The following is a 55689-nucleotide window of genomic DNA, read 5'->3' on the forward strand; positions in this document are numbered from 1 at the left end:
CGGTCGGTTCATCCGCCAGCAGCAGGGCCGGGCGATGGACGATGGCGCGGGCGATGCCGACACGCTGTTGCTGACCGGTAGACAGGTCACCCGGGTACAGGTCGGTCTTGTCCGACAACGCCACACGCTCCAGGGCCGAGTCCACGCGCTTGGCGATCTCCGCCTTGGACAAGCCCAGGATCTGCAACGGCAAGGCGACGTTGTTGAACACCGTGCGGTCGAACAGCAACTGGTGGTTCTGGAACACCACGCCGATCTGCCGACGCAGGAACGGGATTTGCGCGTTGCTGATGGTCGACAGGTCCTGCCCGGCCAGCAGCAGCTTGCCTGAGGTTGGGCGCTCCATGGCGAGCAACAGTCGCAACAGGGTACTTTTACCGGCCCCGGAGTGACCGGTTACAAACAAAAACTCGCCACGACGGACTCGAAAGCTCAGCTCATGCAAGCCGACGTGACCGTTCGGGTAGCGCTTACCGACCTGTTCGAAACGAATCATTAACGCTCCCGCTCGGCAAACAGTGCCTGGACAAAGGGTTCTGCTTCAAAGGTACGCAAATCGTCGATGCCTTCACCGACACCAATGTAGCGAATCGGCAGGCCAAACTGCTTGGCCAGGGCGAAAATCACCCCACCCTTGGCCGTGCCATCGAGCTTGGTCAGGGCCAGGCCTGTCAGCTCGACCGTCTGGTTGAATTGCTTAGCCTGGTTGATGGCGTTCTGGCCGGTACCGGCGTCGAGCACCAGCAACACCTCGTGCGGTGCGTCGGCGTCGAGCTTGCCGATCACCCGGCGAACCTTCTTCAGCTCTTCCATCAGGTTGTCTTTGGTGTGCAGGCGACCGGCGGTGTCGGCGATCAAGACATCAATGTTGCGCGCCTTGGCGGCCTGCACGGCATCGAAGATCACCGAAGCCGAGTCGGCGCCTGTGTGCTGGGCGATCACCGGGATCTTGTTGCGCTCGCCCCAGACCTGCAACTGCTCGACTGCCGCGGCACGGAAGGTGTCGCCCGCCGCGAGCATGACTTTCTTGCCTTCGAGTTGCAGCTTCTTCGCCAGTTTGCCGATGGTGGTGGTCTTGCCGGCGCCATTGACGCCAACCACCAGAATCACGAACGGCTTGTTCTGCGCCACGATCTTCAGCGGCTGCTCGACCGGCTTGAGCATCTCAGCCAGCTCGGCCTGGAGGGATTTGTACAGAGCGTCGGCATCGGCCAGCTCCTTGCGCGCAACCTTCTGGGTCAGCCGCTGGATGATCACCGAGGTCGCCTCGACCCCCACGTCAGCGGTCAGCAAGCGGGTCTCGATGTCTTCGAGCAGCTCGTCATCGATGATCTTTTTGCCCAGGAACAGGCTGGCCATGCCCTCGCCGATGCTGGCGCTGGTTTTTGACAAACCTTGCTTGAGGCGGGCAAAAAAGCCGGCCTTGGCCTCTTCAGTGCGCGCAGGTTGAGGCGCTTCCTGTTCCGCGGCGACCGCTGCAACCGGCATTGGTGCAGGCTCGGCGGCGATCGGGGCCGGCGAGGTCACTGGGGCCGGAGTTGGCACGACAGTGATCGGGGTTGGGGTTACAACCGGGATTGGAGCTGGAGCCGGGGTTGGCACAGGCTCTGGCGCCACAAACGCGGCGATGATCGGCTGTGGCAGGTCAGGCTCTTCAACTTCCAGCGGCTCGAGCGTCGGTTCGACCAGCGACTTCGGCTCGCCCACCAACAGTTCTACGGCTTGCTGGACCACGGTCGGCGCGGGAATCGGTGGCGTGACATGGGGCGCTTGCTCGTCTTCGACCAACGCAACCGGCTCTTCCGGTACGGGCAGGGTCAACCATGGCTTATGCGCGACTTCGGCGACAGGCGGCAGTTTGATCACCACCTCAGGTTGCGGTTCGACGACCGGCTGCAGTACCGGCTCGACCGGCGGTACCACCACGGGAGCCGGTGCTTCGGCAACCGGCGCGGCGTTGACAACCGGCTCGGGCGCAACCTCGGGAAGCGCCTGTGGCTGTTCGACGACGGGTTCCTGCGGCTTTTTGCGCAGCCATCCGAACAGGCTTTTCTTCTCGCCAGCCGCAGCTGGGTTCTTCTTGTCGTCGTTGGAACCAAACATGGAGGACGGCTATCTCACGGTAGCGACGCGCCAATGTGGCGCCTCGGCAATTGAATATTCGATGCAGAACAGACTGCGTTTGACCCAGCTTGTTCACGCGCAACATTTTGTCGAAGTGCCCAACGGCACCTCAAAGGTCGACTAACACGAAGGACTGCAGCGGCATCGTCGGCGAAAACGCAGAGTTTAGCTGATAAACCCAAAGCTTCTTCCATAAACCCATACAACCTACCGACCGATCAAAGGCCTGATAGGCGTGGCCGCCGTTAAATCGGATCAGTATCCTAGCACCCTCTAGCCCGCCGACGCTAAGACCAAGCGGGCAGCCCAACAGGTTTAAAAACGAATGAATGCTCTAGCCCGCCGCGCCGCAGGCCTGCTGCTCAGCACAGTTTGTCTGCCCCTTTCGGCTTTGGCTGCCGACCCTCAACCGACCCACGAATTCACCCTCGACAACGGCCTCAAGGTCGTCGTGCGCGAAGACCACCGGGCCCCGGTGGTGGTTTCCCAGGTCTGGTACAAGGTCGGCTCCAGCTACGAAACCCCCGGCCAGACCGGCTTGTCCCACGCACTGGAACACATGATGTTCAAGGGCAGCGAGAAAGTCGGCCCCGGCGAAGCATCGTTGATCCTGCGCGACCTGGGCGCCGAAGAAAACGCCTTCACCAGCGATGACTACACCGCGTACTACCAGGTGCTGGCCCGTGATCGCCTGGGCGTGGCGTTTGAACTGGAGGCCGACCGCATGGCCACCCTGCGCCTGCCGGCCGACGAGTTCAGCCGCGAGATCGAAGTGATCAAGGAAGAACGTCGCCTGCGCACCGACGACAAGCCGATGTCCAAGGCCTTCGAGCGCTTCAAGGCCATGGCCTTCCCGGCCAGCGGCTACCACACGCCGACCATCGGCTGGATGGCCGACCTGGACCGCATGAAGGTTGAAGAGCTGCGCCACTGGTATGAATCCTGGTACGCACCGAACAACGCCACACTGGTGGTGGTCGGCGACGTGACCCCGGACGAAGTCAAAGCCTTGGCACAGCGCTACTTCGGGCCGATCGCCAAGCGCGACGTGCCACCGGCCAAGATTCCGCGAGAGCTGGCCGAGCCCGGCGAGCGTTTGATTACCCTGAAAGTGCAGACCCAACTGCCGGCCCTGATGCTGGGCTTCAACGTGCCAAGCATCGCCACCACCGAAGACAAACGCTCGGTGAACGCCCTGCGACTGATCGCGGCCCTGCTGGATGGCGGCTACAGTGGGCGCATCCCGACCCAACTGGAACGCGGCGAAGAACTGGTGTCGGGTGGCTCGTCGAGCTATGACGCCTATACCCGCGGCGACAGCCTCTTCACCCTTTCGGCGACCCCCAACACCCAGAAACACAAAACCATGGCCCAGGCTGAAGCCGGCCTGTGGAAACTGCTGGAGCAGCTCAAGACCACGGAGCCGTCCGCTGAAGAGCTGGAGCGCGTGCGGGCCCAAGTGATTGCCGGCCTGGTCTACGAGCGAGACTCGATTACCAGCCAGGCCACCGCCATCGGCCAACTGGAGACCGTCGGCCTGTCCTGGAAACTGATGGACAGCGAACTCGCCGAACTGGAAAGCGTGACCCCGCAAGACATCCAGAAAGCTGCCCGACTCTATTTCACCCGCGAACGTCTCAGCGTCGCCCATGTTCTGCCACAGGAGACGACTCATGAGTGAGCGTAAACCAACGCGCCGGGCGCTGATCGGCCTGATCGCCGTCGCCCTGATCGGCTCTGCCGCCTTCTATTTCTCCAGGACCGATGAGTCCTTGGCCAGCGAAGCCTTCGACAAGGCCAAGTCCAGCCAGAAGCTGCAATCGCTGGCGGAACTCAACGGCAAGGCGCCGAGCCATCGCACGCTGGACGTTCAGACCTGGACCACCGCCGAGGGTGCAAAAGTACTGTTCGTGGCCGCCCCCGAACTGCCAATGTTCGACATGCGCCTGATTTTCGCCGCCGGCAGCAGCCAGGACGGCGACAAGCCAGGGCTGGCGATGCTGACCAACGCCATGCTCAACGAAGGCGTTGCCGGCAAGGATGTCAGCCAGATCGCCGAGGGTTTCGAAGGCCTGGGTGCCGACTTTGGCAATGGTGCCTACAAGGACATGGCGGTTGCCTCGCTGCGCAGCCTGAGCGCGGTAGACAAACGCGAACCCGCCCTCAAGCTGTTCGCTGAAGTGGTGGGCAAACCGACGCTCCCGGCCGACTCGCTGGCACGGATCAAGAACCAGATGCTCGCGGGCTTCGAATACCAGAAGCAGAACTCGGCAAAAGTGGCGAGCCTGGAACTGATGCGTCGTCTGTACGGCCAGCATCCGTATGCCCACTCCAGCGACGGCAATGCGCTGAGCATTCCTCAAATTACCCTGGCACAACTCAAAGCCTTCCACGCCAAAGCCTATGCAGCGGGCAACGTGGTGATCGCGCTGGTCGGCGACCTGTCGCGCAGCGAGGCGCAAGCGATTGCCGCCCAGGTCTCCGCCGCCCTGCCCAAAGGCCCGGCGCTGGCCAAGATCGAGCAACCAGTGGAGCCCAAGCCCGGCACCAGCCGCGTCGAGTTTCCGTCCAAGCAGACCAACCTGATGCTCGCCCAATTGGGCATCGACCGTGACGATCCGGACTACGCGGCCGTCTCCATGGGCAACCAGATTCTGGGTGGCGGTGGTTTTGGCACCCGGCTGATGAGCGAAGTCCGTGAAAAACGCGGCCTGACCTATGGCGTCTACTCGGGCTTCTCGCCGATGCAGGCCCGCGGTCCGTTCATGATCAACCTGCAAACCCGCGCCGAAATGAGCGAAGGCACGCTCAAGCTGGTACAGGACGTCATGACCGACTACCTTAAAACGGGTCCGACCCCGAAAGAGCTCGACGATGCCAAGCGTGAACTGGCCGGTAGCTTCCCGCTGTCCACTGCCAGCAACGCCGATATTGTCGGCCAACTGGGTGCCATGGGCTTCTACGACTTGCCGCTGACCTACCTTGAGGATTTCATGCGGCAGTCGCAGAACCTGACCGTCGAACAGGTCACCGCCGCCATGAATAAACACCTGAGCATGGATAAAATGGTCATCGTCACCGTTGGCCCTACCGTGCCGCAAAAGCCGTTACCGGCCCCTACTGACAAACCTTCCGAGCAGCCGCTCGGGGTTCCGGAGCATTAATGGCCAGTCCATCGCGTCCCAAGAAACCCGCTCACAACGTCCACAACGGCGTGAACCAATTGCGCATCATCGGCGGCGAGTGGCGCAGCCGTCGCCTGAGCTTCCCGGACGCCCCGGGCTTGCGCCCGACGCCAGACCGCGTGCGCGAAACCCTGTTCAACTGGCTCGCGCCCTACGTGGCCGGGGCCAAGGTGCTTGACCCGTTCGCCGGCAGCGGCGCGCTGTTTCTCGAAGCCCTGTCCCGTGGCGCAGCCATGGGCCAGGCACTGGATGCCAGCAGCCTGGCGGTTTCCAGCCTGAAAGAGCATTTGGGCACCCTGCGCTGCACCGTCGGCCAGGTGCAAACCGCCGACGCCCTGCGCTACCTGGAAACCCAACCGGCCAGTGCCTACGACCTGGTGTTCCTGGACCCGCCGTTCAACCAGAACCTGCTACCCGCCGTGTGTACCCTGCTGGAAGAGCGGCAATGGCTGGCCGACAATGCGTGGATCTACACGGAAAGCGAAAACGCGCCTTCGACGCTCGGCCTGCCGGGAGCCTGGCGCCTGCACCGCGAGCAAAAATCCGGGCGGGTCTACTACGCGTTGTGGCATCGTCTGGCAGAGATCGCCGGTTAACCGACCGGCTTGAAACCGGTGCGCACAGGTTGCGCACCGCTGCATCGAGTACAACCGTGCCTACACCGCCAAACCGCTTCACCCCCGCCTTCGGCCTCGGCAACCCGCACCTGCAAACCTTGTGGGGGCCGCTGTGGCGTAAAACCACGCACCTGGACCGACAACGCGAACGCCTGTGGCTGGATGACGGCGATTTCCTGGATCTCGACTGGCACGGACCGCACAGCGCTGAAACGCCCTTGGTGCTGGTGCTGCATGGGCTGACCGGGTCGTCGAACTCACCCTACGTCGCCGGCCTGCAAAAAGCCTTGTCCGCCCGGGGCTGGGCCAGCGTCGCGCTGAACTGGCGTGGCTGTTCGGGCGAACCGAACCGGTTGCCACGCAGCTATCACTCCGGTGTCAGCGAAGACCTCGCGGCGGCGATCAATCACCTGCGCGCGACACGCCCGTTAGCGCCGCTGTACGCGGTCGGCTACTCACTGGGGGGCAACGTGCTGCTCAAGCATCTGGGCGAAACCGGCAGTGACAGCCAGTTACAGGGCGCCGTGGCAGTCTCGGTGCCGTTTCGCCTGGACCAGTGCGCAGACCGTATCGGCCAGGGCTTTTCCAAGGTCTACCAAGCGCACTTCATGCGCGAGATGCTGGCCTACATCAAGATCAAAGAGCGACAGTTCCTCCTCGACGGCCGTCACGAGGGCCTGGCGACACTGGCCCAACTGGGCTCGCTGGACAACATGCGCACCTTCTGGGATTTCGATGGCCGAGTGACCGCGCCGCTGCATGGCTTCGAAGACGCGCACGACTACTACCGCCGTGCCTCCAGCCGCTATTTCCTCGGTGAAATCCGCACGCCGACGCTGATCATCCAGGCGGCTGACGATCCGTTTGTCTTTCCCTACAGCTTGCCGGTGTCCAGCGAACTGTCGGCCTGCACGCAATTTGAACTGCAGACCAAGGGTGGGCATGTCGGCTTTGTCGATGGCACGCTGCGCACGCCCGGTTACTACCTGGAGCGACGCATTCCCGATTGGCTGGTTCAATCGGCTCGCGGACAAGGTTAATCCGGGCGAGCCGATCCATTTCTGGCTACCGGCCCCTGGCCGAAACTGAATCGACCTCGGACAGTGGCCGGTCTGACGTCTCAGTCGCCGGTGGCAATCGCGCGCGCGGGGTCCGTGATCCACTCGCTCCACGAACCAGCATACAGTGCCCCCAGCGGGTAGCCGGCCAGGCACAAGGCGAACAGGTTGTGGCAGGCCGTCACCCCGGAACCGCAGTACGCCACCAATTCGGTGGGCGAGCGGTCACCCAGCTTTTCGGCAAAGCGCTGCTTGAGTTGGTCGGCAGGCAGGAAGCGCCCATCCGCGCCCAGGTTGTCGGTGAACGCCGCACATTGAGCCCCCGGAATATGCCCGGCAACCGGGTCGATGGGCTCGACCTCGCCACGAAAACGCGGCAGCCCACGGGCGTCGAGCAACGTCAGGGCAGGTTGCCCGAGGCGCTGTTGCAGTTTCTCGGCACTGAGCAGCAAGGTCGTGTCCGGCACGCCTTGGAAAGTGCCACGGATCCTGGTCGGCGCATCCAGGCTCAGCGGCAGGCCCGCGATGTGCCAGGCCTTGAGGCCGCCATCCAGGATGAACACGCCGTCGCGCTTGCCCAGCCACGCCAGCAACCACCAGGCCCGCGCGGCAAAGGCGCCGGGGCCGTCGTCATACAGCACCACTTCACTGTCATTGCTGATGCCCCAGGCTTGCAGGCGCTCGATCAGCGACTGCGCCGCAGGCAACGGGTGGCGGCCGGTCACGCCCTTGATCACCGGGCCACTGAGGTCGCGCTCCAGATCGGCGAACACGGCACCGGCGATATGCCCTTCGGCATAGCTGCGCTGGCCGTAATCCGGGTCTTCGAGGGCAAAACGACAATCCAGTATCACCAGCCCGGCCTGGTCTTTTTTCTGTTCCAGGGCAGTAGGGCTGATCAGTTGCGCGATGGACATGGCGAGCTCCTGTGAGTAAGTCTGAGTTCGATGCTACTGCACTTCTTCGAGGGCCTGGGCCAATGGCACGTAAAACTCCTCGAATAAAGCACTGACCTCTTCGCGGGCCTGCTCGGTGACAAACCCGGCTTCCAGCACCAGGACCTGATAAACGCCACGCTTGATGGCTTGCTCGCTCAGGTGGCTGGAATTTTCCCGGGTCGTGCACAAAAAGCGCACCCAGGAGGTCAGGATGATCCAGGCATTGAGCGTCAGGGATTCGATCTGCACCTTGTCCATGCGCAGGATCCCGGCTTCGACAAAGCCTGCGTAGATCGCCGTGCCCTGGATCAGGCAGCGCTGGGAGAAGCGCCGGTAGCGGGCTGCCAGCTCGGCATCGTTGTCGAGCAGGTGTTCCAGGTCACGGTGCAGGAACCGGTACCGCCACATGGCCGCCAGCAACGCCTGCAAATAGAAGCGCTTGTCCGCAACCGTGGCCGCACGGCCCTGGGGCGGGCGCAGGAAGCTTTCGACCAGCGCCTCGTACTCACTGAATAACACGGCGATGATCGCCTGCTTGTTGGGGAAGTGGTAGTACAGGTTGCCCGGAGAAATCTCCATGTGCGCGGCAATATGGTTGGTGCTGACGCTGCGTTCGCCCTGCTGATTGAACAGCTCAAGGCTGTTCTGCACGATGCGCTCGCTGGTTTTTATCCGTGGGGCCATGGCTTGGGCTTTAATTCAAAGTGCGTTGATGGGCATCTTACGACCTATCCGTCGACGGATAAATCATCGCTTCCCGAGGTAGTCATTTGACATTTTAGAGCATAGACTCTAAAAACTTCTCCAGTCTAACAATAATCGGAGCCACCATGACCGCCGACATTGCCTACCTGCAAAACGCCCAGCAGGCCTTGAGCGAGCTTAACGACCTGTTTACCGCCCAGCGTCAGGCATACGCGGCCAACCCGATGCCGCCAGCGGCTCAGCGCCAGCAGTGGCTCAAAGCCCTGCGCGACCTGTTGAGTGACGAACGCCAGGCCCTGATCGAGGCGATCAGCCAGGATTTCAGCAACCGCAGCGCGGATGAAACCCTGCTCGCCGAACTGATGCCGAGCCTGCACTGCATCCACTACGCCAGCAAACACCTCAAAGGCTGGATGAAAGCCTCCCCGCGCAAGGTCGGTGCCGCGTTTCAGCCGGCCAAGGCCAAGGTGGTCTATCAGCCACTGGGGGTGATCGGGATCATCGTACCGTGGAACTATCCGCTGTACCTGGCCATCGGGCCGCTGGTCGGCGCCCTGTCGGCCGGCAACCGGGTGATGCTCAAGCTCAGCGAGTCCACGCCCGCCACAGGCGCCCTGCTCAAGACCTTGCTGGCCAAAGTGTTCCCCGAAGACCTGGTGTGCGTGGTCCTGGGTGAAGCGGACATGGGCATCGCCTTCTCCCGCCTGCCGTTCGACCATCTGTTGTTTACCGGGGCCACCAGCATCGGCAAACACGTGATGCGGGCCGCGGCCGAACACCTGACACCCGTCACCCTGGAACTGGGCGGCAAATCCCCGGCCATCGTGTCCCACGACGTACCGCTCAAGGACGCCGCCGAGCGTATTGCGTTCGGCAAGACCCTCAACGCCGGACAAACCTGCGTTGCGCCCGACTATGTGCTGGTGCCTGAAGAACGGGTCGGCTCCTTTGTCGAAGCCTATCGCCAGGCGGTTCGCGGGTTTTACCCGACCCTCGCGGACAACCCCGACTACACCGCCATCATCAATGACCGCCAACTGGCGCGGCTGCACGGCTACCTCAGCGACGCCACCAGCAAAGGCGCGTTGCTGGTCCCGATGTTCGAGCAGGACCAGGGGCGGCGCATGGGCCACAGCCTGCTGCTTAATGTCAGCGACGACATGACCGTGATGCAGGACGAGATCTTTGGCCCGGTGCTGCCGATCGTGCCCTACAAAACGCTGGATGACGCCTTCGCCTACATCAACCAACGGCCGCGTCCGCTGGCGCTCTACTATTTCGGCTACGACAAGGCCGCACAGAACCGCGTCCTCCAGCACACCCATTCCGGCGGTGTGTGCCTGAACGACACCCTGCTGCATGTGGCCCAGGACGACATGCCGTTTGGCGGTATCGGCGCGTCAGGCATGGGCCACTACCATGGTCATGAAGGCTTCCTGACCTTCAGCAAGGCCAAGGGTGTCTTGATCAAGCAGCGCTTCAACGCGGCGAAACTGATTTACCCGCCTTACGGCAAATCCATCCAGAAGCTGATTCAGAAGCTGTTCATCCGCTGACATTTCATTGCCGGGTAATAACAATAATGAACCCCAGTCTGTCCGATTCCCCCGCGCTGTCACGGCGCGGCCTGCTCAAATTCAGCCTTGGCGCTACCGCCTTCCTCGCCACTGCGGGCCTGGGCGCCAGCCTCAGCGGTTGCTCGGCCAGCACCCCGGCCAGCGGCTTTGCGGTACTGCGCAGCAGCGACCTGCCGTTTCTGCGGGCCCTGCTCCCGGTGATGCTCGACGGTGCCATCGCGCCCGAGAAAATGCCTGCGGCCCTCGAAGGCACCCTGAAATCGCTGGATGACAGCCTCAACCATTTGTCACCAGAAATGCTCAAGCTGACCCAGCAGTTGTTCGACGTGCTCGCCATGCCCGTCACCCGCGGGCCCTTGACCGGAATCTGGGGCGCCTGGGAGAACGCCAGCGGCGATGACATCCGCCGCTTCCTGCAACGCTGGGAAAACAGCTCATTGAGCCTGTTGCGCATGGGTCACAGCTCGATCCTGCAACTGGTGATGATGGCCTGGTACAGCCGCGCCGAATCATGGGCTCATTGCGGCTATCCCGGCCCGCCCACCGTTTAAGACCGTGGTTCGCCTGTGATGAGGCTGCCTGCCTCACTACACTACTTAAAATAAAAAGAGAGTCCCAGATGCCCGTACCCGACCCGTTCCGCGAAGGCATGGCCCGCGGCTGGAAAACCTACAATGGCTCGCAACTGGCCAATGACCTGACGCTGGAAGCCGACATTGCCATCATCGGCAGCGGTGCGGGCGGCGGCACCACCGCCGAAATCCTCAGCGCCGCCGGTTACAAGGTGCTGCTGATTGAAGAAGGCCCGCTCAAGACCAGCAGTGACTTCAAGATGCTGGAAGACCAGGCCTACACCAACCTCTACCAGGAAGGCATCGGCCGCATGAGCAAGGACGGCGCGATCACCATCCTTCAGGGGCGCGCGGTGGGCGGCACGACACTGATCAACTGGACCTCGAGTTTTCGCACCCCCGAGCCGACCCTGGAACACTGGGCCAAAGAGCATGACGTCAAAGGCCACAGCCCGGCCGAGATGGCACCCTGGTTCGAGAAAATGGAGCAGCGCCTCGGCGTCGCCCCGTGGCTGGTGCCACCCAACGCCAACAACGATGTGATCAAGAAAGGCTGTGAACAACTGGGCTACAGCTGGCACGTGATCCCGCGCAACGTGCGTGGCTGCTGGAACCTGGGCTATTGCGGCCTGGGCTGCCCGACCAATGCCAAGCAATCGATGATCGTCACCACCATCCCCGCCACGCTGGAAAAAGGCGGCGAACTGCTTTACCTGGCTCGCGCCGAGCAACTGTTGATCAAGGACGACAAGGTCACCAGCCTGCAGTGCGTAGCAATGGACGAACGTTGCGTGGCCCCGACCGGACGCACCATCACCGTCAAGGCGCGCCACTACGTGCTGGCCGGCGGCGGCATCAACAGCCCGGCGTTGCTCCTGCGTTCCAGGGCGCCAGACCCACATGAATGCCTGGGAAAACGCACCTTCCTGCACCCGGTGAACATGTCCGCCGGGCTGTTCGATAACGTGATCAACCCGTTCTACGGCGCGCCGCAGTCGATTTACTCCGACCATTTCCAGTGGCAGGACGGCACCACCGGCAAGATGTCCTACAAGCTGGAAGTACCACCGTTGCACCCCGCATTGGCGGCGACCCTGCTCGGTGGCTTTGGTACCGAAAGCGCCGAACACATGCACCAGTTGCCGCACACTCACGCGATGCTGGCGCTGATGCGCGACGGTTTTCACCCCGACAGCACTGGCGGCAGCGTCGAATTGCGTGGCGATAACACACCCGTGCTCGACTACCAGGTGTCGGACTATGCCTGGGACGGCCTGCGCCGGGCGTTTCACAGCATGGCCGAGATCCAGTTCGCTGGGGGCGCAAAGGCCGTCATGCCCATGCACGCCGACGCGCGCTACGTGAAAACCCTGGCCGAAGCCCGCACCATGATCGACGGCCTGAGCCTTGAGCTGTACCGCACCCGCCTGGGCAGCGCCCATGTGATGGGCGGCTGCGCCATGGGTGAAAACCCGAAAAACGCCGTCACCGACAGCCTTGGCCGTCACCATCAACTGAGCAACCTGTCGATTCACGACGGCTCGCTGTTCCCCACCAGCATTGGTGCCAACCCACAATTGTCGGTCTATGGGCTGACCGCACAATTGGCCAGCGCACTGGCGGAGCGTTTGAAAAGCGCATGAAAAAATCGATTATTCGCAGCGTCTATAGTGCTTTCTTACCGCAAAGGTGGCTTGGCCGACCGGGAATGCTGCGATACCATCCGACTCCCCAACGGATTCCCGCCAGGACGACGCGATGAACCGAGTGTTGTACCCAGGTACCTTCGACCCTATTACCAAGGGCCATGGCGATCTGGTCGAACGCGCCTCGCGCCTGTTCGACCACGTGATCATCGCCGTCGCCGCCAGCCCGAAGAAAAACCCGCTGTTCCCCCTGGAACAGCGCGTGGAACTGGCTCGCGAGGTCACCAAGCATCTGCCGAACGTCGAAGTCGTCGGCTTTTCGACGCTGTTGGCGCACTTCGCCAAAGAGCAGAATGCCAACGTGTTCCTGCGTGGTTTGCGCGCCGTGTCGGACTTCGAATACGAGTTCCAGCTGGCCAACATGAACCGCCAGTTGGCCCCGGATGTCGAAAGCCTGTTCCTCACGCCCTCCGAGCGTTATTCGTTTATTTCTTCGACGCTGGTCCGTGAAATTGCAGCCCTGGGCGGCGATATCACCAAGTTCGTCCACCCTATCGTGGCCGACGCCCTGACCCAGCGTTTCAAGAAATAACGACCGAAAAACGTCCGCGCCCGACCCGGACGTTTTTTGCCCTCCATCGCCCCCGCGTGCACTGCGCTCGTCAATGCGGCACAATTGTGTGCATTAGTTTTCAGATGCCTGGGCCGACAGCCCCCGGCAGGAGCCCCCAATGTCCCTGATCATCACCGACGATTGCATCAACTGCGACGTCTGCGAACCCGAGTGCCCGAACGCCGCCATCTCCCAGGGCGAAGAGATCTACGTGATCGACCCAAACCTGTGCACCCAGTGCGTCGGCCACTATGACGAACCACAATGCCAGCAGGTTTGCCCGGTAGACTGCATTCCGCTGGACGAAGCCCATCCGGAAACTGAAGAGCAGTTGATGGAGAAATACCGAAAAATTACCGGTAAGGCTTGAGCCATATCGCGCCCGAAAGGGCGCACTTGCGGGTTATCACGCCCTGCTGTCAGCGCTGGCACCGTGGGCAAAACACACTCGCGCGCTGCCCCAGCTTCACTTCTCGAAGCTCTGTCCCGCACACCTTGCAGCCTTCGCCGCCCCGACCGTAGACGAACAGTTCCTGCTGGAAGTAGCCCGGCTGGCCGTCACCGCCAACGAAGTCACGCAAGGTGGTGCCACCACGCTCGATGGCCGCGGCCAGAATGCGTTTGATCTCAATCGCCAGCTTCAGATAGCGCGCCCGGGAAATCCCCTTGGCCTCGCGGCGCGGATCGATCCCGGCGGCAAACAGCGCTTCGGTCGCATAAATATTGCCAACCCCCACCACCACGGCGTTGTCCATGATGAAGGGCTTGACCGCCATGGAGCGTGCGCGCGACAGCTGAAACAACCGCTCACCGTCGAACAGGTCGGTCAAAGGCTCGGGCCCGAGGCGAATCAGCAATTCATGATGCAGCGGGTCGAGACTCCAGAGCATCGCGCCAAAGCGTCGCGGGTCGGTGTAGCGCAGGGCCAGGCCAGACTCCAGCTCTATGTCCACATGCTCATGCTTGGCCGCTGGCAGCCCGATCTCCACCAGGCGCAGATTACCCGACATGCCCAAGTGACTGATCAAGGTGCCGACTTCGGCATTGATCAGCAAATACTTGGCACGGCGGTCCACCCCCACGATGCGCTGCCCGGAAAGGCGTACATCGAGGTCCTCCGGGATCGGCCAGCGCAGGCGCCGCTCGCGCACAATCACGCGGCTGACACGCTGGCCTTCAAGGTAGGGCGCAATACCGCGGCGGGTGGTTTCGACTTCTGGCAATTCGGGCATGGCGTACTCGGCTCAGGAAAGGTCCGACACTCAGTGGTGAGCGCCGAGTTCGCGAATCGTCTGCTTGAGGTTTTCGAAGTCGTAGTCCGAGAGGCCGACATAGTCGAGCACCAGATGCCCGATGCTGTCCCACTCATGATCTTCGACCTGGCTGCCCAGTACCCGGTACGACGCGCAAATGTGTTCAGCCATTTTCAGGATTGCCAGCAGGTTCTTCAACTGGCTGTTGCGCGACGTCTCATCGCTGAAGATCGCCAGCGCATTGTGGTGATTGGCGATGGCGTGGGTCACGTGCTCCGGCAAGCGCCAGGACTTCGCGGTGTAGTAGCCGACCACGGCGTGGTTGGTGTTGAACGCACGGTTTTCCGTGTCCACCACTCGGCACTCGGCGCTCGCGCTGGCATAGGCCTCTTCCAGCACCGACATGTAGTTGGGGAAGCGCTTGAGCATCAGCGGCACGCCGCAATCGTGGAACAGCCCCAGGGCGTAGGCTTCGTCCACCGCCTGCGAGCCAATGCGCTTGGCCAGGCTCAAGCTGGTCATCGCCACATCCTGGGCGGTGTCCCAGAACCGGTTGAGGGTGACGATGGTGTCGTCATTCATCTCGCCCTTGATCGACTGCGCGTTGATCATGTTGATCACCGAACGGCTGCCCAGCAGGTTTACCGCACGCTGGATCGACGCGATCTTGTTGCTCAAGCCGAAGTACGGCGAGTTGACGATTTTCAGCAAGGCGCCAGAGAGGCCGGGGTCCTGGGAGATCAGCTTCGCGATCACTTCCAGGTCCGGGTCGGGCATGTACTGCTCCATCTGCAAATCCACCATGATTTGCGGTTGAGGCGGTACGCTGATGCCTTGCAGGGCCTGCTGGATCTGTTCGGAAGATAGCTCTTGGGACATAAGTACTCACTCTGGGCAAGTGATCGATTCTAGCGGAAAAAAACCGCCACATGGGCGATCTGTCCGACGCAACGCCTATAAACAACCGCGCTGCAAGCCCCCATCTAGCGCTATAATCCCGCTCTTTTTTTCACCTGGAGCGACGTCATGTCCCTGCCAAGCTTGCGCCTCAAAGCCAACGCCGACCGTCGCCTGCGCGCCGGTCACCTGTGGGTCTACAGTAACGAAATCGACGTAGCCGCCACCCCACTGCACGGCTTCAAGGCGGGCGATCAAGCGATACTGGAAGCTGCCGGTGGCAAGCCCCTGGGCATCGTCGCCATGAGCCCGAACAACCTGATCTGTGCGCGCCTGCTGTCGCGCGACATCAAGCTGCCGCTCGACAAGTCGCTGCTGGTACACCGCATCAACGTGGCCCTGTCGCTGCGTGACCGCCTGTTCGACAAGCCGTTCTACCGCCTGGTCTACGGCGATTCCGACCTGTTGCCGGGCCTGGTAGTCGATCGTTTCGGCGACATCCTGGTGGTACAGATCGCTTCGGCGACCATGGAAGCCCATAAAGAAGACGTGATCGCCGCGCTGACCCAAGTGCTCAAGCCGAGCGGCATCCTGTTCAAGAATGACTCCGCGGCACGCGACGCCGAAGGCCTCGAGCGCTACGTCGACACCGTGTTCGGCCTGGTGCCGGAGTGGGTAGCCCTGGAAGAGAACGGCGTGAAGTTCGAAGCGCCGGTCATCCAGGGACAGAAAACCGGCTGGTTCTACGACCACCGCATGAACCGCGCGCGCCTGGCACCGTATGCCAAAGGCAAACGCGTACTGGACCTGTACAGCTACATCGGCGGCTGGGGCGTGCAAGCTGCCGCATTCGGCGCCAGTGAAGTGTTCTGCGTCGACGCATCGGCCTTCGCCCTCGACGGCGTCGAGCGCAACGCCGCGCTGAACGGCTTTGCCGACAAGATGACCTGCATCGAAGGCGACGTGTTCGAAGCCCTCAAGGAATTGAAAGCCAGCGAAGAGCGTTTCGACGTGATCGTGGCCGACCCGCCGGCGTTCATCAAACGCAAGAAAGACATGAAGAACGGTGAAGGCGCCTACCGCCGCCTGAACGAGCAAGCCATGCGCCTGCTCACCAAGGACGGCATCCTGGTCAGCGCTTCGTGCTCGATGCACCTGCCCGAAGACGACCTGCAGAACATCCTGCTGACCAGCGCCCGCCATCTGGACCGCAACATCCAGCTGCTTGAGCGTGGCAGCCAGGGCCCGGACCACCCGGTACACCCGGCCATCGCCGAAACCCGCTATATCAAGAGCATTACCTGCCGGTTGTTGCCTAACAGCTGACGGCTAGATTCACTGTAGGAGCGAGCCGGGCGGCGCTCCGTTTGCTCGCGAAAAGCGCATCGGCGACGCGGGCTTCCAGAAGCGCTGCATTATCGTTGACGTTCTTCGCGAGCGAGCTCGCTCCTACAGCGAGCCGTATTTGCCTGGGAATGTTTCAGAGCCAGATGGCATCCCACAGCGGATAGTCGCCGAGACTTGTAACCAGTCCTGCTCGCAATGGATTGGCAATGATGTAGCGGGCCATCACCTTGAGGTCATCCTCGCGACGCAGGGCCCGATCGAAGTATCCCTTTTGCCATACAGGTGCATAACAGCCTCGTTGTTGATTGATGAGCCGTGCACAGCGAGATTTCGTCACTTGCATTAATTTCGGCAAATCACCGTTGCGTAACTCAACCAGCCAGTGAAGGTGATCTGGCATGACTACCCAGGCCAATGAGTCGGCAGCGCCGGTTTCTTGAGCTTTTCGGAGTTGACTCACCACCAGGCGACCCATTCGCCAATCATTGAAGATCGGTTGTCGTTGATGGGAGACGGCCGTGAGCAAGTAGATGCGGCCGGATTCTGAATAACGGCCGGCACGTAAGTGATGGGCATGTGGTGTATCGGACATTCCATTGTCCTCCTCGGTGACGGAAGAGAAACGGTAAGCTGGAAGAAGAGGGTTGTCGTTGTGGCAATGGGTCCGGATGTGTCGGTTCCCCCTGTAGGAGCGAGCGTGCTCGCGAAAAAACATCTGGCACCGTGATCTATCAGTCACAACGCGTCATCGTTGGCGTTTTTCGCGAGCGCGCTCGCTCCTACAATGGTATATGCCGCCCGCTCGTGCTCGCCGGCATTCCCTCCAGCCTCCAGCGGTGTAGAATCGAACGATTCATCGCCAGTCATCCCCCGGCGGGTTTATGAGCTCAGGCTGAGGCGCGCGGCGATCCCGCACAGTCATCGGCAGCTTTCGGACACACGGCCATTTCCGGGTGTTCCCGAGGTCAATAGAAGCTCACTCCCCATTTGATACCTGATTTGCCGCCCGGAGTGCTCCATGCCTGATTACCGCTCGAAAACATCCACCCACGGTCGCAACATGGCCGGTGCTCGCGCCCTGTGGCGCGCCACGGGGATGAAAGATGACGACTTCAAAAAGCCGATCATCGCCATTGCCAACTCGTTCACCCAATTCGTACCGGGCCACGTCCACCTCAAGGACCTGGGCCAGCTGGTTGCCCGCGAGATCGAGCGTGCTGGCGGCGTAGCCAAGGAATTCAACACCATCGCGGTCGATGACGGCATCGCCATGGGCCATGACGGCATGCTCTATTCGCTGCCGAGCCGCGAGATCATCGCCGACTCTGTCGAGTACATGGTCAACGCCCACTGCGCCGACGCCATTGTCTGCATCTCCAACTGCGACAAGATCACCCCCGGCATGCTGATGGCGGCCCTGCGCCTGAACATCCCGGTGATCTTCGTCTCCGGTGGCCCGATGGAAGCCGGTAAAACCAAGCTCGCCTCCCACGGCCTGGACCTGGTCGACGCCATGGTCATCGCCGCCGATTCCAGCGCTTCTGACGAGAAAGTCGCTGAATACGAGCGCAGCGCCTGCCCGACCTGCGGCTCCTGCTCCGGCATGTTCACCGCCAACTCGATGAACTGCCTGACCGAAGCACTGGGCCTGGCCCTGCCGGGCAACGGTTCGACTCTGGCGACCCATAGCGATCGCGAGCAGCTGTTCCTGCAGGCCGGCCGTACCATCGTCGAACTGTGCAAGCGCTACTATGGCGAAAACGACGAATCGGTCCTGCCGCGCAACATCGCCAACTTCAAGGCGTTCGAGAACGCCATGATGCTCGACATCGCCATGGGCGGTTCGACCAACACCATCCTGCACCTGCTGGCCGCCGCCCAGGAAGCCGAGATCGACTTCGACCTGAAGGACATCGACCGCCTTTCGCGTCACGTTCCGCAACTGTGCAAAGTCGCGCCGAACATCCAGAAGTACCACATGGAAGACGTCCACCGCGCCGGCGGCATCTTCAGCATCCTCGGTTCGCTGGCCCGTGGCGGCCTGCTGCACACCGACCTGCCGACCGTGCACAGCCGCAGCATGGAAGAAGCCATCGCCAAGTGGGACATCACCCAGACCACCGACGAAGCCGTGCATCACTTCTTCAAGGCCGGCCCTGCGGGCATCCCGACCCAGACCGCGTTCAGTCAGTCGACCCGCTGGGAAACCCTGGACGACGACCGTGAAAACGGCTGTATCCGCAGCTTCGAGCACGCCTATTCGCAAGAAGGTGGCCTGGCCGTGCTGTATGGCAACATCGCCCTGGACGGCTGTGTGGTGAAGACCGCGGGTGTCGACGAGTCGATCCATGTGTTCGAAGGCAACGCGAAGATCTTCGAAAGCCAGGACAGCGCCGTACGCGGCATCCTCGCCGACGAAGTAAAGGCCGGCGACATCGTGATCATTCGCTACGAAGGCCCGAAAGGCGGCCCGGGCATGCAGGAAATGCTCTATCCGACGTCGTACCTGAAATCCAAAGGCCTGGGCAAAGCCTGCGCCTTGCTCACCGACGGTCGTTTCTCTGGCGGTACTTCGGGCCTGTCCATCGGCCACGCATCACCGGAAGCCGCTGCCGGCGGTGCCATTGGCCTGGTGCAGGACGGTGACAAGGTACTGATCGACATCCCGAACCGCTCGATCAACCTGTTGGTCAGCGACGAGGAACTGGCCGCACGCCGTGCCGAGCAGGACAAGAAAGGCTGGAAACCGGTTGAAGTGCGCCCGCGTAAAGTGACCACCGCACTGAAAGCCTATGCCCTGTTGGCCACCAGTGCCGACAAGGGTGCGGTGCGCAACAAGGCGATGCTCGACGGGCTGTAATCGTCAGTCGCAAACAAAAATCCCCCGCCAAGTGCGGGGGATTTTTTTGCCTTATCGAAATACTTTGATCGTTCCCACGCTCCCGCGTGGGAACGATCATCGCAGTGCTTACTGGATGTCTTCCGGTTTGACGATCACCCAGTTCTTGTCCGCTGTCACCGGCAAACCTTCCTTGGCCTGGGCTGCCGCGTTTTTCGCCATCATGCCGTTGATCTGGGCCATGTATTTGTCCTTGCGGTTGACCCACAAGTGGATGCCACCCTTGCTCGTGTCGACGCCGTGGAACAGCATGTAGCCGTCACTGGTCGGTGTATCGCCACCCACCAGCACCGGTTTTTTCCATTCGTCGATGTAGGTCAGGATGGCCGCCTGCTTGCCAGCCATCCAGGTAGCCGGGGTCCACAGGTAAGGAGTCAGTTCGAGACCCAGGTTGGCCTTCTCGTCATACTTGCCGGCAGTGATTTGCTTGCGCGCCGTGGTCAGTTCGCCGCTCTTGCGGTCCTTGAGCATCATCGTCACGCCGATCACGTTTTGCGGTTTGACGTTGTAGCCGTACTTCGGATCGGAGGCGACCATGCGCACCAGCTCTTCCGAGGCGGCGGTCATGACGTACACCTCGATGCCGTTGTCCATCAGCTTGTTGTACAGCTCTTTCTGGCCGGTGAAGATTTTCGGCGGGTTGACCTCAATCGTCTTGACCACGTCGCCTTCATAGTAAGTGCTCGGTACCGGCTTGCCGGACGTCATCAGCTCATCGACGTAGCCCTTGAGTTCCTTGAGGGTGAAGCCGGAGAACACCTGGGCGACCCACGGATAGCAGACCATGTCGTCGAGTTCGCACAGACGGTAGTAGTAGCTGAACAGGCTTTCCTTGTGGTCGGCCGTGTCCTTGAACGGGATCAGTTTCAGGGAGGGATCGAGTTTCTCGCGGGTGATCAGGCCCTTGTTTTCCATGAACGGCAACAGCGACTCTTCAAGGTCGTAACGGTAACTGGTGTTGTCCATGTCGAACACCGCGTAGTTACCCTTGTTGGCGTTGGCCGCGATCATCGCGTCCAGTTGCCTGGCCTGTGCCTCGGGCCAATGCTTGAGATCGGTGGCAGACACCTGGCCGGCAAGGCCCAGGCACATGGCGACGGCTAACAGGTTCGCGGCGACTTTCATGTGCATTTCTCCCTGAATGAAAGCCATCGACGCTAACAAATTAGTGTGACAGTGCTCGTCTGGGCGCGACCGCTTGCATGCTGATTCCGTCACCGGCATAACCCACAGCGTCACGCCCTTATTCCAAAAACGACAGTCGCCATGCGTTTTTGGTATTAATTCATTAGATTTCAAGCTGTTAGGCTTGCCGGTTCGCAATCGCCCCCGCACTGCGATTGGCACAAGTCTTTTTGGAGTCTCAATGAATCTGCCGCTGATCCTCAATCTGCTGGTGTTCCTCGCCTTGCTGTTCGGCCTGGCACAAACCCGCCACACCACCTGGAGCCTGGCCAAGAAAGTCCTGCTCGCCCTGGTGATGGGCGTGGTGTTCGGGGTTGCCCTGCACACGATTTACGGTGCCGGCAACCCGGTACTCAAAGCCTCGATCGGCTGGTTCGATCTGGTGGGCAACGGTTACGTGCAGTTGCTGCAGATGATCGTGATTCCGTTGGTGTTTGCCTCGATCCTCAGTGCCGTAGCGCGCCTGCACAACGCGGCATCGCTGGGCAAGATCAGCTTCCTGACCATCGGCACCCTGCTGTTCACCACCGCCATTGCAGCGTTGATCGGCATCGGCCTGACCAACCTGTTCGGCCTGACCGCCGAAGGCCTGGTGGCCGGCACTCAGGAAATGGCCCGCCTGCAAGCCATCCAGACCGACTACGCGGGCAAGGTCGCGGACCTGAACATCCCGCAGTTGCTGCTGTCGTTCATTCCGCAGAACCCGTTCGCCGACCTGGCCCGGGCCAAGCCGACCTCGATCATCAGCGTGGTGATTTTCGCCGCCTTCCTGGGGGTTGCCGCGCTGCAACTGCTCAAGGATGACGTGGAAAAAGGTCAGAAAGTGATCAACGCCATCGACACCCTGCAAGCCTGGGTGATGCGTCTGGTCCGCCTGGTGATGAAGCTGACCCCTTACGGTGTATTGGCGCTGATGACCAAGGTGGTCGCCGGTTCCAACCTGCAGGACATCATCAAACTGGGCAGCTTCGTGGTGGTGTCGTACATCGGCCTGGGCCTGATGTTTGTGGTTCACGGGCTGTTGGTCGCGCTGGCCGGGATCAACCCGCTGCGCTTCTTCCGCAAAGTCTGGCCGGTGCTGACCTTCGCCTTCACCAGCCGCTCCAGTGCGGCGAGCATTCCGCTGAGCATCGAGGCGCAAACCCGCCGCCTGGGCATTCCGCAGTCGATCGCCAGCTTCGCCGCTTCGTTTGGCGCAACCATTGGCCAGAACGGCTGTGCCGGCCTGTATCCGGCGATGTTGGCGGTGATGGTCGCGCCGACCGTGGGCATCAACCCGCTGGACCCGCTGTGGATCGCAACCCTGGTAGCGATTGTGACCCTGAGTTCGGCCGGCGTTGCCGGTGTCGGGGGTGGCGCCACCTTCGCGGCGCTGATCGTGCTGCCGGCCATGGGCTTGCCGGTGTCACTGGTGGCGTTGCTGATCTCGGTTGAACCGCTGATCGACATGGGCCGTACGGCGCTGAACGTCAGTGGCTCGATGACCGCTGGCGCAATCACCAGCCAGATCATGCAGCAGACGGATAAAGAAGTGCTGCATGCGGATGAGCATGAGGAGCTGGCGCACGCTTAAGCCAACAGATCGTTCCCACGCTCCCGCGTGGGAACGGTCTCAATCGGCTTTTACTTGCAGCTTGTGGCTTGAAGCTTTCAGCTTCTTTCCCACACCTCAAAGCTATACGCCGGTTTGTCACCTTCAGCCGGATTCGGCGTGTCCGACACCAGTTTCCACTGCTTCACGTCAAACTCCGGAAACCACGCATCACCCTCGGGGCTCAATGCCACGCGGGTCAGGTACAACCGATCGGCTTGTGCCAAACCTTGCGCATACAACTGCGCACCGCCAATCAGCATCAGCTCATCGACGCCCTGCTCCAGCGCCCACGCTTGTGCCCGCTCCACGGCGGCTTCCAGCGACGGATAGACTTCCGCGCCTTCCAGGTACAGATCGGCCTGACGACTGACCACGAGATTCAACCGGCCCGGCAGCGGACGACCGAGGGAATCCCAGGTCTTGCGCCCCATGATGATCGGCTTGCCCAGCGTGGTGGCCTTGAAGTATTTGAAATCCCCCGGCAAGTGCCAGGGCATGCTGTTGTCGACGCCGATCACACGGTTTTCACCGAGGGCTGCGATCAGGCTGAGGGGGAGTGTTTTTTTCATGGCGAGGAGGATACCAGAGCCTCGCTTTCCCCGATAAGCGCCACAGCGGTTATGCTCACCACTCACTTAAGCGACGGGATGACGCGTGACTGAACTGACACCCCTGCAAACACTCTGGCTGACGGAAGCCGTGCGCTTGCGCGAGGAGCACGCCGGTGCTCTGGAGGACACCGAAGCCAGCCGTCTGGCCCGCAGCGCCGGTGGCGAACTGTCGACCCGCCTTGCGGCCCGGGCACTCAGGCTGGCCGAACGCGATGGCCTGACCGGCGCCCTGCATCACTGGCTGCAAGGGGCGCGGCTGGCGCTGATCGTGCTGGCCGCGCTGGCGGTCATCAGCGGTGCCGGCCTGGCGTTTGCCGCGCTGGGCGATGGCCAGACTCCCGTCAACGTATTCTGGGCCCTGGGCAGCCTGCTCGGGCTGAACCTGATGCTGCTATTGAGCTGGGCCCTCGGCCTGGTCCTGGCCGGTGACTACGGTGCCACCCTCGGACGCCTTTGGCTGTGGCTCAGCGAAAAACTGGCCCGCGACGCCAAGACCGTACACCTGGCGCCCGCCCTGCTGCTGTTGCTGCAACGCCGCAAGCTCAATCGCTGGCTGCTTGGCATGCTGGTCAACGGCCTGTGGCTGGTGGCGATGCTCAGCGCCCTGGTCATCGTGCTGACGCTGATGGCAACCCGGCGCTACGGGTTCGTCTGGGAGACCACCATCCTCAGTGGCGAGACGTTCGTCGCCATGACCCAGGCCCTCGGCGCCCTGCCCGCGCTGTTGGGGTTCAGCGTACCGACCGTGGAGATGATCCGCGCCAGCGGCGATGCCGCCCTGAACATTGAAAGTGCCCGGCAAGCCTGGGCGGGCTGGCTGGTCGGCGTGGTGCTGGTGTACGGCGTGGTGCCGCGGCTGCTGCTGGCACTGTTCTGCCTGTGGCGCTGGACAAGTGCACGCGCAGGTCTGCACCTGGACCTGAGCCTGCCTGGCTACGCACAACTGCGCGAACGCTTGATGCCGAGCAGCGAACGCCTCGGGGTCAACGATGCCGCGCCTGAACAGCTGCATCCGGTCAATGGTGGCGCCAGCGCCCTGGACAGCGACGGTGCGCTGCTGGTCGCCATCGAACTGGACGACCAGCGCCCGTGGCCACCGCAACTGCCCGGCAACGTCAAAGACGCCGGCATTCTCGACAGCCGCGAGTCGCGACATAAGCTCCTGGAACAACTGACCCGTTTCCCACCGGCGCGCCTGGCCATCGCCTGTGACCCCCGCCGCTCGCCGGACCGTGGCAGCCTGGCGCTGATCGCTGAACTTGCCCGCTGCGCCAGCGCCACCCGTGTCTGGTTGCTGCAAGCCCCGGCGGGCCAGGCACTGGACGCCGAACGCCTGGGTGACTGGCATGAAGCGCTACAACAGTTGCAATTGCCCGTCGCCGAGTGCGCGCCGATGAACTGGCTGGAGTCGGGTCATGACTGAGGCTAAAAACAGAGCCTTGAAGCTCGCCGTGGTTGGCCACACCAATGTCGGCAAAACCTCCTTGCTGCGTACCCTGACCCGGGATGTCGGGTTCGGTGAGGTGTCCCATCGCCCCAGCACCACCCGCCACGTCGAAGGCGCCCGGTTATCGGTGGATGGCGAAGCCTTGCTCGAACTGTATGACACACCGGGGCTGGAAGACGCCATCGCCCTGCTCGACTACCTGGAACAGCTGGAGCGCCCCGGCGAACGCCTCGACGGCCCGGCGCGACTGGCGCGGTTCCTGGAGGGTAGCGAGGCGCGGCAACGCTTTGAACAGGAAGCCAAGGTCCTGCGTCAGTTGCTGGCCTCCGATGCCGGGCTGTATGTGATCGATGCCCGCGAGCCGGTGCTGGCCAAATACCGTGACGAACTGGAAGTGCTGGCCAGCTGCGGCAAACCGCTGCTGCCGGTGCTGAACTTCGTCAGCAGCGCCAATCACCGCGAGCCGGACTGGCGCGAAGCGTTGGCCCGCCTGGGCCTGCATGCGCTGGTGCGCTTCGACAGTGTGGCACCGCCCGAAGATGGCGAGCGCCGGCTGTATGAAAGCCTGGCCTTGCTGCTGGAAAACGCTCGCGGCCAGCTTGAGCGTCTGATCGCCGACCAGCAGGCACAACGTGAAGCCCGCCAACACAGTGCGGCACGCTTGATCGCCGAACTGCTGATCGACTGCGCGGCCTGCCGGCGCAGCGTGGCCAGCGAGGCCGAACAAGAACAGCAGGCCATCAGCGAACTGCGCAAAGCCGTGCGTCAGCGCGAACAACGCTGCGTCGAGGCACTGCTCAAGTTGTACGCTTTCCGCCCACAGGACGCCGCCGCCAGCGACCTGCCATTGCTGGATGGCCGCTGGGGCGATGACCTGTTCAACCCCGAAACCCTCAAGCAACTGGGGGTGCGGGTCGGCGGCGGGATCGCGGCGGGGGCGGCGGCCGGTGCCGGTGTGGACTTGCTGGTCGGCGGCCTGACCCTCGGCGCAGCGGCATTGGCTGGCGCGATTGCCGGCGGCGCCCTGCAAACCGCGCGCAGTTATGGCAGTCGTTTGCTGGGCAAGATCAAAGGGCAACGTGAGTTGACCGTCGATGACAGCGTGCTGCGCCTGCTGGCGTTGCGTCAGCGGCAATTGCTGCAGGCGTTGAACCGGCGTGGGCATGCGGCGATGGACAGCATCAAGGTAGATACGCCGCAGGATAAAAGCTGGCGTGAGGGCAAGTTACCCGAAGCCTTGACCAAGGCCCGGGCGCATCCGCAATGGTCGTCGCTCAATCCCCATGCAAAGTTGAGCCAGGCGGAACGCCAGGAGCAGATCGAGGTGTTGGCGCAGAAGGTGATCGAGGCTTGAGTCTCGAACACCTATGCCGGCCTGCTCCCACGTGTCGCCTGCGCCCTGCTACTTCCAGTTGAACTTTAAATAGGCATTGCTCAGCAGCGTGACCAGTCGCCGATCCACTGCACCAATGTTGCCGTCGTTGTTCATGTCGAAGTGAATCAGCGAATCCAGTTTGCCATCATGATTAGTGTCGTAAGCCGAGGCGGTATAGACGATGGTTTCATCCGTCGGCTTGCCCATCCCTTGGTGGAAATGCAGGCGCACGGTATCGGGGGAGCCGTCCTGGGCGAAGTCCTCGACGAATATCTTCAAGTAACGTGCCCAGGTATCGCCCGGATTAAACCAGTTCAGTTGCAAGTAGGCGTCTGCGAATTTCTTTAACAGGTGTTCATCCCTGGTGTCCTCCTTACCGTCGTTATTGACGTCGCCAACCAGAAAGTCAGCCTTGCCATCGGCCGTGATATCCAGCGCATAGGCCTTGTGGATCAGTTCGTCGTCACCACTCTCCACAGATTCGAAGAAATGCAAAAGGACCGTGTCTGCACGATGATTTCCGCTGCGATCCTGAGCGGTAATTTTCAAGTAACGCATGGCTGTTTCTCTTACGTAAAAGGGTCAACAAAGCTAGGCGGCCCCACGCGAAAAGCCTGCCAGCTTCGTCGCCAACTCCCGTAGGAATCAACTACAGCCTCTGACCTCCAATCTTCCCATCTCATGTTCAAAATGAATGTCAGGCCGCTAACACTGCAAACGCCTTCGCCTTCAAAATCTCGAGGTCGATCACCGGCACTCGCATCTCCTTCGCCTGCTCATCCCACTGACGCATGCGCAAACTCACGGCGCACAGCGGGTCCTGCTTGAACGCTTCGGCTTCGGCGGGGGTCATCACTCCGCCCTGAAACTCCAGCGTACGACGGCTGGCTTCGCTCAGGCGCTCGTAGTACCCCGGTTCGGTCAGCGTCAGGTAGCGCTTGGCCTGGACGTGATACTCCACCAGTCGCGCCATGCGCTCGCCAAAACCCAGGCGACGCAAGTAATCGGCACCGAGGCGTTCGTGGCTGACCACCCCGAAGCCACCCATGTTCTCGGCATTCTCGGCGCAGAGGTGCCCGATGTCGTGGAAGAACGCCGCCAGCACCACTTCATCGTCGAAGCCTTCGGCCATGGCCTGTTCCGCCGCCTGGGACATGTGCTCGATCTGTGACACTGGCTCGCCGATGTAGTCACTGGCACCCAAGCGCTCGTACAAGCCGAACACCTCGGCAATCACCTGCTCATTGCGGTTCATCAGTGCTCTCCCAATACCGTCCTGAGATTACGTTCGGCCATCGCCGGACCGACACTCATGCCCACGCCGGTGTGCATCAATGCCGCATGCACGCCGGGCGCCGCTTGCAAAAACGAAAAGGGTGCCGGGCCTTGAGCACCATAGACGCCCTGCCAGCGTTCGACCACTTGCACCTTGCAACCCAGCGTCTGCTCGGCCAGCTCGATCATCCAGTCGTCCACCTGCTCGGTATTGAACGGTGACGGGTCGCTGCCATAGTGGTGGGAATCGCCGATGATCAGTTCGCCATGAGGTGTCGGGCTGATCAGCAGGTGAATTCCCTGTTCATGCAGGTGGGGTGTTTCACGAAGGATCTGCGCACGCACCGCCTGCGCTTGCGGCAAGTCGGCGAAGGCGCCGTAGTGCACGCAGCTCAATCCGGTGAGCAATGCGTGTTGCAGGTCAAGGTTGACCTGCGGACGGGCACGGAGCATCTGCAGGCGGCAGATCTGCGGCTTGAGTGCGGCGATCGAATCGGCCAGCAGGGTCTGATAATCATGGCCGGAGCAGACAATGATCTGCTCGCCGGTGAAGCTGCCGGCCGTACTGTGTACACGACCGGGTTCGACATCGCGCACCAGGGTCGAGAAGTGGAACGCCACGCCAAGGTCGCGGCGCAGGTAGTCGATCAAGGCCGGGATCGCTTCGCGCGAGTACAGTTGCTGGTCATCCAGGCCATGCAAGGCTGCGCGGTGGTGACTGAACCGGCCGCCGTACAGGTTGCGCAGCGCGGTACCGCGCAGCAATTCGACACGGTAACCGTGCTCGACGGCGCGCCCTTCGCAGAAGGCCTCCAGCAAGTGCTCTTCAGCTTCGGTTCGAGCGAACAGGTACGAACCGTTGCGCTTGAGCGGCAAACCGGCAAGCTGCGCCCATCGGCCCCAGATCTCGCGACTGGCCTTGGCCAGCTCGAGCATCTGGCCAGGTGGCTGGCCCGTGACCAGAGCCTGGCCGAAGTTGCGCACCGAGGCGCCCAAAGGCGTGGCGCTGCGTTCGAAGACCCTGACCTTGAGGCCGCGTTTAGCGGCGGCATAGGCGTGAGACAAACCGAGAATGCCGGCGCCGACGATCAACAGGTCGTTGTGTTGTGTCATTAAGAGATGTCCTGAATTCAAAGCAGCCTTCGCGGGCAAGCCCGCTCCCACAGGGGACGCATTCCACTGTGGGAGCGGGCTTGCCCGCGATAGGGCCCCTCAGCCAATAGAGAGCTTACTTGGCAGCGACCTTCTCGGACTTGCCGTCATAACGCTTGCGCCATTCGCTGAGGATCTCGTCACGGTTTTTCGAGGCCCAGGCGAAGTCGTTCTTGATCAGGCGCTGTTCGTAGTCGGCCGGCAGTTCGGTCTGTGGCTTGGCAATACCCGGCTGCGCCAGCACCGCGAAGTTTTCCTTGTACAGCTCCATCGCGGCAGGGCTGGCAGAGAAGTCGGCGAGTTTCTTCGCCGCCTCTTCATGAGGGGTGCCCTTGATCACGGCGGTGGCCTCGATTTCCCAGCCCAGGCCCTCTTTCGGCAGGACGATGTCCAGTGGCGCGCCCTGGCGCTTGAGCTGCACGGCCGGGTATTCAAAGGAAATGCCGATCGGGAACTCACCCGCGGCGGCCAGCTTGCATGGCTTGGAGCCGGAGTGAACGTACTGGCCGATGTTCTGGTGCAGGTCGTCCATGTACTGCCAGCCCTGCTTCTCGCCGAAGGTTTGCAGCCAGGCGCTGACATCGAGGAAACCGGTGCCGGACGAAGCCGGGTTCGGCATGACGATCTTGCCTTTGTATTCCGGCTTGGTCAGGTCCTGCCAGCTCACCGGCTTGGTCAACCCTTGCTTCTCGGCCTCGACGGTATTGAAGCAAATGGTCGCGGCCCACACGTCCATGCCCACCCAGGCGGGTGGGTTGGCGGCATCGCGGTAGTTGCCACCGATCTTGCCCAGGTCCTTCGGTGCGTAGCTTTGCAGCATGCCCTGCTGGTCAAGGATCGCCAGGCTCGACGCCGCCAGGCCCCAGACTGCGTCGGCCTGCGGACGGGCTTTTTCGGCCAGCAGCTTGGCCGTGATGATGCCGGTGGAATCGCGCACCCACTTGATCTCGACGTCCGGGTTGGCCGCCTCGAACGCCTGCTTGTAGGTTTTCAGCTGCTCGGCCTCCAGGGCGGTGTACACCGTCAGTTCGGTTTTCGCGGCGAAGGCGTTCATGCTGAAAGCAGTGAGGACAGCAGCGGCTAGAGCCAAGGGCTTGAACATGGTGCGGTTCCTTTTGAGTGCGGATCAGAGGGGTTACTTGTGTGAGGGCGATCAGTTGCCGGGCGCGGTCTGCCGCCAGGCCTGGGAGCGACGCAGCAAACCGCGCGAAGCCCAAGCCAGGAGCAAGGACACGCCCGCCGAGGTGAACAGGATCAGGGTCGACATCGCGGCAGCGCCGCCGACATTCCCGGCATCGTCCATGTTCAGCACCGCCACCGCCGCCAGGATGGTGTCGGGGCTGTAGAGGAAGATCGCCGCCGAGACGGTGGTCATGGCCGAGACGAACAGGTAGCGCACGATGTCCAGCAGCGCCGGCAGACAGATCGGCACCGTGACGCGCAGGTAGTGGCGGTACAGCGGTGCCTTGAGCGACAGCGCGGCGGCCTCGAACTCCGCGTCGAGCTGGCGCAGCGCGGTGGTCGCGGTCATTTGCGCGGTGGTCAGGTAGTGGGCAATGGTGCACACCACCAGCAGGGTCATGGTTCCGTAGAGCACGTGCAGCGGGTTGCCGCTAAGGTTGAAGAAGAACACGTAGCCCAGGCCCAGGACCAGGCCGGGTACCGCCATCGGTACGAAGCTGAGCATGCGCAGCGCCAGGTTCAGGCCGCGCTGGCCACGGGTTTTTTCCATCAGGTAGGCGCCGGTGAAGATCAACACGCTGCCGATCAACGCCGTGCACAGGGCCATCTTCACGCTGTTGCCATAGGCCAGCCAGCCGCCACCGGCAGTGTCGCCGAACTGGTAGTGCTTGAACGACAGCGACAGGTTGTACGGCCAGAATTTCACCAGCGACGAGTACACCGCCATGCCGAACACCAACAGCAGCGCGGCACAGACCAGCAGCACGATGGCCAGGTAGCAGCCGTCCCGCAGGCGTGACGGTGCCGGCTGGAAGACTTGCGCCCGGCCGCTCATGGAGTCGCCATGGCGACGGCGCAACCAGGCGTCAACCGCGAAGCTGAGCAGTGCCGGCAACAGCAGCACCATGCCGATCAAGGCTCCGCGCCCGAATTGTTGCTGGCCGACCACGGCCTTGTAGGCTTCCAGCGCCAGCACTTGATAGTCGCCACCGACTACAACCGGCACCCCGAAGTCGGTAATGGTCAGGGTGAACACCAGGCAGAATGCGGCGAACACCGCTTGCCGGGTCGCCGGCCAGGTGATGCTGCGAAACGCCTTGGCCGGACTGGCGCCCATGCTCGAGGCGGCATCGAACAGGCGCGCATCGGCCAGGGACAATGCCGACAGCAGGATCATCAAGGCGTGGGGAAAGGTGTAGATCACTTCACCCAGGACGATGCCCCAGAAGCCGTAGATGTTTTCCGACAGCAGCCCGCGCAACAGGCCCTGGTTGCCGAACAGATAGACCAGTGCGATACCGGGCAGCATCGACGGCGCCATCAGTGGCAGCAGCGACAGGCCCCGCCAGATTGCCTTGCCGGGAATCAGCGTGCGTTGCAGAGCGTAGGCAAACAGGTAGGCCAGCGGCACGACGATGGACGCCACGCTGAGGGACACTTTCAGGCTGTTGCCCAGCAACCAGTGAAAATTGGCGCTGGTCAGCAGTTCGCGGGTGGCCACCAGGCCACCGCCCTGCCCGGCATCGTTGCTGAAACCGCGCCAGAAGATGGCCAGCAGCGGCATCAATACCGCGACGCTGAGCAGGCACAGCAGCAACAGCTTGCCACCGACCACGAACACCCGGTCACCGATCTCGGCGCGGGAGGTCTGCCGAACCTGCTTGCGCGGTATCGGCAGGGCAATCTGCGCGCTCATCAGGCAAACACCTGCAGGCTGCGCGGAGGCAGGGCGACCATGATGTCCTGCGCGCCGAGGCGCGGCATGGCCTCGGGCGCCAGCTCGGCCAGCAGCGCATGGCCGGGCAGATGATTGAGTTCGAAACTCATCCGGCAGCGATTGCCCAGGAAGGTGATTTCGCGAACCCTGGCCGGAAACAGATTTTCCTCATGCACCAGCGGGTTGATGCTGATGGCTTCCGGGCGGCAAAACAGCCGTCCCGACGCAGCCTTGCTGGCGTTATCGGCCAGGCGCACATTCATCCCGCCGACCTGCGCATGGCTGTCGCTGTTGCGCTGGAACGGCAACCAGTTGCCCTGCCCGACGAACTCGGCCACGAAAGGGGTAGCCGGACGGTTGTAGATTTCCTGGGGGGTGGCGTACTGCTCGACCTTGCCGTTGTTCATCACGGCAATGCGGTCGGCCATCAGCATGGCCTCGTCCTGGTTATGGGTGACCATCAGGGTGGTGATGCCGAGATTGCGTTGCAGCTGGCGCAACTCGGTGCACAGGTGCTCGCGCACCCGGGCATCGAGCGCCGACATTGGCTCGTCCAGCAGCAACAACGATGGCGCCGGCGCCAAGGCGCGGGCCAGTGCCACGCGCTGCTGCTGACCGCCGGACAATTGACCGGGGTATTTTTTCTCACTGCCGATCAGGCCCACCAGCTCCAGCATCTGCGCCACCCGCTTGCGCACTTCCTCACGGCCACTGCCGGCCAGGCCGTAGGCAATGTTGGCTTCGACAGTCAGGTTGGGGAACAAGGCGTAGGACTGGAACAGAATCCCGTAGTCCCGAGCCTGGGGTGCCAGCAAGGACACGTCGCGCTCACCGAGGTACAACTGGCCATGATCCTGGCGCTCCAGGCCGGCGATGCAGCGCAGCAAGGTGGTCTTGCCGCAACCCGACGGCCCGAGCAGGCACACCAGCTCACCAGCCTGGACATCCAGCGAAACGTTATCCAGCGCGATGAAAGCGCCGAAACGCTTTTCAATGCTGCGCACCTTCATCGGGATGCCGGGGACAGCCTGGGCAATTGCGTTCGAGTGATTCATGGACGGACCTCATCAAGCAGATGCAGGCCATCCTAGGGAGCGAATGCGTAGTTCATGTGGCAGTGAGGCAAAAACTGCCGATAGTGGTATTGGAGGATTTGGGTTATGGCGAGCGGGCTTGCCCTAATGCCAGTCAGTTAAGGAGGTGAAATCGCATTTTTTGTAGGAGCGAGCGTGCTCGCGATGAACCCAAGAGCAACGCGGTTAATCAGAAAACACGCGTTATTGTTAACGTCCATCGCGAGCACGCTCGCTCCTACCAAGGCCATTAGGGCTTGCCCCCGTCGGCCGGTTCGCACTCCCTCGCCACAAGGTGAGAACGATCATCAGGCCGGGGCCATTTCCTGCGCCAACCCCAGGAACGCAGCGGGCAAGCGGGCATTCTTGCGCTCTTTGAGGCAGTACAGGTATTCCGGGATCTGCGGGGCGTTTTCGATGGTCAGCACCTGCAGTTGCGGGTCATGGGGCACTTCCTGGCGGGCGATGATGCTGATGCCGATGTTGCGCAGTACCGCTTCACGGATCGATTCACGGCTGCCGATTTCCAGCAACGGGCCGAAACTCACCCCGGCGCTGGCCAGCAACTCCTCGGTCAGGCACCGGGTGGTCGAACCGTTTTCGCGCATCAACAAGGTGTGACCGACCAGCGCACTCAAGGGGACATGATCATGGCCCGCCAACGGGTGGTTGCGATGCACCGCCAGCACCAAGGGGTCGGTGCCGAGTACCCGGCGGATCAACCGCGGGTCTTCGAGCAATTGCGACGAGGCCGCGAGGTCGACCCGATAGTCCTCGAGGGCTTCCAGTACCTGCTGGGAGTTGCCGATTTCCATCGAGACCTCCACCTGCGGCAAGCGCTCGCGGAACGTCTTCACCAGGTCGAGGATGTAATACGGCGCGGTGGCGGCAATGCGCAGGGCGCCCTGGACCTGGCCGCTGTTGCGCAGGAAAAACTCGATATCCGCCTCCTGCTGCAACAGGGCCTTGACCATCGGCAGCAGGCGCGAGCCTTCGTCACTGACGGTCAGCCGGCGACCACCGCGGTAGAACAGTTCCACCGAATACTGGCTTTCCAGATGGCGGATCTGGGTGGTGACCGTCGGTTGGCTCAGGCCGAGCTTTTTCGCCGCCAGGGTAATACTGCCCAGACGCGCGACCATGTAAAACGCCTTCAGCTCGGCACTCAGCACATCACCCTCTCTTCATTTACTTGCGCAGCAGGCGCAGACCATTGAACACCACCAACAAGGCCACGCCCATGTCGGCAAACACCGCCATCCACATGGTGGCGAGGCCGAAGAAGGTTACCCCAAGAAAGATCGCCTTGATGACCAGGGCCAACGCGATATTTTGCGTGAGGATGCTCGAGGTCTGGCGCGACAGCCGGATAAACGCCGGAATCTTGCGCAGATCGTCGTCCATCAACGCCACGTCAGCGGTTTCAATCGCGGTATCGGTGCCGGCCGCGGCCATGGCAAACCCGATCTCGGCCCGGGCCAGCGCCGGCGCATCGTTGATGCCGTCCCCGACCATGCCGACACGATGTCCCTGGGCGTACAAGGCTTCAATGGCCTTGAGCTTATCGGTCGGCAGCAAGTCGCCCTGTGCCTGGTCGATGCCCACCTGAGCCGCAATGGCCTGCGCGGTGTGCGGGTTGTCACCGGTGAGCATCAGGGTTTTCACCCCCAGCGCATGGAGCTGCCGGATCGCTTCGCGACTGGTGTCCTTGACCGTATCGGCCACGGCGAACAGCGCCAGCGGGCCAGAAGTGTCGAGCAACAGCACCACGGTCTTGCCCTGCTTTTCCAGGGCGAAGAGTTTTTCTTCCAGGGCTGGCGAGCACAGGCCCAACTCCTCCACCAGACGGTGGTTGCCCAGGTGGTAGAGCTGACCGTCGATTTCGCCACGCACACCCCGCCCGGTCAGTGCCTCGAAGTTATCCACAGGCAACAGCGACCGTTGTTTATCCACAGCTTCATTGGCGATGGCCAGCGACACAGGGTGGTCCGAACGCCTGGCCAGGCTGGCGGCAAGGACCAGCGCACTGGCATCGACCGTGGGGTCCAGAGACAGGTAATCGGTCTGCACCGGCTTGCCATGAGTCAGGGTGCCGGTCTTGTCGAGTGCCAGGTAATCCAGCTTGTAGCCGCCCTCCAGGTACACGCCGCCTTTGATCAGAATACCTTTGCGCGCCGCGGCCGCCAGGCCGCTGACGATGGTCACCGGGGTGGAAATCACCAGCGCACAAGGGCACGCGACCACCAGCAGCACCAACGCGCGGTAGATCCACTCGAACCACGCCGCCCCCATGAACAACGGCGGGATCAGCGCCACGCCGAGGGCGAAGACGAACACCACTGGCGTGTAGATTTTCGAGAAGCTGTCGACGAAACGCTGGGTCGGCGCCCGCGCGCCCTGGGCCTCTTCCACGGCATGAATGATCCGCGCCAGGGTCGAGTTGTTGGCGGCGGCGGTGACGGTGAATTCCAGGGAGCCGGACTGGTTGATGGTGCCAGCGAAGACCTTGTCGCCGACGGTTTTTTCGACGGGCAGGCTTTCACCGGTGATCGGCGCCTGGTCAATCGTCGAGCTGCCAGACGTGACTTCGCCGTCCAGGCCAATGCGCTCGCCGGGACGCACCCGCACCAGCGCACCCAGATCGACCTGCTTGGCTTCGCGTTCGACCCAGCTGCCGTCCTCTTGTCGCACAGTGACCTTTTCCGGGGTCATCTGCATCAGCCCGCTGATGGCATTGCGCGCGCGGTCGAGGGATTTGGCTTCGATCAGCTCGGCCACGGTGAACAGGAACATCACCATCGCCGCTTCCGGCCACTGCCCGATCAGCACGGCACCGGTCACCGCGATACTCATCAGTGCATTGATGTTCAGGTTGAGGTTCTTCAGGGCAATCCAGCCCTTTTTATAGGTGCCCAGACCACCGCAGAGGATGGAAACCAGCGCGACAATCGCCACCACCCAAGTCGGCGCGGCGCTGGTGAAGTGAATCACTTCCGCGGCCAGGGCACCGACGCCCGACACCGCCAGCGGCCACCAGTGCTTTTTCACCGGGGCCGGACGGTTGTCATCGGCATCTGCGCCCTCCTCGATCGGCTCGGCCACCATGCCGATGGCCTTGATGGCGTCGATGATCGGTTTCGTGCCCGGCAGGTCATGGGTCACGCCCAGCACGCGGTTGATCAGGTTGAATTCCAGTTGCTGCACACCTTCGAGCTTGCCCAGCTTGTTCTGGATCAGCGTCTGCTCGGTCGGGCAGTCCATGGCCTCGATGCGGAAACGACTCAGGCGCGCGCCGTCAGTGGGCGCCCCACTGATTTTCACCACCGCAGGTGCCGCCGTACTAGAACAGCAGGAACCACCATGGCTGGCGTGATCGTGTTTTTTCACAGGCTGAAGTTTTGCCCCGTGGCTGTGCTCGTGCTCAGCGCCGGGTTTGTGGGTGTGCAGGGAATCGCTCATAAGGTCGCGTCCATTCCATTAAGGTGCCTGTTGCCAAGTAAAGACCCTGTAGCCACTATAGGGTCAAGCACCCTTTTTGGAGATTGTTGCGATGAAGATCGGGGAACTGGCAAAACTGACCGACTGCGCTGTCGAAACCATTCGCTACTACGAGCGCGAAAACCTGCTGCCGGAGCCGGCCCGCAGCGACGGCAACTACCGCGTCTACACCCAGGCCCACGCCGAGCGCCTGACGTTCATCCGCAACTGCCGCACCCTGGACATGACCCTCGAAGAAATTCGCAGCCTGCTGGCCTTGCGCGACAGTCCGCAGGACCAGTGCGAAAGCGTGAATGCGCTGATCGACGAGCACATCCATCACGTCAAGGCGCGGATCGACGGATTGCTGGCCCTGCAGGCGCAACTGCTCGACCTGCGCCAACGCTGCAGCGAAGAGCCGGATATCGAGCAGTGCGGGATATTGCAGCGGCTGGAAGTCAGCGGCGGGGTGGCGGCGGCGGAGGTTGAGCATTCCCATGTGGGCCGCAGTCACGGCCATTGAGAACACCACATACCCCCTGTAGGAGCAGCCGGTCGACGCTCAAGTGCACGCGATGAACTCAAGGACGACGCATACTTCCAGACAGTGCGCGTCATCGTTCACGTCCATCGCGAGCAAGCTCGCTCCTACAGGGGCTACGTGAGGCGTTAAACCGCCATCGGCGCGGTCATTGGCGCGTGGTGCTCATAGCCTTCCAGCGAGAAATCGCTTGGCTCGATCAACTCCAGCCATTCCGGCTGGTACACACCGGTCTTGGCGAACTCCGGCACGCGGTCTGAAATCACCAGTTTCGGCATCGGGAACGGCTCGCGCGTGAGCTGTTCGTTGAGCATGTCCAGGTGGTTTTCGTAGACGTGGGCGTCACCGATGAAATAGGTGAACCAGCGCGGCGTGTAGCCGGTCAGGCGACCGATCAGGCTCAGCAGCGCGGCGCCTTCGGTGAGGTTGAACGGCGTGCCCAGGCCCAGGTCGTTGGAGCGAATGTAGAGGGTCAGGGAAATCTCCTTCGTCTCGACATTCGGGTGGAACTGGTACAGCAAGTGGCACGGCGGCAGGGCCATTTCATCGAGCTGGGCGCAGTTCCAGCCGTGGAACAGGATGCGGCGGCTGCCCGGGTCCTTGATGATGGTGTCGACGCACTGGCGAACCTGGTCGATGGCCTTGTACAGCACCACGTAGGCCTGGCCGTCTTCCTCGCCCTCGGCGATCTGCCGGTAGCCCTGGTTCAGGGTCTGCTCGATGGCCGCCGGGTTGCTCAGCGGGATCTGCTTGTACGCCGGCCACTTGCGCCATTGCACACCGTAGATCTCGCCCAGGTCGTCTTCGCCCTGGCGGAAGGGGTTGGCCAGCCATTGGGCGTTTTCGTTGGCGTTCTGGTCCCAGACCTTGCAGCCCAGGGCGCGGAATTCGGCGGCGTTGTTCACCCCACGCAGGAAGCCGCACATCTCGCCGATGGCGGACTTGAAGGCCATCTTGCGGGTGGTGATCGCCGGGAAACCTTCCTTGAGGTCATAACGCAGCATCGCACCGGGAAAGCTGATGGTGTTCACGCCGGTGCGGTTGGCTTGCTTGGTGCCGTTCTTGATGACGTGGGCGACCAGATCGAGATATTGCTTCATGTATTACCTGTGTCCTTGAACCCGGGGCAAACGCTCCGGGGTTCGAATGTAGAGCGCGGCGAATCAGGCTGCCGGGGCAACCGGAGCGGCCGGGGCGCGGTGATAAGCCAGCCAGATCAGGAACAGCCCGCCGACGATCATCGGTACGCACAGCACCTGACCCATGGTCAGCCAGTTCCAGGCCAGATAGCCCAGTTGCGCGTCCGGCACGCGGACGAATTCGACGATGAAACGGAAGATGCCATAGAACAGCGCAAACATCCCGGATACCGCCATGGTCGGCCGCGGCTTGCGCGAGAACAACCAGAGAATGACGAACAGTGCCACGCCTTCCAGCGCGAACTGGTACAGCTGCGACGGGTGGCGCGGCAACTGCGACGGGTCGCTGAATGCCGGGAAGACCATGGCCCACGGCACGTCGGTCGCCTTGCCCCACAATTCGGCGTTGATGAAGTTGCCGATACGCCCGGCCCCCAGGCCAATCGGCACCATGGGCGCGACGAAGTCCATCAGTTGGAAGAACGACTTGCCGTTCTTCTTACCGAACCACAACGCCGCCAGCATCACGCCGATAAACCCGCCATGGAACGACATGCCGCCCTTCCACACTTCGAAAATCAGCGTCGGATTGGCCAGGTAAGCGTTCAGGTCGTAAAACAGCACATAACCCAGACGGCCACCGAGAATCACGCCCATCGACATCCAGAAGACCATGTCGGAGAGCTTTTCCTTGGTCCAGGTCGGGTCGAAGCGGTTCAACCTGCGCGACGCCAGCAGCCAGGCACCACCAATGCCGACCAGGTACATCAGGCCGTACCAGTGGATTTTCAGCGGGCCAATGGCCAGGGCCACCGGGTCAATCTGCGGGTAAGGCAGCATTGCGACTCCTCGTTAGAGTTGAAACTTAAAATTCCTGGCGCGACCGTGTCACGCCAGGATTAAGCCAGGATTGCGCCGCGCGTCAGAGCAGGAAGCTCAGCCCCACGCACAACAGCAAAACGGCAAACAGTCTTTTCAGCAACCGCGGCGACAGCCGGTGGGCCAGTCGCGCACCGAAGCGGGCGAACAGCATGCTGGTCAGGGCAATGCCCAGCAGCGCCGGCAGATAAATGAACCCCAGACTATGAGCGGGTAACAGGGGGTCATGCCAGCCCAGAATCATGAAACTCAATGCACTGGCCAACGCGATCGGCAGGCCGCAGGCCGATGAAGTGGCCACTGCTTGCTGCATCGGCACGCTGCGCCAGGTCAGGAACGGCACGGTCAGCGAGCCGCCACCAATGCCGAAAATCGCCGACGCCCAGCCAATCACGCTGCCGGCCAGGGTCAGGCCGACCTTGCCGGGAACGGTTCGACTGGCCTTGGGCTTGAGCTCCAAGGCCATCTGCACCGCGATCACCAGGGCGAACACACCAATGATTTTCTGCAAGTTGGGGCCTGAGATCGCTTCGGCGGTCAGCGCCCCGAACCCGGCACCCAGGAGAATCCCCAAGGTCATCCAGAGAAAGATCGGCCAGCGCACCGCGCCTTTGCGCTGGTGCTCACGCACGGCGTTGATCGAGGTAAAGATGATCGTTGCCAGCGAGGTGCCGACGGCCAGGTGGGTCAGCACCGCCGCATCGAAGCCCTGCAAGGTGAAACTGAATACCAGCACCGGGACGATAATGATCCCGCCACCCACGCCAAACAGCCCGGCCAACACGCCTGCACAGGCGCCCAACACCAGATAGAGCAGAAATTCCATGACTGCACCCCCAAAATAAGTGCCGCATGGTAACGGATGCATGGGCCAAGGCTCCACTGTGCAAGGCGATGGATCGATGAGCGATGTCTGCGTAAAGTGAGTGAAAAACGCACAAGGACCACCTTATGTGCCTGATTGTTTTCGCCTGGCGCCCGGATCACCCCACGCCCCTGGTCGTCGCGGCCAACCGTGACGAGTTCTATGCCCGCCCCAGCCTGCCGCTGGCGCAATGGCCCGAAGCCCCGCAGGTGTACGCCGGCCGTGACCTGGAGGCCGGTGGCACCTGGCTGGGAGTCGGTGCCGATGGGCGCTTCGCCGCGTTGACCAATATCCGCAACCCGCACCAACCTGCGGCCCGCCGCTCGCGGGGTGAACTGGTGGCACGGTTTCTCACGGGCGAAATGCCGATTGCCGACTATTTGGCCGACGTTGTCGGCAGATCCGTGGAATATGCCGGGTTCAACCTGCTGGTCGGCAACCTGCATGAACTGTGGCACTTCAATGCCCTGCAGACCGCACCGACCCGGTTGGAAGCCGGAGTCTATGGACTGTCGAATGCCGGGCTGGATACGCCCTGGCCCAAGCTGCTCAAGGCCAGGGCAGCCCTGACCGAGGTGCTCGACGACCCCCAACCACAGGCACTGTTGGCACTGCTGGCTGACTCGCAAACCGCGCCGTTAGCCGACTTGCCGGACACCGGCGTGGGCCTGGCGACCGAAAGCCTGTTGTCCAGCGTGTTTATCGTCAGCCCCACGTATGGCACCCGGGCGAGTACCGCGCTGATTGTCCAGGCCGATGGTTCACGGTGGATGGTCGAGCGCAGTTTCGGGCCGTATGGCGGGCATTTGGGGGAGGTTGAGATCAGGGTCTAGATTGTTGCGCCCCATCGCGGGCAAGCGGCGCTCCGCTTGCCCACGAAGAAGCTGTCAGGACTTCAGAGAGTCTTGATCGCCGCCGGATTGATCATTCGCGCCAACCCGAGATTCTTCAGCGCCAGTTGCAGCGAGCTGTGGATCACTTGCGGGTTGTCGATGGTCATCAGTTCGGCCAGCAGATCCTTGGCCCAACTGAGGTTGATCTGGCGCAGCATCCACTTCACCTTCGGCAGGTTGGTGGCGTTCATCGACAGGCTGTCGAAGCCCATCGCCATCAACAGCACCGCGGCGGCCGGGTCGCCCGCCATCTCGCCGCAGATACTCACCGGCTTGCCTTCGGCATGGGCGTCGCGCACCACGGCTTGCAGGGCCTGCAGCACGGCCGGGTGCAGATAGTCGTAGAGGTCGGCTACCCGCGGGTTGTTCCGATCCACGGCCAGCAGGTACTGGGTCAGGTCATTGGAGCCGACCGACAGGAAGTCCACCTGCCGCGCCAGTTCCTTGGTCTGGTAGACCGCCGCCGGGATTTCGATCATCACGCCCACTGGCGGCATCGGCACATCGGTGCCTTCGTCGCGCACTTCACCCCAGGCCCGGTGGATCAGGTGCAGGGCTTCTTCCAGTTCATGGATACCGGAAATCATCGGCAGCAGGATGCGCAGGTTATCCAGGCCTTCGCTGGCCTTGAGCATCGCGCGGGTTTGTACCAGGAAGATTTCCGGGTGGTCGAGGGTGACGCGGATCCCGCGCCAGCCAAGGAAGGGGTTGTCTTCCTTGATCGGGAAATATGACAGTGCCTTGTCGCCGCCGATGTCCAGGCTGCGCATGGTCACCGGTTGCGGGTGGAAGGCGGCGAGTTGCTCGCGATAAATCGCCAGCTGCTCCTTTTCACTCGGGAAACGCTGATTGATCATGAACGGCACTTCGGTGCGGTACAGACCCACCCCTTCGGCGCCGCGCTTTTGCGCCCGCGCCACATCCGCCAGCAGACCGGTGTTCACCCACAACGGCATGCGGTGCCCGTCGACCGTCACGCACGGCAGGTCGCGCAGCGCATCCAGGCCCAGGGCCAGTTGCTTCTCTTCCTCGACCACGTCGGCGAACTGCTTGCGCAGCACGTCGCTGGGGTTGGTGTAGACCTCGCCGTGGTAGCCGTCGACGATCATCTGGATGCCGTCGACCTTGGAGTACGGCAAGTCGACCAGGCCCATCACCGTCGGGATGCCCATGGCACGCGCCAGGATCGCCACGTGGGAGTTGCCGGAACCCAATACCGAGACCAACCCCACCAGCTTGCCTTCCGGCACCTCGCCGAGCATGGCCGGCGTCAGTTCCTCGCTGATCAGGATGGTGTTGTCGGGGTAGACCAGGGTCTGCTGGCGCTCTTCCTGCAAATAGGCAAGCAGGCGACGCCCCAGGTCCTTGACGTCCGAGGCCCGCTCACGCAGGTAGGCGTCGTCCATCAATTCGAAACGGTTGACGTGATCGGTGACCACCTGGCGCAGCGCGCCCTGGGCCCACTGGCCGGTCTTGATCACGGTGGTGACTTCGCTGCCCAGCGAGGCATCGTCGAGCATCATCAGGTAGACGTCGAACAAGGCGCGCTCTTCGGGGCGCAATTGCGTGGCGAGCTTGGCGGACAACGCACGCATGTCGGCGCGCACGCCTTCGATGGCGGTCTTGAACAACTTGAGCTCAGCATCGATGTCGCTGATGGCCTTGTCGGGTACCACGTCCAGGTCAGCCGGTGGCAGCATGACCACCGCGGTACCGACCGCCGCACCCGGCGAGCCGGGTACACCGACGAACTTTGCTTCCTGAATACCCTTGCCCTGACGGCCCAGGCCACGGATCGAACCGGTGGCCTCGGCATGGGCGATAACGCCCGCGAGCTGGGCGCTCATGGTCACGAGGAAGGCTTCCTCGCCTTCGTCGAACTGACGTCGCTCTTTTTGCTGGATGACCAACACGCCCACGACGCGGCGGTGGTGAATGATCGGCGCACCGAGGAACGAGGCATAACGCTCCTCGCCGGTTTCGGCGAAGTAGCGATAGCGCGGGTGGCCCGCGGCGTTCTCGAGGTTAAGGGGTTCTTCACGCGTGCCGACCAGGCCGACCAGACCTTCGTTGGGCGCCATGCTGACCTTGCCGATCGAGCGCTTGTTCAAGCCCTCGGTGGCCATCAGCACGAAACGGTTGGTCTCGGGGTCCAGCAAGTAGACCGAGCAGACCTGGCTGCCCATGGCCTCTTTGACGCGCAACACAATAATCCCCAACGCCGCCTTGAGATCCTTGGCGGAGTTAACTTCCTGGACGATCTTGCGCAGCGTATTGAGCATGGCTCGGGGTCGAACTCCGTCGTCAGTCGCGCGTTAAAAGGCGCGGGGCAAGCTCTTTGAGAGCGCGGCGATACACCTCGCGCTTGAATGTCACCACCTGGCCCAACGGATACCAATAACTGACCCAGCGCCAGCCATCGAATTCCGGTTTACCGGTCAAATCCATCCGCACCCGCTGCTCGTTGGAGACCAGGCGCAGGAGAAACCATTTCTGTTTCTGGCCGATGCACAGCGGTTGGCTGTGGGTCCTGACCAGACGTTGCGGCAAACGATAGCGCAACCAGCCGCGAGTACAGGCGAGAATTTCAACATCTTCGCGCTCCAGACCCACTTCTTCGTTCAACTCGCGATACAAGGCGTCTTCCGGCGTCTCCTGGGGATTGATACCTCCCTGGGGAAACTGCCAGGCATCTTGATTGATACGGCGAGCCCAAAGCACCTGGCCGGCATCATTCGTCAGAATGATCCCGACATTGGGGCGGAAACCATCGGGGTCGATCACGGCAACAACCTCGCAAACGCATGTCGCCGCATTGTTCCACAAAGCTTGTTAAGGCGGCAACGAAGCTTCCTACCTTATGTGCACTCTTGTGAAAAGACCGTATTCTTGTCGCCTTTTTACAGACTTTTCAGCGGGTAACTGCAATGCGCCTGGCTTTATTCGACCTGGACAACACACTTTTGGGCGGCGACAGCGACCACGCATGGGGCGACTACCTGTGCGAACGGGGCTTGCTCGACGCCGTCGCCTACAAGACACGCAACGACGCGTTCTATCAGGACTACCTGGCCGGCAAGCTGGATAACGCCGCCTACCTGAACTTCTGCCTGGAAATCCTCGGCCACACCGAGATGCACCAGTTGCAGGAATGGCACCGCGACTACATGCGCGATTGCATCGAACCGATCATGCTGCCCAAGGCCATCGAGTTGTTGGCCAAACACCGTGCCGCCGGTGACAAGCTGGTGATCATCACCGCCACCAACCGGTTCATCACCGGGCCTATTGCCGAGCGCCTGGGGGTTGAAACCCTTATCGCCACCGAATGCGAGATGCAGGACGGTCGCTACACCGGGCGCAGTACCGATGTACCCTGCTTCCGTGAAGGCAAGGTGACACGCCTGAATCGCTGGCTGGAGGAGACCGGGTTGACGCTGGAAGACAGCTACTTCTATAGCGACTCGATGAACGATCTGGCGTTGCTGGAGGAAGTGGCCAACCCGGTTGCCGTGGACCCGGACCCGAACCTGCGGGCCGAGGCCGAGAAGCGTGGCTGGCCGGTGATCACTCTGCGCGACTGACAACGCCACCCCTGTAGGAGCAGCCGGTCGACGCTCGAGCGCTCGCGATGGTCGTTAACGATTATGCGGGGCGCCTGCCCCCCCGCAACGACCTTGAGTTTTTCGCGAGCGCGCTCGCTCCTACACTGGCTTGGCGCCCATCAGCCCGGCAATAGCGATCAAGCAGACGAAGCTGACCAGCGCCAGCGCAAAGGTAAACCTGCCCACGCTACCCGGCGCCTTGCGCAGCTTGTTCAGCCGCACCAGCAACCAGAACCAGGCCAGCGCCGCCACGGTGTAGAGCACACTGGAGGCCAGCAGCCAGGTCTGTCCCAGCGGCCAGCCGATCAAGTGCACCATCCACCAGCCGGTGAATGGCATGCTCAGCAAGGCCAGCCCCATCAACAGCCAGACGAACACCCGTGGCCGTTGCAACGTACGGCTTCCCGCCGTTGCGTCGCCGTTACGCCGGGTACGCCAGACCCAGATCCCCAGGCCCAGCGCGCACGCCAGCAGCACGACCGTCGCGACCATGTGCGCAGCCTTCAGGGCCGTTAACGTTTCCATTGTCCGATTTCCTTATGTTCTGCCCATCAACGTAGCCGTTCAGCCAAGAAACAACTGATAGGCCGGGTTGTCGCTTTCATCCCAGTAGGGATAACCGATTTCTGCCAGCGCCGCCGGCACCAGATGACGCTCGTCATGGGGGACCTGCAAGCCGGCGACCACACGCCCGTCCGCCGCACCGTGGTTACGGTAATGGAACATCGAGATGTTCCAGCGCCCGCCGAGCTTGCTGAGGAAGTTGAACAGCGCCCCCGGACGCTCTGGAAACTCGAAGCGCAGCACCACTTCATCGACCACATGGGCCGCGCGACCGCCCACCATGTGCCGGATGTGCAACTTGGCCAGCTCGTTGTCCGTCAGGTCGAGTACCGGGAAGCCCTGCTCGGTCAGGCTGGCAAGCAGCGCGCTGCGCGGATCGCTTTCCGGGTGCGTCTGCACGCCGACGAAAATGTGCGCTTCGCTGCCGGTGTTGTAGCGGTAGTTGAACTCGGTGATCTGGCGTTTACCGATGGCCTCGCAGAACGCCTTGAAGCTGCCCGGCTTCTCCGGAATGGTCACGGCGATGATCGCTTCGCGGCCTTCCCCCAGCTCGGCGCGCTCGGCCACATGGCGCAAACGGTCGAAGTTGACGTTGGCACCGGAGTCGATGGCCACCAGGGTCTGCCCGGTAACGCCCCGCAACTCTACGTACTTCTTGATCCCGGCCACACCCAGGGCACCGGCAGGCTCGGTGATCGAACGGGTGTCGTCGTAGATATCCTTGATCGCCGCGCAGATCTCGTCGGTGCTGACGGTAATGACTTCATCGACGTAGTCTTTGCAGATATCGAACGTGTGCTGGCCGATCTGGGCAACCGCCACGCCATCGGCAAAGAGGCCCACGGTCGGCAACACCACCCGCTCACCGGCGGCCATGGCCGCTTGCAGGCAATTGGAGTCATCCGGCTCGACGCCGATGATCTTGATGTCCGGGCGCAAGTACTTCACGTAGGCGGCAATCCCGGCGATCAGGCCACCACCACCGACGGGAACGAAGATCGCATCCAGCGGCCCCGGGTGCTGGCGCAGAATTTCCATCGCCACCGTGCCCTGCCCGGCGATGGTGTGCGGATCGTCGTAAGGGTGGATGTAGACGTAGCCCTTTTCATCGACCAGCTTCAGCGAAAAAGCCAGGGCCTCCGGGAAGGAATCCCCGTGCAACACCACTTTGCCGCCGCGCGAGCGCACGCCTTCGACCTTGATCTCCGGGGTGGTCTTGGGCATGACGATGGTCGCCTTCACACCCAGCACCTTGGCCGCCAGGGCCAGGCCCTGGGCATGGTTGCCCGCCGACGCGGTGACCACGCCACGCGCTCGCTCTTCATCGCTCAACTGGGTCAGCTTGTTATAAGCGCCGCGAATCTTGAACGAGAACACCGGCTGCAAGTCTTCGCGCTTGAGCCAGATCGTGTTGCCCAGCCGCTCGGAGAGCTGGCGGGCAGTCTGCAATGGGGTTTCTACGGCAACGTCATAAACGCGCGAGGTGAGGATCTTTTTGACGTACTGTTCGAGCATCGGAAAGCATCACTGAGCGAGTTGGGCAGGGTCAAAGAGTCTAACCCGGCTTTTGGCCGCACGACCACACGAATCCAGAGGTTTTGGCCCGGCATGGCGCTATAATGCCGGCCTTCTGTCCTCCCTTATGGCACCTCGGAGCCCGCATGACCCAGGATCAACTCAAACAGGCAGTGGCGCAGGCCGCAGTCGATTTCATCCTTCCTAAACTCGACGACAAGAGCATCGTCGGGGTCGGCACCGGCTCCACCGCCAATTGCTTCATCGATGCGCTGGCCCTGCACAAGGGTGCATTCGATGGCGCCGTCGCCAGCTCCGAAGCCACCGCCGCGCGCCTCAAAGGCCACGGGATTCCGGTGTACGAGCTGAACACCGTCAGCGACCTGGAGTTCTACGTCGACGGCGCCGATGAAAGCGACGAGCACCTGAACCTGATCAAGGGCGGCGGCGCGGCCCTGACCCGCGAGAAGATCGTGGCGGCCGTGGCCAAGACCTTCATCTGCATCGCCGATGCCAGCAAGCTGGTGCCGGTACTGGGCAACTTCCCGCTGCCGGTCGAAGTGATTCCAATGGCCCGCAGCCACGTAGCCCGTGAGCTGGTGAAGCTGGGCGGCGACCCGGTTTACCGTGAAGGCGTGTTGACCGACAACGGCAACATCATCCTCGACGTGTTCAACATGCAGATCACCAACCCGGTGGAGCTCGAGACGCAAATCAATGCCATCGTCGGCGTGGTCACCAACGGTTTGTTCGCGGCGCGTCCGGCGGATCTGTTGCTGCTGGGTACCAGCGAAGGCGTGAAAACCCTGCGCGCTGAGTAAATCCAACGCAAATCAGTGTGGGAGCGAGCAAGCCCGCTCCCACCGGTGTTTTGGGGTGTTTGTCAGTTCTGCGCGGGCTTCTTGAACACGTAAAACAGATTCGGCTCACTCACCAGATACAGGGTGCCATCGTCATCCATGGCGATCCCCTCCGCTTGCGGCACGGTCTTTTGCAAGCCCTGACGCCCCTTGCTCAGCGACATCGTGCTCAACGGCCGACCGTCGATATCCAGCTCCAGAATTAGCCGCGACTCATCCGACAGCGCCAGCAAGTGGCCGCTGCGCTCGTCGTATTGCAGGCTCGAGAGGTCACGCACAAACATCCCGGCATCGCGCTTGGGGTTGTTGACCACGTGAACGGCATAGGACTTTTCCGGATCGAAGTGCGGAAAGCCCTGCACTTCATAGATCAGCATCGGGTCGCGCTCCTTGGCGACAAACAGGCGCTTGCCCTTGGAGTCGTAGGCCAGGCCTTCAAACCCCTTGTTCCGAGTCATGTGCACGCCCAGGGTCATCTGCTCGGCATCGGCGGCATCGAGGAACGTCGTGCCGTCCTCCAGGTGAATCTTGATCAGGCGCTGCTGACGCTCATCGCTGATCACATAGGTGTCGGCGCTGATGAACTCCACCGCCTCCGGGTCGCCAAACCCCACCAGCGCCACGCGGCGCAGGATTTGCCCATCGAGGGACATCTCGATCAGCTCGGAATTCTGATTGGTCACGGTGAACAGGCTTTTACGCACCGGATCAAAGGTCAGTGCCGAAACATCATCGTCCAGCCCGTCGATCACCTTCGCCTCGATCACCACCTGGTAGTCATTGAGCGCCATGGACTGTTCACTGAGCGGGTGCAACCAGGCCTGCAGGTTGAACCAGGTACGCTCGTAAAGGCGGTAGTACTGACCCAGCACACCCAATGCCAGCACGGCGGCGATCAACATAATCAAGGCAAGGGATTTGGGGCGGGCTAGTCGGCGCATTCAGGCTGCTCAAAAAACGAATCGGGAGGATGAAATATCACGCCTTGATGAATTCAAGCTTAATGGCCATGGGGTTGCAGCCACAACCGGACGGCGCGCAGGGGTCGTTTTCAGGAAAGGACGCAGCAAACAGCCAGGTCAATAGATCGCAGGCAGCGCCAGCTCCAAAGGGAGGCGGCGCAGCTGGCGACCGTGGTTCAGCGAACGCTGCTGGTAAAGCTACCGGCGCCTGGAAGCTCCAGCACCAGTTCGTCACCGACATTCAGCGGGCCCACGCCCACCGGCGTACCGGTCAGGATCACGTCACCGGCCTGCAGCGAGAAGCAGCCGGCCATGTGCTGGATCATCGGCACGATCGGGTTGAGCATGGCGCTGCTGTTGCCATCCTGGCGAACTTCGCCATTGATGGTCAGGCGGATGCCAATGTCGCTCAGGTCGGCAAAGGTGCTGCTGACCACGAACGGCGCCAGTACACAGGCGCCATCGAAACACTTGGCGATTTCCCACGGCAGGCCCTTGGACTTGAGCTCGGCCTGCTTGTCGCGCAGGGTCAGGTCCAGCGCGGGGGCAAACCCGGAAATCGCATCCAGCACTTCCTCACGACTCGGCCGGGTCGACAGCGGCTTGCCGATCAGCACCGCGATTTCCGCTTCGTAGTGCACCGACCCGCGATCGACCGGAATGGCAAAACCCCCGTCCAACGGCACCACGCAGCTGCCTGGCTTGATGAACAGCAACGGCTCGGTCGGCACCGGGTTGTCCAGTTCCTTGGCGTGCTCGGCGTAATTGCGCCCGATACACACCACTTTCCCGACCGGGAAATGAATACGTGTACCGTCGACATATTGGTGCTGATAGCTCATTACCGACTCCTGCCTTAGTGATTCTTCAGGTACGACCCCTTCAAACAGCGAAGATTTTGCCCGGGTTCATGATGCCATTCGGGTCGAACACCGCCTTGACGGCCTTCATGTACTCGATCTCGACCGGGGAGCGGCTGTAGGTCAAGTAATCGCGCTTGGTCATGCCCACGCCGTGCTCGGCGGAAATCGAACCGTTGTACTTCTCGACGGTTTCGAACACCCACTTGTTCACCGTTGCGCACTTGGCGAAGAACTCGTCCTTGCTCAGGTTATCCGGCTTGAGGATGTTCAGGTGCAGGTTGCCATCGCCGATGTGGCCGAACCAGACGATTTCGAAGTCCGGGTAGTGTTCACCGACAATCGCGTCGATTTCCTTCAGGAATGCCGGCACTTTCGACACGGTGACCGAAATGTCGTTCTTGTACGGTGTCCAGTGGGAAATGGTCTCGGAGATGTACTCGCGCAGCTTCCACAGGTTTTGCAGTTGCGATTCGCTCTGGCTCATCACGCCGTCCAGCACCCAGCCTTCCTCGACGCAGTGTTCGAAGGTTTCCAGGGCGTGGTTGGCCACTTCCTCAGTGGTCGCTTCGAATTCCAGCAGCGCGTAGAACGGGCAATCGGACTCGAAAGGGGCCGGCACGTCGCCACGCGCCAGGACTTTGGCCAGGGCCTTGTCGGAGAAGAATTCGAAGGCGGTCAGGTCGAGCTTGCTCTGGAACGCGTGCAGCACCGGCATGATCGAGTCGAAGTCGGCGGTGCCGAGCACCATGGCAGTGAGGTTTTTCGGTGCGCGATCCAGGCGCATGGTCGCTTCGACCACGAAACCCAGGGTGCCCTCGGCACCGATGAACAGCTGACGCATGTCGTAGCCGGTGGCGTTCTTGATCAGGTCGCGGTTCAGTTCCAGCAGGTCGCCCTTGCCGGTGACCACTTTCATGCCGGCCACCCAGTTACGGGTCATGCCGTAGCGAATGACCTTGATCCCGCCGGCATTGGTACCGATGTTGCCGCCAATCTGGCTGGAACCCGCAGACGCGAAATCCACCGGGTAGTACAGGCCTTTTTCTTCGGCCACGTTCTGCAAATGCTCTGTGACCACACCCGGCTGACAAACAGCGGTGCGATCGGTCAGGTTCACGTCGAGGATCTGGTTCATGTAGTCGAAGGACACGACCACTTCGCCGTTGGCCGCCACCGCCGCAGCGGAAAGCCCGGTACGCCCGCCGGACGGCACCAGTGCGACCTTGTGCTCATTGGCCCAGCGCACAATGGCCTGGACCTGCTCCGTGGTCTTGGGAAACACGATGGCCATCGGGGCCGGGGCGAAATGCTTGGTCCAATCCTTACCGTAAGCATTCAGGGAGTCGGCATCGGTCAACACCTTGCCAGGCTCAACCAGGGTCTTCAGCTCATCAATCAGGGCAGGATTGGTCATCGACAGAACTCTCGAACAATTCATGGTCATCCTGAGAACGCTTCACGTCGCAGGAATGAGTGTTTAGCGGGGTGCATATGCTAGCATACCGACCCCGCAGGGTAGTGCCCAAAGGCTGTTCTGCGGCGACGGCTTTCCTGCCGTCCGGGTCAGCATCTGTTGACCATTTCCTGCCATTTATCTCCGGGATACAGGTTTACGCAGATGAGCAAGACTTCTCTCGATAAGAGCAAGATCAAGTTCCTTCTTCTCGAAGGCGTCCACCAATCGGCTGTCGACGTCCTCAAGGCGGCGGGCTACACCAGCATTGAGTACCTCACAGGTTCTCTGCCGGAAGCCCAGCTCAAGGAAAAGATCGCCGATGCGCACTTCATCGGTATTCGCTCTCGCACTCAACTGACCGAAGAAATCTTCGATCACGCGAAGAAACTGGTCGCTGTGGGCTGTTTCTGCATCGGCACCAACCAGGTCGACCTCAGCGCTGCCCGCGAGCGTGGTATCGCGGTGTTCAACGCTCCGTACTCCAACACCCGCTCCGTCGCCGAGCTGGTGCTGGCCGAAGCGATCCTGCTGCTGCGCGGCATCCCGGAGAAAAACGCTTCCTGCCACCGTGGCGGCTGGATCAAGAGCGCGGCCAACTCCTTCGAAATCCGGGGCAAGAAGCTGGGCATCGTCGGTTACGGCTCGATCGGTACCCAACTGTCGGTCCTGGCCGAAGGCCTCGGTATGCAGGTGTACTTCTACGACACCGTGACCAAGCTGCCACTGGGTAACGCCACCCAGGTCGGCAACCTGCACGAGTTGCTGGGCATGTCTGACATCGTGACCCTGCACGTACCGGAAACCGCGGCTACCCAGTGGATGGTCGGCGAGAAGGAAATCCGCGCCATCAAGAAGGGCGGGATCCTGATCAACGCCGCTCGCGGCACCGTGGTCGAGCTGGACGCCCTGGCGGACGCGATCAAGGACAAGCACCTGATCGGCGCGGCCATCGACGTATTCCCGGTGGAGCCACGCTCCAACGACGAAGAGTTCGAAAGCCCGCTGCGTGGCCTGGACAATGTGATCCTGACCCCGCACATCGGCGGTTCTACCGCTGAAGCGCAGGCCAACATCGGCCTGGAAGTAGCCGAGAAGCTGGTCAAGTACAGCGACAATGGTACGTCGGTGTCCTCGGTCAACTTCCCGGAAGTGGCCCTGCCGGCTCACCCTGGCAAGCACCGTTTGCTGCACATCCACGAGAACATCCCGGGTGTGATGAGCGAGATCAACAAGGTCTTCGCCGAAAACGGTATCAACATTTCCGGTCAGTTCCTGCAGACCAACGAGAAAGTCGGCTACGTCGTGATCGACGTCGATGCCGAGTACTCGGACCTGGCGCAAGAGAAGCTGCAGCACATCAAAGGCACCATCCGTAGCCGGGTGCTGTTCTAAGAGCAGCTGCAAGCGGCAAGTCGAGTTCGCCTTTGCTTTAACCTGAGGCTTACAGCTTGCCGTTATGAAAAAGGGAGCCCCCCCATCGGGGCTCCCTTTTTTCATTCCACCGTGACGGTGATTTTTTCCGAAAGGATCGGCGGGTCGAACGGCATGTGGTTCTTGTCCCCCAACTCCAGTTGCAAGGTGTGCTTGCCAGGCGCCAGGGTCACTTCGGTTTCGGTCTGGGCCTTGCCGAAGTGGATGTGCTGGGCGTCCGCCGGAATCGGCAGGTTCTCGGCCGGCAGCTTGTCGACGTCGATCAGCAAATGGTGGTGCCCGGTGTGAGGGGTTTGATCACCCGCCGGAGCCAGGGAAATGTCACTGACACCGAACTTGACTTTAAAGGTCTTGGCCACGGTATCGCCGTTGACCGGGGTGACGATAAATACTTGCGCGTCCTGCGGTGCCTGGGTGCGTGGGATATCCGCCGCACTGGCCAGCATCGAAGCACTGAGCATCAAACCCGCCAGGGCTGCACGAGACAAAAAGGTTTTCATTCTTTTCTCCATTTTTCCGCTTAATCTCTACGAATGGGACAACTTCGTAGCAATTCGTTGTCGAAGGACCTCAACACCATAGCAAAGCGAGCCGCAACAGCGCGTCGCCTATAAATAATTCAAGGAGTGACCATGCGTTTTCTGCCTGGCCTGATCATGTTGCTACCCCTTCTGAGCCCTTTGGCTCACGCCGAACTGATCGATGAAGTCAATGACCGCGGCGAACTGCGCATTGCACTTGAAGCCAATACGCCACCGTTCAACTTCAAGGAAGACGGCAAGCTGACCGGTTTCGAAGTCGAACTCGGCCAACTGCTGGCCAGCGAGCTGGATGTGCGCGCCGATTTCGTCGTCACCGATTCCACCGACCTGCTGCCGGGCGTTGAAAGCGGCAAGTACGACGTCGCGATCAATCACATAGCACTGACCCCGGAGCTCAAGGATCGTTTCGACTTCAGCGAACCTTATAGCTATTCGAGTGCACAATTGATCGTTCGCCAGGAAGAACAGCGCCCGCTCGGCTCATTGCTGGCGCTCAAGGGACAGGCCCTGGGCGTTGCGCAAGGCAGTCAGTTCGTCGATCAGGCGCGCAGCGTCGAGGGCATTGACCTGCGCAGCTACCCCGACGCACAACAACCGCTCAAGGACGTGGCGGACAAACAGCTCGACGCGGCCATCAGTGATCGCCTGTTGATTCCCTACGCCATTCGCGACAGCCGCTTGCCCGTCAAGGAAGGGGCCAGGGTCGGTCCGACCCTGAGCCTGGCGATTCCGTTTCAAAAGGGTAACCCGGCCTTCCAGGCCGGCATCGACCGAGCGTTGCAACGGCTCAAGGCAGACGGCCGGTTGATGAAACTGTCGGAAAAGTGGTTCGGCATGGACGCGAGCCAGCCGCCAAAACTGTAAGAGCTCGAGATCCTCGCCACAGGTTATGCGCTTGATGTCAGTCCAGCGCAGACAACGCGATTGCTGCCTCGGCCAGTTGCAACTCACTGAACACCCGCACGCCATGACGGGTCAACAAGGCTGCGGTGACCCCCTCGCCGCTGACCTTGACCCCGCTGAAGGTCCCGTCATAGGTCAGCAGGTTACCGCAGGACGGGCTGTTGGCCTTGAGCACGGCGATGCGGATGCCGTGCTGTTGCACCAATTCCAGTGCCTGGCGCGCGCCCGACAGGAACGCATCACTGACGTCCTCGCCCTCAGTCGTGATTACCCGGGCCGTACCCTCAAGCACCTGGACACCCTGGCCGCCGGGAATCTCCGCCGCTGCCCGAGGCGTCGGCAAGCCGCCGGCGACTTCCGGGCACAAGGCGATCACCCGACCTTCGGCGATCCACTGCTCCAGCTGATTGAACGGCCCGCTGGCGCCACCGTCGTAACGGACGCGGTGCCCCAGCAAACAACGGCTCACAAGGATTTTTTGCATGATCAGAACGGCTCGTTGCCCCGCCGGCGAAACCAGCCGGTCAATGACAGGCGTTCGCGGGTCGCGGGCAGGACTTCATGGGGCACTTCGCCTGACAGGAATACCACCAGACAGCCACCCGTGGGCACCACATCATGCTCGGCGTCCTCCTCCAGGTACATCCGCAACTGACCGCCATGTTCCGGCAACCAGGCATCGTTGAGGTAGATCACCGCCGAGACCATGCGCCGGTCGTCGTCGCGAAAACGGTCGACATGCTTGAGGTAGAACGCCCCGGGCGGGTACAGGGCGAAATGGCTTTCGAAATCCTCAAGGCCCAGAAACAAGCCGCGGTTCAATGCCTCGCGCAGGCTGTCCATCAAACCCAGATAGCGGTCGCAGGCCTCGGCTTGCCCGGGCTCCAGCCACTGAATGTGATCGCCACGGATACCTTCGCGAATCTCCGAGAACGGCCCGCGCCCTACCGCCGCCGGCGCCAGTTCACCCTCGGCCGCACGCTTGCGGCATTCAGCCGCCAGCTCGGTGGTCAGACCCTGAGGCAAGAAAATAGCCTGCTGCGACCAGCCGCGTGCAGCCAGGTCGTCAACGATACGTAACAGCAGCGGGTGATCAGAGGGTATGTGCATGGCGCGCATAGTATTCCTGCGCCAGCAAATCCGACAGCACCGCATAGCGGAGGATCGTCGGATAAGCAGACGATCCTGATACGAATTCTCGACAACCTGTGTCTGGCCCCGGAGAATAGTCGCCTGCCGACAGGAGTCCTTATGCGCCGTTTGCTTTTTTCACTGTTGATGCTCTGCACTTTTCCCGCTTGGGCAGACGGCCACGACCAGTTATACAAGGTCGCCGGTTGGCCAGAGCAGCGAGCGCATTTTAACGATGCCCTGACCGCCGCCCAGCAGCGCTACCAAAATAGTTTGCCGCCAGCGGTATTCCAAGCGCTGGTCAATAACAGCAATCAACGCTTTGCGCCGCAGGCCATGGATCGCCGCGCCGAAGCGCAACTGCGTAAAAACCTCCCGGATCCGAAACCGGCACTAGCCTTCTTCCAGTCACCCCTGGGGCGCAAGATCATCGCCGCCGAGTTGCTCGCGACCCGCCGCGACCAGTTGGCGAAAAACGCCAAGGGCCTGCCGAAAATGGAAGCCAGCGACACTCGCCAGTTGATCATCGGGCACTTGGCCCAGGCCCTGCCCGCGCGCGAAGCCGGTGCCGAAGTCAGCCTGGCAATCGCCGGCGTGGCGGCGGACAGCCTGAGCCAGATGATTCCCGGCCTGCTCGGCGGCGGCCAGGCCCAAGGCATGTTGAACGGCCAGCGCCAGCGCTTGATGGAACAGATTGGCAGCGATCTGAACAACACCTTGCTCTACGTGTATCGCGACCTGTCCGATCCGGAGCTTGAAGAATTCGCCACGTTCGCCGAGTCGCCACAAGGCAAGGCTTACTACCAGGCGGCACTGGCGGCGATTCGCGCGGGGTTGGCAGTGGGCCAGAGTACCTCGAGCCTCAACCCGTAATCTTCGGTGCCTGGACGATCGCTTTCGGCGAATCGCAACAGGCGCTAACGATTCCAGCCCTTCATCCGCTTGGTCAAAAACCCGAAATACTCCTGGCGCAACGCCTGGGTTTCGTTCGCCAGATGATGGCGGGCCTCGGGCAGTTTCAACACCTGCGGGCGTTCGAACTTGCCTGCCAGTACCTCAAGGTTGTGCTGCCAATCCACCGTCATGTCTGACTGCCCCTGCACGATCAACGGCGTACGACTGCTGCGTGGGGCCGCTTCGATGCGCTTGATCCAGCTCGCTAGCGCCCCGACCCAGGCGGTCGGCAAGCGTTGTGGCTGCAGCGGGTCGGCCTGCAGAAAGGGCAAGAACGTCGGGTCGTTGGAGTTCTCGCTGAAACGTCGGGCGATGCCTTTGACGAACGGCTTGAGCAGGTAATAACTGAACTGCGACCAGCCCCAGGCCCGTGGCCGCACCAGGGGTGACAGCAGAATCACCTGGCCCTGGGCCGGACTGTTCGCACCCTGATTGAGCACATGATCAATCACGATCGCCCCGCCGGTACTCTGCCCACACAGATGCCACGGCTGTGGCAGGCCAACGGATCGCGCCTCGGCGAACACCCCTTGCAGCGTGTCCTGGTACTCGGCGAAATCCCGGATGCTGGCACGCTCGCCGCTGGACAAACCGTGCCCCGGCAAGTCGCAAGCGATCACGGCAAAACCCTGATCCAGTGCCCACTCGATCACATGCCGGTACAGCCCGGTGTGATCGTAGAAGCCGTGAAACAGAAACAGCGTCGCCTTCGCCCCCTCGGGCCACCAGAGCTGGCTGACCAGTTCATAACCGTCCACCTCGAAACGGCCAAGCCCCGTGCGCAGCGTGCGCCCCGGGAAATCCAGCCCGTAGAAATTCCGGTAGGCCCGGGCCTCCACCGACAGCGGCTGCGCCTGTGCCAGGGGCCGCAGGCTGGCGCGCAGGTGATCGGGATCGAAGGTGGCAGGCATGGCGGGTTTCCAGGCAAAGCGCGGAGCGCGAAACAGACTTTATGGGCCTGCGATATTCATCTGTCGTGGCAAGCATGGCAAGCTACGCCACCTTCAAGGATGGTTTCGTATGCGCCCGCACTCCCGCACGACATTGCTTGCCGCCCTGCTCGCCCT

Annotated in this window: 54 protein-coding genes (2 of these 54 cut by a window edge); 23 read left to right on the plus strand and 31 right to left on the minus strand. The window is 61.9% G+C overall.

Features of this window, described 5'->3' with window-relative positions; all coding sequences use genetic code 11:
* Together ftsE and ftsY are read right to left on the minus strand one after the other, a co-directional pair.
* A protein-coding gene (gene ftsE, locus CKW29_RS13290) for a cell division ATP-binding protein FtsE (protein WP_007975383.1) crosses the window boundary here: on the minus strand, positions 1-496 show its 5' portion. It extends 176 nt beyond the left edge of the window; the window shows 496 of its 672 coding nt (coding positions 1-496); the start codon lies at positions 494-496; the stop codon falls past the left edge of the window.
* On the minus strand, positions 496-2103 hold the full coding sequence (ftsY, locus tag CKW29_RS13295; protein WP_095146053.1) for a signal recognition particle-docking protein FtsY: 1608 nt from the start codon (positions 2101-2103) through the stop codon (positions 496-498). The genes ftsE and ftsY overlap by 1 nt, the downstream gene beginning before the upstream one ends.
* Between ftsY and CKW29_RS13300 the strand changes: the two genes are divergently transcribed.
* The 5 genes from CKW29_RS13300 (at position 2102) to CKW29_RS13320 (ending at position 6966) form a co-directional block, all read left to right on the plus strand.
* Entirely contained in the window at positions 2102-2248 is a 147-nt protein-coding gene (locus tag CKW29_RS13300; protein WP_172736571.1) for a hypothetical protein, read from the plus strand. The genes ftsY and CKW29_RS13300 overlap by 2 nt on opposite strands.
* Positions 2249-2449: 201 nt before the next feature.
* Positions 2450-3805, plus strand: a complete 1356-nt coding sequence (locus CKW29_RS13305) for a pitrilysin family protein (RefSeq protein ID WP_095146051.1) — start codon at positions 2450-2452, stop codon at positions 3803-3805.
* Positions 3798-5288, plus strand: coding sequence for a pitrilysin family protein (locus CKW29_RS13310; RefSeq protein WP_095146050.1), 1491 nt, complete (start codon positions 3798-3800; stop codon positions 5286-5288). The genes CKW29_RS13305 and CKW29_RS13310 overlap by 8 nt, the downstream gene beginning before the upstream one ends.
* Positions 5288-5905, plus strand: coding sequence for a 16S rRNA (guanine(966)-N(2))-methyltransferase RsmD (gene rsmD / locus CKW29_RS13315; RefSeq protein WP_095146048.1), 618 nt, complete (start codon positions 5288-5290; stop codon positions 5903-5905). Before CKW29_RS13310 ends, rsmD begins: the two co-directional genes overlap by 1 nt.
* 56 nt (positions 5906-5961) lie before the next feature.
* On the plus strand, positions 5962-6966 hold the full coding sequence (locus CKW29_RS13320; protein ID WP_095146046.1) for a hydrolase: 1005 nt from the start codon (positions 5962-5964) through the stop codon (positions 6964-6966).
* Positions 6967-7046: 80 nt separating this feature from the next.
* Here the strand turns inward: CKW29_RS13320 and CKW29_RS13325 are convergent, their stop codons facing one another.
* Entirely contained in the window at positions 7047-7901 is an 855-nt protein-coding gene (locus tag CKW29_RS13325) for a sulfurtransferase (RefSeq protein ID WP_095148640.1), read from the minus strand.
* 33 nt (positions 7902-7934) lie between these two features.
* Entirely contained in the window at positions 7935-8606 is a 672-nt protein-coding gene (locus CKW29_RS13330) for a TetR/AcrR family transcriptional regulator (protein ID WP_095081587.1), read from the minus strand.
* A 146-nt stretch (positions 8607-8752) separates the two neighbouring features.
* Here CKW29_RS13330 and CKW29_RS13335 point away from each other — a divergent pair, with 146 nt between their 5' ends.
* The 5 genes from CKW29_RS13335 to CKW29_RS13355 all read left to right on the plus strand — a co-directional run bounded on the left by CKW29_RS13335 (position 8753) and on the right by CKW29_RS13355 (position 13405).
* On the plus strand, positions 8753-10183 hold the full coding sequence (locus CKW29_RS13335) for a coniferyl aldehyde dehydrogenase (protein WP_095146042.1): 1431 nt from the start codon (positions 8753-8755) through the stop codon (positions 10181-10183).
* Between the two features lie 26 nt (positions 10184-10209).
* Positions 10210-10755, plus strand: a complete 546-nt coding sequence (locus CKW29_RS13340) for a twin-arginine translocation pathway signal protein (protein WP_095146040.1) — start codon at positions 10210-10212, stop codon at positions 10753-10755.
* 68 nt (positions 10756-10823) lie between these two features.
* Positions 10824-12419, plus strand: coding sequence for a GMC family oxidoreductase (locus CKW29_RS13345; RefSeq protein ID WP_095146038.1), 1596 nt, complete (start codon positions 10824-10826; stop codon positions 12417-12419).
* 115 nt (positions 12420-12534) lie between these two features.
* Positions 12535-13014 (plus strand): pantetheine-phosphate adenylyltransferase, encoded by a 480-nt coding sequence (coaD, locus tag CKW29_RS13350; RefSeq protein ID WP_095146036.1) that lies wholly within the window; start codon positions 12535-12537, stop codon positions 13012-13014.
* 139 nt (positions 13015-13153) lie between these two features.
* On the plus strand, positions 13154-13405 hold the full coding sequence (locus CKW29_RS13355) for a YfhL family 4Fe-4S dicluster ferredoxin (RefSeq protein ID WP_003195146.1): 252 nt from the start codon (positions 13154-13156) through the stop codon (positions 13403-13405).
* 49 nt (positions 13406-13454) lie between these two features.
* Here the strand turns inward: CKW29_RS13355 and mutM are convergent, their stop codons facing one another.
* Entirely contained in the window at positions 13455-14267 is an 813-nt protein-coding gene (mutM, locus tag CKW29_RS13360; protein ID WP_095146034.1) for a bifunctional DNA-formamidopyrimidine glycosylase/DNA-(apurinic or apyrimidinic site) lyase, read from the minus strand.
* 30 nt (positions 14268-14297) lie between these two features.
* On the minus strand, positions 14298-15167 hold the full coding sequence (locus CKW29_RS13365; protein WP_095081574.1) for an HDOD domain-containing protein: 870 nt from the start codon (positions 15165-15167) through the stop codon (positions 14298-14300).
* 147 nt (positions 15168-15314) lie between these two features.
* Between CKW29_RS13365 and CKW29_RS13370 the strand changes: the two genes are divergently transcribed.
* Entirely contained in the window at positions 15315-16511 is a 1197-nt protein-coding gene (locus CKW29_RS13370; protein WP_095146032.1) for a class I SAM-dependent rRNA methyltransferase, read from the plus strand.
* A 154-nt stretch (positions 16512-16665) separates the two neighbouring features.
* Here the strand turns inward: CKW29_RS13370 and CKW29_RS13375 are convergent, their stop codons facing one another.
* Positions 16666-17124 (minus strand): transposase, encoded by a 459-nt coding sequence (locus CKW29_RS13375; protein WP_095146031.1) that lies wholly within the window; start codon positions 17122-17124, stop codon positions 16666-16668.
* 426 nt (positions 17125-17550) lie between these two features.
* On the opposite strand from CKW29_RS13375, the gene ilvD reads away from it, so the two are divergent.
* Positions 17551-19392 (plus strand): dihydroxy-acid dehydratase, encoded by a 1842-nt coding sequence (gene ilvD / locus CKW29_RS13380; RefSeq protein WP_095146029.1) that lies wholly within the window; start codon positions 17551-17553, stop codon positions 19390-19392.
* A gap of 108 nt (positions 19393-19500) precedes the next feature.
* Here the strand turns inward: ilvD and CKW29_RS13385 are convergent, their stop codons facing one another.
* Positions 19501-20556, minus strand: a complete 1056-nt coding sequence (locus CKW29_RS13385; protein WP_095148641.1) for a phosphorylcholine phosphatase — start codon at positions 20554-20556, stop codon at positions 19501-19503.
* Between the two features lie 241 nt (positions 20557-20797).
* Here CKW29_RS13385 and CKW29_RS13390 point away from each other — a divergent pair, with 241 nt between their 5' ends.
* Entirely contained in the window at positions 20798-22189 is a 1392-nt protein-coding gene (locus CKW29_RS13390; protein ID WP_095146026.1) for an L-cystine transporter, read from the plus strand.
* Between the two features lie 77 nt (positions 22190-22266).
* Here the strand turns inward: CKW29_RS13390 and CKW29_RS13395 are convergent, their stop codons facing one another.
* Positions 22267-22779, minus strand: a complete 513-nt coding sequence (locus tag CKW29_RS13395) for a dihydrofolate reductase (protein WP_095146024.1) — start codon at positions 22777-22779, stop codon at positions 22267-22269.
* An 85-nt stretch (positions 22780-22864) separates the two neighbouring features.
* Here CKW29_RS13395 and CKW29_RS13400 point away from each other — a divergent pair, with 85 nt between their 5' ends.
* Both CKW29_RS13400 and CKW29_RS13405 read left to right on the plus strand, forming a co-directional pair.
* Entirely contained in the window at positions 22865-24244 is a 1380-nt protein-coding gene (locus CKW29_RS13400) for a DUF2868 domain-containing protein (RefSeq protein WP_095148642.1), read from the plus strand.
* Positions 24237-25622 (plus strand): GTPase/DUF3482 domain-containing protein, encoded by a 1386-nt coding sequence (locus CKW29_RS13405; RefSeq protein ID WP_095148643.1) that lies wholly within the window; start codon positions 24237-24239, stop codon positions 25620-25622. The genes CKW29_RS13400 and CKW29_RS13405 overlap by 8 nt, the downstream gene beginning before the upstream one ends.
* A 48-nt stretch (positions 25623-25670) precedes the next feature.
* Here CKW29_RS13405 and CKW29_RS13410 read toward each other — a convergent pair whose 3' ends face one another.
* From CKW29_RS13410 to CKW29_RS13445, 8 genes are all read right to left on the minus strand, one after another.
* Positions 25671-26201, minus strand: a complete 531-nt coding sequence (locus CKW29_RS13410) for a hypothetical protein (protein ID WP_095146019.1) — start codon at positions 26199-26201, stop codon at positions 25671-25673.
* 139 nt (positions 26202-26340) lie between these two features.
* A complete protein-coding gene (locus tag CKW29_RS13415) occupies positions 26341-26898 on the minus strand; it encodes a phosphonate degradation HD-domain oxygenase (RefSeq protein ID WP_095148644.1) in 558 nt (185 codons plus the stop codon).
* Positions 26898-28031 carry a TIGR03364 family FAD-dependent oxidoreductase gene (locus CKW29_RS13420; RefSeq protein ID WP_095148645.1) on the minus strand — a complete coding sequence of 378 codons (1134 nt, stop codon included), beginning with the start codon at positions 28029-28031 and terminating at the stop codon, positions 26898-26900. Before CKW29_RS13420 ends, CKW29_RS13415 begins: the two co-directional genes overlap by 1 nt.
* Positions 28032-28146: 115 nt before the next feature.
* Positions 28147-29172 carry a putative 2-aminoethylphosphonate ABC transporter substrate-binding protein gene (locus CKW29_RS13425; RefSeq protein WP_095083630.1) on the minus strand — a complete coding sequence of 342 codons (1026 nt, stop codon included), beginning with the start codon at positions 29170-29172 and terminating at the stop codon, positions 28147-28149.
* Positions 29173-29223: 51 nt separating this feature from the next.
* Entirely contained in the window at positions 29224-30948 is a 1725-nt protein-coding gene (locus CKW29_RS13430) for a putative 2-aminoethylphosphonate ABC transporter permease subunit (protein ID WP_095148646.1), read from the minus strand.
* Entirely contained in the window at positions 30948-32024 is a 1077-nt protein-coding gene (locus tag CKW29_RS13435; protein ID WP_095146013.1) for a putative 2-aminoethylphosphonate ABC transporter ATP-binding protein, read from the minus strand. Before CKW29_RS13435 ends, CKW29_RS13430 begins: the two co-directional genes overlap by 1 nt.
* Positions 32025-32350: 326 nt before the next feature.
* Entirely contained in the window at positions 32351-33214 is an 864-nt protein-coding gene (locus CKW29_RS13440; RefSeq protein ID WP_095148647.1) for a LysR family transcriptional regulator, read from the minus strand.
* Positions 33215-33230: 16 nt separating this feature from the next.
* Positions 33231-35501, minus strand: coding sequence for a heavy metal translocating P-type ATPase (locus tag CKW29_RS13445; RefSeq protein ID WP_095146009.1), 2271 nt, complete (start codon positions 35499-35501; stop codon positions 33231-33233).
* A 91-nt stretch (positions 35502-35592) separates the two neighbouring features.
* Here CKW29_RS13445 and cadR point away from each other — a divergent pair, with 91 nt between their 5' ends.
* On the plus strand, positions 35593-36042 hold the full coding sequence (gene cadR, locus CKW29_RS13450; protein ID WP_095083618.1) for a Cd(II)/Pb(II)-responsive transcriptional regulator: 450 nt from the start codon (positions 35593-35595) through the stop codon (positions 36040-36042).
* Between the two features lie 146 nt (positions 36043-36188).
* Here the strand turns inward: cadR and CKW29_RS13455 are convergent, their stop codons facing one another.
* The 3 genes from CKW29_RS13455 to CKW29_RS13465 all read right to left on the minus strand — a co-directional run bounded on the left by CKW29_RS13455 (position 36189) and on the right by CKW29_RS13465 (position 38904).
* Complete coding sequence (locus CKW29_RS13455; RefSeq protein ID WP_095146007.1) at positions 36189-37160, minus strand: thymidylate synthase; 972 nt, start codon at positions 37158-37160, stop codon at positions 36189-36191.
* A 63-nt stretch (positions 37161-37223) separates the two neighbouring features.
* On the minus strand, positions 37224-38039 hold the full coding sequence (gene lgt, locus CKW29_RS13460) for a prolipoprotein diacylglyceryl transferase (RefSeq protein WP_095146005.1): 816 nt from the start codon (positions 38037-38039) through the stop codon (positions 37224-37226).
* Positions 38040-38121: 82 nt separating this feature from the next.
* The gene (locus CKW29_RS13465) at positions 38122-38904 is read right to left on the minus strand and encodes a sulfite exporter TauE/SafE family protein (protein WP_095146003.1); all 783 of its coding nucleotides are present in this window, start codon (positions 38902-38904) and stop codon (positions 38122-38124) included.
* A gap of 125 nt (positions 38905-39029) precedes the next feature.
* Here CKW29_RS13465 and CKW29_RS13470 point away from each other — a divergent pair, with 125 nt between their 5' ends.
* Entirely contained in the window at positions 39030-39776 is a 747-nt protein-coding gene (locus tag CKW29_RS13470) for an NRDE family protein (protein ID WP_095148648.1), read from the plus strand.
* A gap of 62 nt (positions 39777-39838) precedes the next feature.
* Here CKW29_RS13470 and ptsP read toward each other — a convergent pair whose 3' ends face one another.
* Positions 39839-42118, minus strand: a complete 2280-nt coding sequence (ptsP, locus tag CKW29_RS13475; RefSeq protein ID WP_095146000.1) for a phosphoenolpyruvate--protein phosphotransferase — start codon at positions 42116-42118, stop codon at positions 39839-39841.
* Between the two features lie 22 nt (positions 42119-42140).
* Positions 42141-42620: an RNA pyrophosphohydrolase gene (locus CKW29_RS13480; protein WP_095083604.1), complete on the minus strand. Its 480-nt coding sequence runs from the start codon at positions 42618-42620 to the stop codon at positions 42141-42143.
* 143 nt (positions 42621-42763) lie between these two features.
* Here CKW29_RS13480 and CKW29_RS13485 point away from each other — a divergent pair, with 143 nt between their 5' ends.
* Positions 42764-43420, plus strand: a complete 657-nt coding sequence (locus CKW29_RS13485) for an HAD family phosphatase (protein ID WP_095148649.1) — start codon at positions 42764-42766, stop codon at positions 43418-43420.
* Positions 43421-43540: 120 nt separating this feature from the next.
* Here CKW29_RS13485 and CKW29_RS13490 read toward each other — a convergent pair whose 3' ends face one another.
* Positions 43541-43966, minus strand: coding sequence for a DUF2269 domain-containing protein (locus CKW29_RS13490; RefSeq protein ID WP_095145996.1), 426 nt, complete (start codon positions 43964-43966; stop codon positions 43541-43543).
* A 39-nt stretch (positions 43967-44005) separates the two neighbouring features.
* The gene (gene ilvA, locus CKW29_RS13495) at positions 44006-45520 is read right to left on the minus strand and encodes a threonine ammonia-lyase, biosynthetic (RefSeq protein WP_095145994.1); all 1515 of its coding nucleotides are present in this window, start codon (positions 45518-45520) and stop codon (positions 44006-44008) included.
* Positions 45521-45666: 146 nt separating this feature from the next.
* Between ilvA and rpiA the strand changes: the two genes are divergently transcribed.
* Positions 45667-46341, plus strand: a complete 675-nt coding sequence (gene rpiA / locus CKW29_RS13500) for a ribose-5-phosphate isomerase RpiA (RefSeq protein ID WP_095145993.1) — start codon at positions 45667-45669, stop codon at positions 46339-46341.
* A 62-nt stretch (positions 46342-46403) separates the two neighbouring features.
* On the opposite strand, the gene CKW29_RS13505 is transcribed toward rpiA, so the two are convergent.
* From CKW29_RS13505 to CKW29_RS13515, 3 genes are all read right to left on the minus strand, one after another.
* Positions 46404-47321 carry an SdiA-regulated domain-containing protein gene (locus CKW29_RS13505; RefSeq protein ID WP_095145991.1) on the minus strand — a complete coding sequence of 306 codons (918 nt, stop codon included), beginning with the start codon at positions 47319-47321 and terminating at the stop codon, positions 46404-46406.
* Between the two features lie 197 nt (positions 47322-47518).
* Positions 47519-48184 carry a fumarylacetoacetate hydrolase family protein gene (locus CKW29_RS13510; RefSeq protein ID WP_095145990.1) on the minus strand — a complete coding sequence of 222 codons (666 nt, stop codon included), beginning with the start codon at positions 48182-48184 and terminating at the stop codon, positions 47519-47521.
* A 40-nt stretch (positions 48185-48224) separates the two neighbouring features.
* Complete coding sequence (locus CKW29_RS13515) at positions 48225-49619, minus strand: FAD-binding oxidoreductase (protein ID WP_095145988.1); 1395 nt, start codon at positions 49617-49619, stop codon at positions 48225-48227.
* A gap of 204 nt (positions 49620-49823) precedes the next feature.
* Here CKW29_RS13515 and serA point away from each other — a divergent pair, with 204 nt between their 5' ends.
* On the plus strand, positions 49824-51053 hold the full coding sequence (gene serA / locus CKW29_RS13525; RefSeq protein WP_095145984.1) for a phosphoglycerate dehydrogenase: 1230 nt from the start codon (positions 49824-49826) through the stop codon (positions 51051-51053).
* A 101-nt stretch (positions 51054-51154) separates the two neighbouring features.
* On the opposite strand, the gene CKW29_RS13530 is transcribed toward serA, so the two are convergent.
* Positions 51155-51592: a DUF4399 domain-containing protein gene (locus CKW29_RS13530; RefSeq protein WP_095145983.1), complete on the minus strand. Its 438-nt coding sequence runs from the start codon at positions 51590-51592 to the stop codon at positions 51155-51157.
* Between the two features lie 132 nt (positions 51593-51724).
* Between CKW29_RS13530 and CKW29_RS13535 the strand changes: the two genes are divergently transcribed.
* Positions 51725-52498, plus strand: a complete 774-nt coding sequence (locus CKW29_RS13535) for a transporter substrate-binding domain-containing protein (RefSeq protein WP_095145981.1) — start codon at positions 51725-51727, stop codon at positions 52496-52498.
* A gap of 37 nt (positions 52499-52535) precedes the next feature.
* Here CKW29_RS13535 and CKW29_RS13540 read toward each other — a convergent pair whose 3' ends face one another.
* The gene (locus CKW29_RS13540; protein WP_095145979.1) at positions 52536-53021 is read right to left on the minus strand and encodes a DUF523 domain-containing protein; all 486 of its coding nucleotides are present in this window, start codon (positions 53019-53021) and stop codon (positions 52536-52538) included.
* A gap of 2 nt (positions 53022-53023) precedes the next feature.
* Entirely contained in the window at positions 53024-53656 is a 633-nt protein-coding gene (locus CKW29_RS13545) for a 2OG-Fe(II) oxygenase (protein WP_095145972.1), read from the minus strand.
* 132 nt (positions 53657-53788) lie between these two features.
* Between CKW29_RS13545 and CKW29_RS13550 the strand changes: the two genes are divergently transcribed.
* A complete protein-coding gene (locus tag CKW29_RS13550; protein ID WP_095145971.1) occupies positions 53789-54541 on the plus strand; it encodes a DUF2059 domain-containing protein in 753 nt (250 codons plus the stop codon).
* A 44-nt stretch (positions 54542-54585) separates the two neighbouring features.
* Here CKW29_RS13550 and CKW29_RS13555 read toward each other — a convergent pair whose 3' ends face one another.
* Positions 54586-55533, minus strand: a complete 948-nt coding sequence (locus tag CKW29_RS13555) for an alpha/beta hydrolase (protein ID WP_095145970.1) — start codon at positions 55531-55533, stop codon at positions 54586-54588.
* Positions 55534-55642: 109 nt separating this feature from the next.
* On the opposite strand from CKW29_RS13555, the gene CKW29_RS13560 reads away from it, so the two are divergent.
* On the plus strand, positions 55643-55689 hold the beginning of the coding sequence (locus CKW29_RS13560; protein ID WP_095145969.1) for a DUF6436 domain-containing protein. It continues 532 nt past the right edge of the window; the window shows 47 of its 579 coding nt (coding positions 1-47); its start codon is at positions 55643-55645; the stop codon falls past the right edge of the window.

Source organism: Pseudomonas sp. Irchel s3a18 (genome assembly GCF_900187535.1).
Taxonomy (GTDB): Bacteria; Pseudomonadota; Gammaproteobacteria; order Pseudomonadales; family Pseudomonadaceae; genus Aquipseudomonas.

Coding starts and splice junctions, on each gene's coding strand:
- CKW29_RS13300 (WP_172736571.1), top strand. CDS start 2,102: ATGGAGGACGGCTATCTCACGGTAGCGACGCGCCAATGTGGCGCCTCG.
- ftsY (WP_095146053.1), bottom strand. CDS start 2,103: ATGTTTGGTTCCAACGACGACAAGAAGAACCCAGCTGCGGCTGGCGAG.
- CKW29_RS13305 (WP_095146051.1), top strand. CDS start 2,450: ATGAATGCTCTAGCCCGCCGCGCCGCAGGCCTGCTGCTCAGCACAGTT.
- CKW29_RS13310 (WP_095146050.1), top strand. CDS start 3,798: ATGAGTGAGCGTAAACCAACGCGCCGGGCGCTGATCGGCCTGATCGCC.
- rsmD (WP_095146048.1), top strand. CDS start 5,288: ATGGCCAGTCCATCGCGTCCCAAGAAACCCGCTCACAACGTCCACAAC.
- CKW29_RS13325 (WP_095148640.1), bottom strand. CDS start 7,901: ATGTCCATCGCGCAACTGATCAGCCCTACTGCCCTGGAACAGAAAAAA.
- CKW29_RS13330 (WP_095081587.1), bottom strand. CDS start 8,606: ATGGCCCCACGGATAAAAACCAGCGAGCGCATCGTGCAGAACAGCCTT.
- CKW29_RS13335 (WP_095146042.1), top strand. CDS start 8,753: ATGACCGCCGACATTGCCTACCTGCAAAACGCCCAGCAGGCCTTGAGC.
- CKW29_RS13340 (WP_095146040.1), top strand. CDS start 10,210: ATGAACCCCAGTCTGTCCGATTCCCCCGCGCTGTCACGGCGCGGCCTG.
- CKW29_RS13345 (WP_095146038.1), top strand. CDS start 10,824: ATGCCCGTACCCGACCCGTTCCGCGAAGGCATGGCCCGCGGCTGGAAA.
- coaD (WP_095146036.1), top strand. CDS start 12,535: ATGAACCGAGTGTTGTACCCAGGTACCTTCGACCCTATTACCAAGGGC.
- CKW29_RS13355 (WP_003195146.1), top strand. CDS start 13,154: ATGTCCCTGATCATCACCGACGATTGCATCAACTGCGACGTCTGCGAA.
- mutM (WP_095146034.1), bottom strand. CDS start 14,267: ATGCCCGAATTGCCAGAAGTCGAAACCACCCGCCGCGGTATTGCGCCC.
- CKW29_RS13365 (WP_095081574.1), bottom strand. CDS start 15,167: ATGTCCCAAGAGCTATCTTCCGAACAGATCCAGCAGGCCCTGCAAGGC.
- CKW29_RS13370 (WP_095146032.1), top strand. CDS start 15,315: ATGTCCCTGCCAAGCTTGCGCCTCAAAGCCAACGCCGACCGTCGCCTG.
- CKW29_RS13375 (WP_095146031.1), bottom strand. CDS start 17,124: ATGTCCGATACACCACATGCCCATCACTTACGTGCCGGCCGTTATTCA.
- ilvD (WP_095146029.1), top strand. CDS start 17,551: ATGCCTGATTACCGCTCGAAAACATCCACCCACGGTCGCAACATGGCC.
- CKW29_RS13385 (WP_095148641.1), bottom strand. CDS start 20,556: ATGAAAGTCGCCGCGAACCTGTTAGCCGTCGCCATGTGCCTGGGCCTT.
- CKW29_RS13390 (WP_095146026.1), top strand. CDS start 20,798: ATGAATCTGCCGCTGATCCTCAATCTGCTGGTGTTCCTCGCCTTGCTG.
- CKW29_RS13395 (WP_095146024.1), bottom strand. CDS start 22,779: ATGAAAAAAACACTCCCCCTCAGCCTGATCGCAGCCCTCGGTGAAAAC.
- CKW29_RS13405 (WP_095148643.1), top strand. CDS start 24,237: ATGACTGAGGCTAAAAACAGAGCCTTGAAGCTCGCCGTGGTTGGCCAC.
- CKW29_RS13410 (WP_095146019.1), bottom strand. CDS start 26,201: ATGCGTTACTTGAAAATTACCGCTCAGGATCGCAGCGGAAATCATCGT.
- CKW29_RS13415 (WP_095148644.1), bottom strand. CDS start 26,898: ATGAACCGCAATGAGCAGGTGATTGCCGAGGTGTTCGGCTTGTACGAG.
- CKW29_RS13420 (WP_095148645.1), bottom strand. CDS start 28,031: ATGACACAACACAACGACCTGTTGATCGTCGGCGCCGGCATTCTCGGT.
- CKW29_RS13425 (WP_095083630.1), bottom strand. CDS start 29,172: ATGTTCAAGCCCTTGGCTCTAGCCGCTGCTGTCCTCACTGCTTTCAGC.
- CKW29_RS13430 (WP_095148646.1), bottom strand. CDS start 30,948: ATGAGCGCGCAGATTGCCCTGCCGATACCGCGCAAGCAGGTTCGGCAG.
- CKW29_RS13435 (WP_095146013.1), bottom strand. CDS start 32,024: ATGAATCACTCGAACGCAATTGCCCAGGCTGTCCCCGGCATCCCGATG.
- CKW29_RS13445 (WP_095146009.1), bottom strand. CDS start 35,501: ATGAGCGATTCCCTGCACACCCACAAACCCGGCGCTGAGCACGAGCAC.
- cadR (WP_095083618.1), top strand. CDS start 35,593: ATGAAGATCGGGGAACTGGCAAAACTGACCGACTGCGCTGTCGAAACC.
- CKW29_RS13455 (WP_095146007.1), bottom strand. CDS start 37,160: ATGAAGCAATATCTCGATCTGGTCGCCCACGTCATCAAGAACGGCACC.
- lgt (WP_095146005.1), bottom strand. CDS start 38,039: ATGCTGCCTTACCCGCAGATTGACCCGGTGGCCCTGGCCATTGGCCCG.
- CKW29_RS13465 (WP_095146003.1), bottom strand. CDS start 38,904: ATGGAATTTCTGCTCTATCTGGTGTTGGGCGCCTGTGCAGGCGTGTTG.
- CKW29_RS13470 (WP_095148648.1), top strand. CDS start 39,030: ATGTGCCTGATTGTTTTCGCCTGGCGCCCGGATCACCCCACGCCCCTG.
- ptsP (WP_095146000.1), bottom strand. CDS start 42,118: ATGCTCAATACGCTGCGCAAGATCGTCCAGGAAGTTAACTCCGCCAAG.
- CKW29_RS13485 (WP_095148649.1), top strand. CDS start 42,764: ATGCGCCTGGCTTTATTCGACCTGGACAACACACTTTTGGGCGGCGAC.
- CKW29_RS13490 (WP_095145996.1), bottom strand. CDS start 43,966: ATGGAAACGTTAACGGCCCTGAAGGCTGCGCACATGGTCGCGACGGTC.
- ilvA (WP_095145994.1), bottom strand. CDS start 45,520: ATGCTCGAACAGTACGTCAAAAAGATCCTCACCTCGCGCGTTTATGAC.
- rpiA (WP_095145993.1), top strand. CDS start 45,667: ATGACCCAGGATCAACTCAAACAGGCAGTGGCGCAGGCCGCAGTCGAT.
- CKW29_RS13505 (WP_095145991.1), bottom strand. CDS start 47,321: ATGCGCCGACTAGCCCGCCCCAAATCCCTTGCCTTGATTATGTTGATC.
- CKW29_RS13510 (WP_095145990.1), bottom strand. CDS start 48,184: ATGAGCTATCAGCACCAATATGTCGACGGTACACGTATTCATTTCCCG.
- CKW29_RS13515 (WP_095145988.1), bottom strand. CDS start 49,619: ATGACCAATCCTGCCCTGATTGATGAGCTGAAGACCCTGGTTGAGCCT.
- serA (WP_095145984.1), top strand. CDS start 49,824: ATGAGCAAGACTTCTCTCGATAAGAGCAAGATCAAGTTCCTTCTTCTC.
- CKW29_RS13530 (WP_095145983.1), bottom strand. CDS start 51,592: ATGAAAACCTTTTTGTCTCGTGCAGCCCTGGCGGGTTTGATGCTCAGT.
- CKW29_RS13535 (WP_095145981.1), top strand. CDS start 51,725: ATGCGTTTTCTGCCTGGCCTGATCATGTTGCTACCCCTTCTGAGCCCT.
- CKW29_RS13540 (WP_095145979.1), bottom strand. CDS start 53,021: ATGCAAAAAATCCTTGTGAGCCGTTGTTTGCTGGGGCACCGCGTCCGT.
- CKW29_RS13545 (WP_095145972.1), bottom strand. CDS start 53,656: ATGCGCGCCATGCACATACCCTCTGATCACCCGCTGCTGTTACGTATC.
- CKW29_RS13550 (WP_095145971.1), top strand. CDS start 53,789: ATGCGCCGTTTGCTTTTTTCACTGTTGATGCTCTGCACTTTTCCCGCT.
- CKW29_RS13555 (WP_095145970.1), bottom strand. CDS start 55,533: ATGCCTGCCACCTTCGATCCCGATCACCTGCGCGCCAGCCTGCGGCCC.